45 protein-coding genes and 2 tRNA genes (1 of these 47 running past the window's edge) are annotated in these 57,671 nt (G+C 59.6%); 12 read left to right on the plus strand and 35 right to left on the minus strand.

From position 1 onward, the window contains the following. From OGI63_RS13035 to OGI63_RS13070, 8 genes are all read right to left on the minus strand, one after another. On the minus strand, window positions 1–263 hold a 263-nt coding region (locus tag OGI63_RS13035), incomplete at its 3' end, for an HD domain-containing protein (protein ID WP_035136431.1). A 286-nt stretch (window positions 264–549) separates the two neighbouring features. Further along, complete coding sequence (gene thrB, locus OGI63_RS13040; protein WP_004219201.1) at window positions 550–1,533, minus strand: homoserine kinase; 984 nt, start codon at window positions 1,531–1,533, stop codon at window positions 550–552. Between the two features lie 62 nt (window positions 1,534–1,595). Next, window positions 1,596–2,906, minus strand: coding sequence for a homoserine dehydrogenase (locus OGI63_RS13045; protein ID WP_004219200.1), 1,311 nt, complete (start codon window positions 2,904–2,906; stop codon window positions 1,596–1,598). A 272-nt stretch (window positions 2,907–3,178) separates the two neighbouring features. Further along, on the minus strand, window positions 3,179–4,768 hold the full coding sequence (locus OGI63_RS13050; RefSeq protein WP_004219199.1) for a diaminopimelate decarboxylase family protein: 1,590 nt from the start codon (window positions 4,766–4,768) through the stop codon (window positions 3,179–3,181). Between the two features lie 194 nt (window positions 4,769–4,962). Continuing rightward, entirely contained in the window at window positions 4,963–6,759 is a 1,797-nt protein-coding gene (gene argS / locus OGI63_RS13055) for an arginine--tRNA ligase (RefSeq protein ID WP_004269231.1), read from the minus strand. Between the two features lie 239 nt (window positions 6,760–6,998). Continuing rightward, window positions 6,999–8,453 (minus strand): glycoside hydrolase family 30 protein, encoded by a 1,455-nt coding sequence (locus tag OGI63_RS13060; protein WP_004219196.1) that lies wholly within the window; start codon window positions 8,451–8,453, stop codon window positions 6,999–7,001. Between the two features lie 67 nt (window positions 8,454–8,520). Then, window positions 8,521–8,919, minus strand: a complete 399-nt coding sequence (locus OGI63_RS13065) for a Rid family detoxifying hydrolase (protein ID WP_004219194.1) — start codon at window positions 8,917–8,919, stop codon at window positions 8,521–8,523. A 247-nt stretch (window positions 8,920–9,166) separates the two neighbouring features. Next, complete coding sequence (locus OGI63_RS13070) at window positions 9,167–9,865, minus strand: carbohydrate ABC transporter permease (protein WP_004219192.1); 699 nt, start codon at window positions 9,863–9,865, stop codon at window positions 9,167–9,169. On the opposite strand from OGI63_RS13070, the gene OGI63_RS13075 reads away from it, so the two are divergent. Then, window positions 9,825–10,763, plus strand: a complete 939-nt coding sequence (locus OGI63_RS13075; RefSeq protein ID WP_014710630.1) for a GH36-type glycosyl hydrolase domain-containing protein — start codon at window positions 9,825–9,827, stop codon at window positions 10,761–10,763. The two genes, OGI63_RS13070 and OGI63_RS13075, sit on opposite strands and share 41 nt — an antisense overlap. 168 nt (window positions 10,764–10,931) lie before the next feature. Here the strand turns inward: OGI63_RS13075 and OGI63_RS13080 are convergent. The 4 genes from OGI63_RS13080 to OGI63_RS13095 form a co-directional block, all read right to left on the minus strand. Next, a tRNA-Arg gene (locus OGI63_RS13080) sits at window positions 10,932–11,007 on the minus strand. A 90-nt stretch (window positions 11,008–11,097) separates the two neighbouring features. Beyond that, window positions 11,098–12,051: a tetratricopeptide repeat protein gene (locus tag OGI63_RS13085; protein ID WP_004219188.1), complete on the minus strand. Its 954-nt coding sequence runs from the start codon at window positions 12,049–12,051 to the stop codon at window positions 11,098–11,100. A gap of 66 nt (window positions 12,052–12,117) precedes the next feature. Then, window positions 12,118–13,128, minus strand: a complete 1,011-nt coding sequence (locus OGI63_RS13090) for a hypothetical protein (protein WP_004219187.1) — start codon at window positions 13,126–13,128, stop codon at window positions 12,118–12,120. Beyond that, on the minus strand, window positions 13,125–14,474 hold the full coding sequence (locus OGI63_RS13095) for a hypothetical protein (protein ID WP_004219185.1): 1,350 nt from the start codon (window positions 14,472–14,474) through the stop codon (window positions 13,125–13,127). Before OGI63_RS13095 ends, OGI63_RS13090 begins: the two co-directional genes overlap by 4 nt. A gap of 95 nt (window positions 14,475–14,569) precedes the next feature. Between OGI63_RS13095 and OGI63_RS13100 the strand changes: the two genes are divergently transcribed. Next, window positions 14,570–15,538, plus strand: a complete 969-nt coding sequence (locus OGI63_RS13100; RefSeq protein WP_012619787.1) for an FKBP-type peptidyl-prolyl cis-trans isomerase — start codon at window positions 14,570–14,572, stop codon at window positions 15,536–15,538. A 90-nt stretch (window positions 15,539–15,628) separates the two neighbouring features. On the opposite strand, the gene nucS is transcribed toward OGI63_RS13100, so the two are convergent. From nucS to OGI63_RS13160, 12 genes are all read right to left on the minus strand, one after another. Beyond that, window positions 15,629–16,333 (minus strand): endonuclease NucS, encoded by a 705-nt coding sequence (gene nucS / locus OGI63_RS13105; protein ID WP_004219182.1) that lies wholly within the window; start codon window positions 16,331–16,333, stop codon window positions 15,629–15,631. Window positions 16,334–16,757: 424 nt separating this feature from the next. Further along, complete coding sequence (locus tag OGI63_RS13110; protein WP_004219181.1) at window positions 16,758–17,066, minus strand: F0F1 ATP synthase subunit epsilon; 309 nt, start codon at window positions 17,064–17,066, stop codon at window positions 16,758–16,760. Next, window positions 17,066–18,553: a F0F1 ATP synthase subunit beta gene (gene atpD, locus OGI63_RS13115; protein ID WP_004219179.1), complete on the minus strand. Its 1,488-nt coding sequence runs from the start codon at window positions 18,551–18,553 to the stop codon at window positions 17,066–17,068. Before atpD ends, OGI63_RS13110 begins: the two co-directional genes overlap by 1 nt. Window positions 18,554–18,562: 9 nt before the next feature. Continuing rightward, window positions 18,563–19,483: a F0F1 ATP synthase subunit gamma gene (locus OGI63_RS13120; protein WP_004219178.1), complete on the minus strand. Its 921-nt coding sequence runs from the start codon at window positions 19,481–19,483 to the stop codon at window positions 18,563–18,565. Between the two features lie 3 nt (window positions 19,484–19,486). Further along, window positions 19,487–21,127, minus strand: a complete 1,641-nt coding sequence (gene atpA, locus OGI63_RS13125; RefSeq protein ID WP_004219176.1) for a F0F1 ATP synthase subunit alpha — start codon at window positions 21,125–21,127, stop codon at window positions 19,487–19,489. Window positions 21,128–21,190: 63 nt separating this feature from the next. Beyond that, window positions 21,191–22,024: a F0F1 ATP synthase subunit delta gene (locus OGI63_RS13130; RefSeq protein ID WP_004269232.1), complete on the minus strand. Its 834-nt coding sequence runs from the start codon at window positions 22,022–22,024 to the stop codon at window positions 21,191–21,193. Between the two features lie 57 nt (window positions 22,025–22,081). Further along, window positions 22,082–22,609, minus strand: a complete 528-nt coding sequence (locus tag OGI63_RS13135) for a F0F1 ATP synthase subunit B (RefSeq protein ID WP_004219173.1) — start codon at window positions 22,607–22,609, stop codon at window positions 22,082–22,084. 53 nt (window positions 22,610–22,662) lie between these two features. Further along, window positions 22,663–22,893: an ATP synthase F0 subunit C gene (gene atpE, locus OGI63_RS13140; RefSeq protein WP_004219171.1), complete on the minus strand. Its 231-nt coding sequence runs from the start codon at window positions 22,891–22,893 to the stop codon at window positions 22,663–22,665. A gap of 51 nt (window positions 22,894–22,944) precedes the next feature. Continuing rightward, window positions 22,945–23,757, minus strand: coding sequence for a F0F1 ATP synthase subunit A (atpB, locus tag OGI63_RS13145; RefSeq protein WP_004219170.1), 813 nt, complete (start codon window positions 23,755–23,757; stop codon window positions 22,945–22,947). Window positions 23,758–24,048: 291 nt separating this feature from the next. Beyond that, window positions 24,049–25,077 carry a homoserine O-succinyltransferase gene (locus tag OGI63_RS13150; RefSeq protein WP_004219169.1) on the minus strand — a complete coding sequence of 343 codons (1,029 nt, stop codon included), beginning with the start codon at window positions 25,075–25,077 and terminating at the stop codon, window positions 24,049–24,051. 120 nt (window positions 25,078–25,197) lie between these two features. Next, window positions 25,198–26,628, minus strand: a complete 1,431-nt coding sequence (locus tag OGI63_RS13155) for an MFS transporter (RefSeq protein ID WP_004219167.1) — start codon at window positions 26,626–26,628, stop codon at window positions 25,198–25,200. 113 nt (window positions 26,629–26,741) lie between these two features. Beyond that, window positions 26,742–27,683, minus strand: coding sequence for a nucleoside hydrolase (locus tag OGI63_RS13160; RefSeq protein WP_004219165.1), 942 nt, complete (start codon window positions 27,681–27,683; stop codon window positions 26,742–26,744). Window positions 27,684–27,952: 269 nt separating this feature from the next. On the opposite strand from OGI63_RS13160, the gene OGI63_RS13165 reads away from it, so the two are divergent. Then, a tRNA-Met gene (locus OGI63_RS13165) sits at window positions 27,953–28,026 on the plus strand. A 92-nt stretch (window positions 28,027–28,118) separates the two neighbouring features. Here the strand turns inward: OGI63_RS13165 and OGI63_RS13170 are convergent. Further along, window positions 28,119–29,237: a hypothetical protein gene (locus tag OGI63_RS13170; protein ID WP_004219164.1), complete on the minus strand. Its 1,119-nt coding sequence runs from the start codon at window positions 29,235–29,237 to the stop codon at window positions 28,119–28,121. Between the two features lie 159 nt (window positions 29,238–29,396). On the opposite strand from OGI63_RS13170, the gene OGI63_RS13175 reads away from it, so the two are divergent. The 4 genes from OGI63_RS13175 to OGI63_RS13190 all read left to right on the plus strand — a co-directional run bounded on the left by OGI63_RS13175 (window position 29,397) and on the right by OGI63_RS13190 (window position 31,756). Then, complete coding sequence (locus OGI63_RS13175) at window positions 29,397–29,582, plus strand: hypothetical protein (protein WP_004219163.1); 186 nt, start codon at window positions 29,397–29,399, stop codon at window positions 29,580–29,582. Window positions 29,583–29,688: 106 nt separating this feature from the next. Then, entirely contained in the window at window positions 29,689–30,084 is a 396-nt protein-coding gene (locus tag OGI63_RS13180; RefSeq protein ID WP_004219162.1) for a hypothetical protein, read from the plus strand. Next, the gene (locus OGI63_RS13185) at window positions 30,081–30,842 is read left to right on the plus strand and encodes a hypothetical protein (protein WP_004219161.1); all 762 of its coding nucleotides are present in this window, start codon (window positions 30,081–30,083) and stop codon (window positions 30,840–30,842) included. The genes OGI63_RS13180 and OGI63_RS13185 overlap by 4 nt, the downstream gene beginning before the upstream one ends. Window positions 30,843–30,967: 125 nt before the next feature. Further along, window positions 30,968–31,756, plus strand: a complete 789-nt coding sequence (locus OGI63_RS13190; protein WP_012619791.1) for a Rep family protein — start codon at window positions 30,968–30,970, stop codon at window positions 31,754–31,756. Between the two features lie 230 nt (window positions 31,757–31,986). Here OGI63_RS13190 and OGI63_RS13195 read toward each other — a convergent pair whose 3' ends face one another. The 3 genes from OGI63_RS13195 to OGI63_RS13205 form a co-directional block, all read right to left on the minus strand. Continuing rightward, window positions 31,987–33,105: an HNH endonuclease family protein gene (locus OGI63_RS13195; protein WP_004219156.1), complete on the minus strand. Its 1,119-nt coding sequence runs from the start codon at window positions 33,103–33,105 to the stop codon at window positions 31,987–31,989. Further along, on the minus strand, window positions 33,105–34,196 hold the full coding sequence (locus OGI63_RS13200) for an adenine-specific methyltransferase EcoRI family protein (protein WP_004219155.1): 1,092 nt from the start codon (window positions 34,194–34,196) through the stop codon (window positions 33,105–33,107). The genes OGI63_RS13195 and OGI63_RS13200 overlap by 1 nt, the downstream gene beginning before the upstream one ends. Window positions 34,197–34,273: 77 nt before the next feature. Beyond that, the gene (locus OGI63_RS13205) at window positions 34,274–35,494 is read right to left on the minus strand and encodes a tyrosine-type recombinase/integrase (RefSeq protein ID WP_004219153.1); all 1,221 of its coding nucleotides are present in this window, start codon (window positions 35,492–35,494) and stop codon (window positions 34,274–34,276) included. A 603-nt stretch (window positions 35,495–36,097) separates the two neighbouring features. Between OGI63_RS13205 and frc the strand changes: the two genes are divergently transcribed. Further along, complete coding sequence (gene frc, locus OGI63_RS13210; RefSeq protein WP_004219152.1) at window positions 36,098–37,429, plus strand: formyl-CoA transferase; 1,332 nt, start codon at window positions 36,098–36,100, stop codon at window positions 37,427–37,429. Between the two features lie 204 nt (window positions 37,430–37,633). Here frc and OGI63_RS13215 read toward each other — a convergent pair whose 3' ends face one another. From OGI63_RS13215 to OGI63_RS13240, 6 genes are all read right to left on the minus strand, one after another. Then, complete coding sequence (locus OGI63_RS13215) at window positions 37,634–38,758, minus strand: cellulase family glycosylhydrolase (protein ID WP_226790206.1); 1,125 nt, start codon at window positions 38,756–38,758, stop codon at window positions 37,634–37,636. Between the two features lie 875 nt (window positions 38,759–39,633). Further along, window positions 39,634–40,737 carry an AEC family transporter gene (locus tag OGI63_RS13220; RefSeq protein ID WP_004219149.1) on the minus strand — a complete coding sequence of 368 codons (1,104 nt, stop codon included), beginning with the start codon at window positions 40,735–40,737 and terminating at the stop codon, window positions 39,634–39,636. A 104-nt stretch (window positions 40,738–40,841) separates the two neighbouring features. Beyond that, window positions 40,842–42,614, minus strand: a complete 1,773-nt coding sequence (gene oxc / locus OGI63_RS13225; protein ID WP_004219148.1) for an oxalyl-CoA decarboxylase — start codon at window positions 42,612–42,614, stop codon at window positions 40,842–40,844. A gap of 202 nt (window positions 42,615–42,816) precedes the next feature. Further along, window positions 42,817–44,475: a chloride channel protein gene (locus OGI63_RS13230; RefSeq protein ID WP_004219145.1), complete on the minus strand. Its 1,659-nt coding sequence runs from the start codon at window positions 44,473–44,475 to the stop codon at window positions 42,817–42,819. A gap of 197 nt (window positions 44,476–44,672) precedes the next feature. Continuing rightward, the gene (locus OGI63_RS13235; protein WP_004219143.1) at window positions 44,673–49,931 is read right to left on the minus strand and encodes a VaFE repeat-containing surface-anchored protein; all 5,259 of its coding nucleotides are present in this window, start codon (window positions 49,929–49,931) and stop codon (window positions 44,673–44,675) included. A gap of 91 nt (window positions 49,932–50,022) precedes the next feature. Further along, window positions 50,023–52,098, minus strand: coding sequence for a hypothetical protein (locus OGI63_RS13240; protein ID WP_004219142.1), 2,076 nt, complete (start codon window positions 52,096–52,098; stop codon window positions 50,023–50,025). Between the two features lie 348 nt (window positions 52,099–52,446). Here OGI63_RS13240 and OGI63_RS13245 point away from each other — a divergent pair, with 348 nt between their 5' ends. Then, window positions 52,447–54,642 carry a maltotransferase domain-containing protein gene (locus OGI63_RS13245; RefSeq protein WP_004219141.1) on the plus strand — a complete coding sequence of 732 codons (2,196 nt, stop codon included), beginning with the start codon at window positions 52,447–52,449 and terminating at the stop codon, window positions 54,640–54,642. Window positions 54,643–54,761: 119 nt separating this feature from the next. After that, window positions 54,762–55,271: an inorganic diphosphatase gene (locus tag OGI63_RS13250; protein WP_004219140.1), complete on the plus strand. Its 510-nt coding sequence runs from the start codon at window positions 54,762–54,764 to the stop codon at window positions 55,269–55,271. A 98-nt stretch (window positions 55,272–55,369) separates the two neighbouring features. Here the strand turns inward: OGI63_RS13250 and OGI63_RS13255 are convergent, their stop codons facing one another. After that, a complete protein-coding gene (locus tag OGI63_RS13255) occupies window positions 55,370–56,218 on the minus strand; it encodes a hypothetical protein (RefSeq protein WP_004219139.1) in 849 nt (282 codons plus the stop codon). 310 nt (window positions 56,219–56,528) lie between these two features. On the opposite strand from OGI63_RS13255, the gene OGI63_RS13260 reads away from it, so the two are divergent. Beyond that, the gene (locus OGI63_RS13260) at window positions 56,529–57,278 is read left to right on the plus strand and encodes a DNA-binding response regulator (RefSeq protein ID WP_004219138.1); all 750 of its coding nucleotides are present in this window, start codon (window positions 56,529–56,531) and stop codon (window positions 57,276–57,278) included. A gap of 79 nt (window positions 57,279–57,357) precedes the next feature. Further along, window positions 57,358–57,671, plus strand: partial view of an endonuclease III gene (gene nth, locus OGI63_RS13265; RefSeq protein WP_004219134.1) — the start only. The gene runs 430 nt beyond the window's last position; the window shows 314 of its 744 coding nt (coding positions 1–314); its start codon is at window positions 57,358–57,360; the stop codon falls past the right edge of the window.

Genomic DNA, 57,671 nt, shown 5'->3' on the forward strand with positions numbered 1-57,671 from the left:
CCTAAATCATGGATGCCCGCAAGGAACACAGTGACCCTTTTCGCTAGTGTGGCATCCCCATTGAAATTACTCGCAATGATTTCCCGGGTACCCTCCGGCAACCACTCATCCCAGATTTTCTCGGCCACAAGAGCCGAATCCGACATATGCACATACAACGGAAGCCACTCCTCCCCCACATCCCGATCGGTCTTTCCCCACAGAGCGCGCGCTTGCGCCGACAGAGCCAATCCATCATCCGAAGAATATCCAAGCTGCCCCATCTGAAACCCCCTGCGCTTTCACCCTTGATCGCATTGTTTCACCCACACTACCATCTCAAGCGCGTTGCGAACAACAACATGGAGAGTCACTCTCCAAGCATTTTATAAACACATGCACAAGCCGGTGGCATGATCGGGAACATACATTCTACAAATCTGTAAAAAAGACAGATACAACCTTAATCTGTCCCTTTTTACGTAATAGATTCAATGAATTCGATAGCTCCTTGCGTAAAAGGAGACACCATCAGCGGCTTACCCGTCCCGAACGCAAAAGAGGCTGGAGCTACAGCCGCGCCACCTGCACACCCTGCGTGTCCACGTTGAGGTGGAGCACACGCCAGTGGCCGGATGCGAGCTGGGCGGTGGCAATCTGGTTCAGGTCGTCCGAGGCGTCGCCGTTGTGCAGCACGCAAACGCATGGGCCGGCACCCGATACGGCGGCCGCATACCCGTGCTCGCGCAGCAAATCGATGAGTTCGGCGGACGGCTTCATGAGCGGCGCGCGATAGCTCTGGTGGAGCTTGTCTTGCGTGGCGGTGAACAGCAGTTCGTTCGGGTCCTGCTCCCCTGCCAACGCGGACGGATTCATGGCTCCGATCAGCAGTCCCATGCGAGACACGTTGAACACGGCGTCCGCGAACGGCACGGTGTTCAGCAATGCGGCGCGGGCCTGCGCGGTGGAGAGTTCGTAATCCGGAACGAAAATCGAGGCGCGCACGCCGGCGTCGACGAGGTAGTTCACCGAGCGGAAGCCGGTGTTCACCACCTCGCCCTGCACGATCTCGCTTTGCCCGTCCTCGGTCCACGAGACGGTCATGCCGCCGTATACCGCGGGCGCCACGTTGTCGGGATGCCCTTCGAGGTCGGCCGCGTACTGGAAGATCACGTCGCGGTCGAGCTCGCCCTCGTGCGAGAACGCGTAGGCGGCGGAGATGCCGGCCACGATCGCCTCGGCGGACGAGCCCATGCCGCGCGCCTGCGGGATGTTGTTGTGCGCCTCCATGATGAACCCGCATTTGCTCAGGCCAAAGCGCGAACATGCGCGGCGGAACGTGGAGACCACCAGGTGAGACTCGTCGCGCGGCAGCGTGTTCTCGCCTTCGCCGGTGATGAGAATCTGTGCCGCCATGTTGAGCGGATCGGAACTGAGCGTGAACTCGAGCTCGTCATGGTAATCCAAGGCAAGTCCCACGGTGTCGAAACCGGAGCCGAGATTGGCGCTGGTCGCCGGCACGCGAACGTGGACTTTACGAGTCACCGGATCCATTTTCCACTTCCTACTCTGACGGTCAGGGCAATACGAATTGCCGGTCTATGTATAACAGATTATCAGTCGAGCACGCGAATGATCGATGGGTCGCCGGTCACCGAGTCAAGCTGGCACACCGCGTCGACCGCCTCGCGCAGCGTCGTCTCGTCGGTCATATGCGTGACCAGGCGCAGCTGCTGGATCTCGCCGTCATAGCCCGGTTCGGTCGCCGTGGGCTTGAGGTCCTGGTTCACGCCGTTGATCGAGATGCCGCGGTCTGCGAACTCCTTCGCCACCTGCAACAGCACGCCCGGCTTGTCGTGAATGAGGAAGCGCACGGCGAAGCTCGCCTTGGCTGAGCTGAGCGGCGCGATCGGGTAGTCGTTGTACATGCGGATCGCCGGACCGGTGCAACCGGAGGCGATGTGGCGCGCGACGGTGACGATGTCGCCGACGACTGCGGAAGCGGTGGGGGCGCCGCCGGCACCGCGGCCATAGAACATGAGGTCATCGGCATACTCGGCGTGCAGGAAGACCGCGTTGAAGGAGCCATGCACCGACGCCAGCGGGTGCTCGTTGCGAATGAGCGCAGGGTAAACGCGTGCGGAGACGCCGTCTTCGGTGTGATCGACCACGGCGAGCAGCTTCACCACCTTGCCTTCCGCGGTGGCGGCGGCAATGTCGTCGGCGGTGATGTGCGTGATGCCTTCCACGGTCACGTCGTCGATGCCGACGTTCGTGTGGAAGCCGAGCGTGGCCATGATCGCCGCCTTGTTCGCGGCATCGTAGCCTTCGATGTCACCGGTCGGGTCGGCCTCGGCATAGCCCTTCTCCTGGGCCTCCTTGAGTGCGACGTCGAAATCGAGGCCCTTGGTGGTCATCTCGTCGAGAATGTAGTTCGTCGTGCCGTTGACAATGCCGAGCATGCTCTTCACCTGATCTCCGACGAGCGACTCGCGCAGCGGGCGCACGATCGGGATCGCGCCGCCGACCGCCGCCTCGAAGTAGATATCCGCATGGTTGTCTTCGGCCGCCTTATACAGTTCCGGGCCGTACTTCGCGAGCAGCGCCTTGTTCGCGGTGACCACAGACGCGCCGTTGTTGAGCGCCTCCAACACGAAGGTGCGCGCGACGCCGGTGCCGCCGATGAGCTCGACCACAATGTCCGCGTTCTTCACCACCGACATCGTGTCGCTGGTGAGCAGCGACTTGTCGATCCACGGGAAGTCCACCTCGTTCGGGTCCAGGCAGGCGATGCCGGAGATTTCGAGGGGACGGCCAATGCGCTGCCCGAGCTCGTCCTTCTGCTCGACCAGGATGCGCGCCGTCTGCGAGCCAACGGTGCCGGCTCCAAGTAAGCCTACGCGGATCGGGGCGTTCTGTTCTGCCATGGGAATCCTTTCATGCGGTGCACACTGCGTGTTCACAGGTTTGCTTAGGTCATTGTACGTGGAGGTGTATAGCCGCGTACGCAGTCGCTCTGTCTGTGGAATCGAAATCCGCCGCTCTTTGCGTGATCTACGTAAAAGTGGACAGAAAACGCCTGGATCTGTCCCAAATTACGCAAGAGGGAGACCTGCACGGAGGAAGGGAATCTACGTAAAAGGGGACAGATCACCGGGCGGAATTGTCCCCGATTACGCAGGTGGCAGGTGTTTGCCATTCACTCGCTCACGTCGAGCGCGAGCAGGTCGTCGATCGTCTGCCGACGCATCATCACATGCGCGCCATGCCCGTCTATGCCGACGACGGCCGGAATGAGCGCCATGTTGTAGTTGCTCGCCATCGAACGGCCGTAGGCGCCGGTGACCGGCACGGCCAGGATGTCGCCGCGGTGCACGTCGGCAGGAAGATTCGCCTCATTCACCACAATGTCGCCGGACTCGCAGTGGATGCCGACGACGCGCGAGAGCTTCGCCGGTTCAGCGGACTCGCGGTTGGCAAGAATCGCGGTGTATTTCGCGTCGTAGAGCGCGGGGCGAATGTTGTCGCTCATGCCGCCGTCCACCGAGATGTATGCGCGTTCGCGAATCCGCTCGCCCGCGTTGTTCGTGAAGCCGTCGCCAAGCTGCACGGTCTTCACGGTGCCCACACGGTAGAGCGTCACGCCGGCGGGGGCGACGATCCAGCGGCCCGGCTCGAACGAGATGATCGGCGCGGGCATGCCGAGCAAGCGGTTCGTCTTCGACACGGCGTCGGCAAGACGGCCGAGTTCGCGGTCCACGTCCATGCGGTCCTCATCGTCGGTGTAGGCGACCGAATAGCCGCCGCCGAGATCGACCTCGGGGAGCGTGTAGGCATTCGTCGCATAGAACGTCTTGCGCAGCAGCATCATGCGCTTGGCCGCCTGAATGAACGCCTCGGCATCGTGAATATTCGAGCCGATATGCGAGTGCACGCCCACGAGTTCCAGATTGCCGTACTTGGCGATCTCACGCAGCACGGCGATGGCCGGACCGTTGGCCACGAGCTCCATCGCGGCGGCAAGCAGGCGATCACCCTCGGTCACGTCGGCGGCGTTCAGATCGTACGGGTAGCGCACGTCGTACCGCAGCTGCCTGTCTGCCTGCTGCTTCGTCTCGCCGCCCCGCTCGAGCTCGGTCTCGTGCACGAGCGCGTTCGTGGCCGCCGGGGAGACGTCCTGCAGCTGGTCGATGTTGTCGACGATCTCGGTGTCGGCACCTGCAGGCAGCAGTGCGACGCCGAATTTCTGGTCCTCGTGCGCGGTGGAGACGTATTCGTGGCCGCCGGCGTGAATGCCGGAGGTCACGCGCAGCATCACGCGGGCGCGCTTGCCGAGCCGTTCCGCAATCGCGGCGATGCGTGCGGGCTCGTCCGGCGAATCGATCACGATTTTCGAGAAGCCCTCGGCAATGGCGAGTTCGATCTCCTCATCGCTCTTGTTGTTGCCGTGCAGCACCAGTCGACGACCGGGAACGCCGGCGGCGAGCGCGATCTTCATCTCGCCGAGCGTGCAGGTGTCGACGAACATGCCTTCCTCGGTCACAATGCGCGCCATTTCCTTCGAGAGGAACGCCTTGGCGGCATAGCTCACATGCGTGGTGTTGTTCGTGAACGCGTGTGCGGCGGCCTTCACGAAGTGGCTGGCGCGGGCACGCACCTCGTCGAGATCCAGCACGTACAGGGGCGAGCCGAATTCGTCGAGCAGGGTGCTGGCGGTGATGCCGTGGAACGTGAGCTCGCCGTTGGAATTCCTGGCCGTGTCTGCCGGCCAGATTGGACTGATGGCCATATTCATCTCCTCATCTCGTTTGCGGTATCTTCTTCGTTCCGTCCCCCGCTCTTCCCCTCTCCCCCCTTTGCGTAAAAAGAGACATCCGCTGGCTCGAATACGTCTCTTTTTACACAAGGGCAACAAAGCACTAAGTCCACAAAGGAAGAGAAGGCGGAGAGGAGGCCAGGAGGACCGCACGCCGGAAAGCGGACTTACATCTTGTCGGGGGCGGTCACGCCTAGCAGGTCGAGGCCTTCGGCGATCACGGTCTGCACGGCGTCGTTGAGCTTCAGTCGGGCGGCCGCGCGCGCGGGCTCCGGGTTCTTCGCGATGCGGGTGCGTTCGCGGGTCTGCTCATCGGCGCGCTCCTCCGCTTCGGTGAGCGGCATCGGCACCACGCGCTCGACGTTGTACCACTTGTGGTATGCGGCGGCGAGGTCTTCCAGGTAGTGCGCGATGCGATGCGGCGCGCGCAGGTCACCAGCGAGCGTGAGCAGTGCGGGCCACTGCGCGAGTGCGGCGATCACCTCGCCGTCCGCCTCAGTGTCGAGCAGCGAGAGATCGGCGTCGGCGGCATTGATTTGCGCGGCTTCGGCATTGCGGTCGACGTTGCACGAGCGGGCGTGCGCATACTGCACATAGTACACCGGATTGTCGTTCGAATGCGAGGCGAGCAGATTGAGGTCGATGTCGACCGGCGAATTGTAGTCGGTGCGGGCCAGTGAATAGCGGGATGCGTCCACGCCAATCGCGTCGATGAGGTCGTCGATCGTCACGATGTTGCCCGCGCGCTTGCTCATGCGCACCGGCTTGCCGTCCTTCATCACATTGACCATCTGGCCGATGAGAATCTGCATGTTCTCGCCCGGTTTGTCTCCGAACGCGGCGCACATGGCCATCATGCGGCCGATGTACCCGTGGTGGTCGGCGCCGAGCATGTAGATCGCGACGTCGGCCGGGTCGGTCTTGCGGTGGCGCTTGTTGCGGTAGTAGGCGATGTCCGCGGCGAAGTATGCGTACGTGCCGTCGGATTTGATGATCACGCGGTCTTTGTCGTCGCCATGCTCGGTCGATTCGAACCAGGTCGCGCCGTCTTTCTCGTAGATGTCGCCGGCATTGCGCAGGTCGGCGATCGCCTTCTCCACCTCGCCGTCCTCGTACAGGCTGTTCTCGTGGAACCACACATCGAAGTGCACGCGGAATTCCTTCATGGACTGGCGAATCTCGTCGAACATCATTGGCACCGCGCGCTTGCGGAACTCCTCACGCTGCTCGGAATCGCCTTCGCCCAGCGGCTCGCCCTTCTCGTCGGTGCCGCCGTCGACGCGCGGCAGATTGAGAATATCGATGCCTTCGGCGTTGGCCTCCACGATCACACGGCGTGCGATCTCGTCGATGTAGGCGCCCTTGTATCCGTCGACGGGCGTCGGCTCGTCGTGGGCGGCGGCCACGAGCGACTTGGCGAAGCGGTTGATCTGCTCGCCGTGGTCATTGAAGTAGTATTCGCGCACAACGGTGGCGCCATTGGCCTGCAGTATGCGGGCCATCGAATCGCCCACCGCGGCCCAGCGCGTGCCGCCGATGTGGATCGGGCCGGTCGGGTTCGCGGAGACGAATTCCAGATTGAGCGTCTTGCCGCTCAGGTGATTGTTCTTGCCGAATCGATTGCCCTCGTCGAGCACCTGGTCCACCACTGCGGCCGCCGATGCGGAGTCGAGCGTGATGTTGATGAAGCCGGGACCTGCCACTTCGACGGCGGCAATGCCATCGGTGCCATTCAGTGCGTCGGCGAACAGTTGGGCGAGATCACGCGGTTTCATGCCGGCTTTCTTCGCCAGCTGCATGGCGGCGTTCGACGCCCAGTCGCCGTGCGCGCGATCCTTGGGGCGCATGACGGCGAATTTGGCGGAATCCGGGAGTTCCTCGGCCGTCAAAGTGCCGGCTTTACCCTCGGAAACAAGGTTATTGGCAATGGTGAAGATCAATTCCTGTAGCGCTTCTGGACTCATTCCAACAAGTCTACCGGCAACGCCGACAGATTTGAGGAATATCCTCGATTGTGAGGTGGCCCGTCGTCCGCATCTTCGATTGTTAGGTTGAGTACCCTAGGAGAACATCATGAAAACCCCCTTTTATTCGACAAATCACCCAACTTTTGTCGAATAAAAGGGATGGAATTATGCGTGGATACTCTGGCCACCCACCTAACAATCGAAGATACCTGAAGACGATCACCACACGGTACACATCATGCCAGGAAAGAGGTGAGGGAGGAAGCCGGCAATGTCAGCATCACGCCGTTGCCTGCACCGCGCAGATGGCACAGCAGGTCGAGCGGCTCGGGGCGAGAGTTCACGAGCACGGCAACAACCTGGTCACCATCACCATGAGTAAGAGCGGCAGGGACTAGGAAGGCGGCGGCACGCACACCTTGCGCATGGTCGAGCGCGCATTCCACGCAACGTGAGCCAATCGGCACGTATTTGGAGAAGTGGCCGAGCGCGTAGTAGTCTGCATTGCGGCGTATCGAACCGTCGTCACGCACAGTGATCAGACCACGGTTCTCGGAATGCCGGCGATCGTTGCGCAGGTAGTAGTAGTCGGGACCGCCGTGCTCGTCGAGCGCGATGTTCCACAACACGGCGCTCCTCGCCCAGTTGTTCATCATGTCAATGACCGCCGTGCCCAGCGAGAGCAGCGCGGGTGTGAAATTGCGCGGCCCCCAGTCGCCGCCGCTCGCCTCGGTCGCCCAGATGCCCTTGTTCGGAAACGCGTCGTGAATGCGAGACATCGTGCGCGCGGATCCGCCGTAATAATGCCATGCGGAGCCGGCGCAGGCGGTGAGCGCGGCGGAATCGGCGTACATGTCTCGCACGAAGGCGCCGTCCGGATAATGGTCGGTGGAGTAGTTGTGGTCCCAGCACAGAATGCGCGTGCCTTCCAATCCGGCGTGGTCGAGCATGGGGCGCAGATGGCGCGCGACGAACTCTGCCTGCTCGCGCGGGGTCATTGCCATCGATGGCCATCGCGACTGCGGGTAGTCGGGTTCGTTCGTCACGGTGAGCGCGAACAGCGGCAGTCCGCGCTGCGCATACAATCGCGCAAAACCGGTGATATAGCGCGCATAGGCGGCATACATGCCGCGCCGCAGATGGCCGGTGATCCGCGTGTAGCGCCGTTTGCCGAGCACGCTGAGATTCGTTTTCATCCACCATGGCGCGCTCCACGGGCTCGCCATAATGTTGAGCGCATGCGATTGCGTGGCGAGCGCACAGTCGTTCGCGGCCTCGACCATGGGCAACACGCGCTCCATCTCGGGTGTGAAATCGAGGGAGTTGAGATTGCGGTCGGGGAATCTGCGCACGAAGCGGTACGGCGCGCTCACATGGTCGCTTGGGCCGATTGGCTGACGGAGCATCGAGATGCCTATGCCGTCGCGCGGGCTGAACAGATCGCGGATGCATCGCTCTTTGTCTGTGACGCGATTGTGCCACAGCCAGCTCGTCGCCTCGGTGATCGATGCGCCGAAGCCGTCGATGGGCTGGCGCACGCGAGTCGTGTCGATGCTGAGCGTGGGGGTGCTGGCGTGTGACGTGCTCTCCGGCGTGCGCCCTACACGCAAATAGGCATTCCCAAGCGGCGCGAACGCGGCGGCAAGCGTGGTGCCCTGCGCATTCGCGTATGTTGAGAATGCCTGAATCATAGCCCCAGTCTAGCGCTGTGCGAAACGGCATGCGCAGCCGTGCGCCGACGGCGGGGCGAATGTGGCGTCAGTTCTGCGGGCAGACCGCTATGACGTCGATCTCGACGAGCGCCCCCTTGGGGATCATGTTGTTGCCGAACGCCACTCGTGCGGGCTTGACCGTGCCGGTGAAGGTCTTCGCATAGACGCCGTCCACCTCGGAGAAATCCTCGACGTTGCGCAGGTAGATCGTCGCTCGGCAGACGTGTTCGACGCCGCATCCCGCGGCGGCGAGGATGTTGGTGATGTTCTTGAGCGCGCGTGCGGCCTGTTCCGCCGCGGTGACGCCGTCGAGCTCGCCGGTGGCCGGGTCGATGCCGAGCTGGCCGGAGACGAACACGAATCCGTTCGCCTTGACGGCCTGGCTGTATGCGCCGAGTGCGGCCGGCGCCTCCATGGTGGTCACTGCCTGCAGATTCTCGTACATGATGTTCCTTTCGCTCGCTGGCGTGAATCTATGCTCTGGTTTAGCACCTTGAGTGTGCACGTGGGCTCATGTTTCATATTGCAGACTACTCGTGGCAGCCCAGACCGCTGCCCCACCACGCTACGCGAATGTTTCACGTGAAAGATTGGGGAACCACGCATCTTCGATGTTCTGCGGATTGCGGATATGGAAGAGGCCGAGGTACAGAGACAATCTGCACCCCGGCCGAATGAGAGGAGGGAACGAATCAGCCCTTCACGGCACCGGCCATGATGCCGGAGACCAGTTGCTTGCCGGCGAAGAAGAACAGCAGCAACAGCGGGGCGGTGGTGAGCACGACGCCCGACATCACGATCGTGTAGTCGGTGAAGTATGCACCCTTGAGCGTTGCGGCCGCCACGGTGAGCATCTTGTTCTTGTTCGGGCCGAGAATGAGCATGGGCCAGAAGTAGTTGGTCCACTGGGCAATGAAGGTGAAGAGGAACAGCATCGCGGCCGCCGGGCGTGCGGCGGGGATGGCCACATGCAGGAAGGTGCGGAACATGGAGCACCCGTCCACGCGAGCGGCCTCGATGAGTTCGTAGGGCAGTGCGTCGCCGATGTACTGGGTCATCCAGAACACGCCGAATGCGCTGACCAGTCCGGGGATGATCACGGCCCACAGCGAGCCGAACAGGCCGGCTTTGTTGGCCATGATGTACAGCGGGACGACGCTGAGCTGCTGCGGGATCGTCATCGTGGCGACGACGAGCATGAGCAGCGCGTTACGGCCGCGGAAGCGCAGTTTCGAGAACGAGTAGCCGGCGAGCGTCGAGAAGAACACGGTGGAGATCGAAACGATGGTGGCCACCAGGAAGGTGCCGCCGAGCGCCTCCCAGAACTTCATGGCACCGAAGGCGCGGGCGATGTTCCTGAACAAGCCGGTGCCCGGAATCATCGCCGGCATGTTCGTGCTGTACGGCGAGCAGTATGCGCAGATTCTCGAGCAATTCGGCGAGGCCTGCGGCATGGGCGCCGACGAGGTGGCGAACGAGACCGCCGAGGTGCGCAAGACGATCGCCGAAGTGCGTGAGGCCACGCTCACCGCTGGTTGGGACGGCGCCTGGTTCCGCAGGGCCTACGACGCCAACGGCAATCCGGTGGGCACGAATGAAGACAGTGAAGGCAAGATCTACATCGAACCGCAGGGCATGTGCGTGATGGCCGGCATCGGCGTCGACGACGGCAAGGCGGCCAAGGCGCTCGAATCGACGAAGGAACTGCTCACCTGCCGCTGGGGCACCGCGATCCTCGCACCCGCATACTCCACCTACCGCATCGAGTTGGGCGAGATTTCCTCATACCCGCGCGGCTATAAGGAGAACGGCGGCATCTTTTGCCACAACAACCCGTGGATCTCCATTGCGAACGCCAAGATTAACAACAACGACGAGGCCTTCAACGTGTACAAGCGCACCTGCCCCGCCTACACCGAGGAGTATTCCGAGATTCACCGCACCGAGCCGTACGTGTACTGCCAGATGGTCGCCGGCCCCGAGGCGCCGACCCCGGGCGAGGGCAAGAACAGCTGGCTCACCGGCACCGCGGCATGGACCTTCGTAGACGTCTCCCAGCATCTGCTCGGCGTGCAGCCCACATTCGACGGCCTGAAGATCGAGCCGCACCTGCCGCCCAACTTCGGCGAGCTGCATATCGAGCGCACATGGCGTGGCACACGGTACATCATTGACGTCACCCGCACCGGCGAACAGTCGCTCACCGTGGACGGCCAGCCGGTCTCCGGCACCGTTGTTCCAACCGCAGCAACAGGAACCGAGGAGGTGCATGTAGCTCTGACAATCTGACTGATTTTTTCTTCTTCCACTTCCGCGAGGTCTGCAGGGCGCCATCCCTGCGGACCTCGTTTGCAATCCTGGTGGCCGAAATCCGGGTGGACGATTGCGCGCCCACGGCACGAGCCAAAACGAAGAAGTCTGGAATACCGGCATTTCGGTATTCCAGACTTCTCAACATGGTGGGCTCAATGGGATTCGAACCCACGGCCTTTCGCTCCGGAGGCGAACGCTCTATCCACTGAGCTATGAGCCCATGCCTGCACTACTTTACACGTTCGCCTGACTTTCCGCCAGCAGGCGCGTATGTAATGCGGACACCGAATGGCGGTCGCGATACGACCGATCAGTACATGAGCGTGGCCAGGCGGCGACGTGCACGTGCGAGACGCTCGTCGGTGGCCTCGGGAATGAGGAAGTACTCGAGCATGCGTTCGCGAATCGGCTCCACCGCATCCGGATGAGCTGCCAGATAGTCGAGCAGACGGTCGAAGGCATCCTGAATCTGGCCGCCGATCATATCGACGTCGGCGACGGCCAGCTGCGCGTCGAGGTCGTCCGGATTTGCCGCGGCCTTCTCGCGTGCCTCGCGCACATCCGCATTCGCGGAACGGGCAAGCAGCAGCGCCTTCGCACGCCCGCGCTTGGCGAGTTCGTCGTCCGGCTCACGTTCGAGCACCTGCTCGTAGGCATCGGCAGCGCCCGCATAGTCGCCCTCCTGAGCCAAACGGTGTGCTTCGGCGTGCTCAGGCGGCACGGCGGGTTCCTTCTGCGTGTCTTCCTCGTCGTCGGCGTTCTGCGGCGTGATGTACGGCGCGGTACCGGTCACACCGGCCTGCGCCGCGACCTGCACGAGCTGCGGGAGCACCTGCGTGGTGATCTGCGTCATTTCGTCACCTTGCGGCATGCCCTGCAGAATCGGCATCGGGCGGCCGCCGATCAGAGCGAACAACGCGGGCGCTCCCTGCACGCCGAATGCCTGCGCGATCTCGGGTTCGCGGCTCACGTCGATGCGCGCGAGCTGCAGCTTGCCGTCCATGCCGTTGACCGCGTCGCCGAGTTCGCGGGCCATGTCGAACAGGCGATTGTCGGTAGGCACCCACATGAAGATGACAATCGGGTAGGTCGCCGACGCCTGCGCCACGGCCTGGAAATTGTTCTGTGTCACATCGATCACATAGCCACCCGCGGCCGGTGCGCCACCTGCTTGCCCCGGCTCCGCCTTGACCTGATGCTTGAGTCCCTCGAGGTCGATGGCCCCTGCCAATGAGATTCCCGGCTTGATTTCACGTTCCGGCATGATGCCCCTTTCCGCGCGTGTTCGCGCACTGTTGAACGTTTGCAATATGCGCGTGCAAAAAGACTGTTAGATCGCCTCGACCTTGACCGGCTGGCGTTCCGCGCCCACCGCCGTGATCTTCGCGTTCGCCTTGGCCGACGGTATGTAGAGGGCGACCACGTTCACATAGGTGACGCGCATCGTGCTCGTGGCCTTCGCGTCGCCGAACAATGCCTTCTCGGAATCCGAGGCCGGCTGGGACTCGCGTCCCTCGCCCGCTGCGCGCGTCCACACCGAGTTGATCTGCGCCACCACCAGATCGCCGCCGTCAGCCGCACGCATAATGCGCATCTGGCCGTCCACCGGCTCGAAGGTCTGCGTTTGCGTGCCCTTGTTGCGCTCCATGCCCTGTTGCACGGTCTGCGAGAGCGTGGCGAGCTCCTGCCGCAGGTAATCGTTGTCGAAATCGCCTGCATACTGGCTCTTGTCGCCGTTCTGCAGCACGTCCGCGTAACGCTTCACCGCTTCCTTCGGCGTCATCTTGAGATTGTCGTCGTTGTCGGTGCCCATCTGCGCGCCGATCTGCGGCACGGTGAACTTCGGCATCTGCACGCCTTGGAACAGGCGCGCGACTCCCCACAGCTTGTAATTCTGCCGTGCGCTTTCCTGATCGAACACGAGCAGGCGCTTCGACTGCTGGTCCTGCGTGGTCGTGGTGATCGTGAACACGCTGCGCGGCCATCCGCTATCGGTCGGGATGATCGTCTGTGTGATCGCATCGGGAATGTCGGTCTTCGGATCGAGATTGCCGGTCTTCTGCGCCACGGCGAGCTCGCTTCTGCGAATCTCGAGTTCCGGGCCCGACATCGCACGGTCGAGGCCGTCCGCCGACTTCGCATTGTTGCATTGCTCAATGGCTTCGAGCAGCTGCTTGCGTATCGCCTTCTCCTGCTCGGTGGTGAGATTCGGTGACGCCGAAGCCGAGGCGGTCGCCTGCACCGGTTCCGGCAATTGCCCTTCGCATGCGCCAAGCGTCACGCACATGCACAACGCAAGGCCGGCTGCACCCAGAGAAACGGCTTTCCTACGCGTGTTCATTTGCCCTCCTTGTCGCCCGACTCGGCGGCCGCGGACTGCTCCCCTTCGGTTTCTTCCTGAGAGGCTTCCCCGCCCTCGCTCGTCTCGGTGACGTCTTCGGGTTCCGTGGATTCAGTGGATTCATTGGATTCTGCAGACTGTTCGTCTTCGGAGGATTCAGATTCGTCAGTGTCCTGCACACGCTCGGCCTCTGGCTCGCCCTGCTCGGACGGCGTGGACGATTCCATGCCGACTTCGCGGGCCAGACGTGCGAAGTAGTCCTGCAGCTCGGCTTCGGTGATCACCGAAGTGGTGGTGCCATCGGTGGCAGACCCGTCATTGGAGACCGTCCGCGTGGCCGTTTCGCTCGCCTCATCGGAGCCATTCGCCACGGAGACCTCCACGCTGGCGTTCTCGTTCGCCTGCTGTGCCTGTTCCGCCACCAGATTTCGTGCGTGCGGGTCCACGATGGTCGGGGTTGTCGGCTGCTCATCCTCCTGCTTGCCGGCATGCCTGCCGTGACGAGGACCACCCTTGGTCTTGGACTTGCCCTTGCTCCGCGGTTTCAGCGCCGCGAGGGAGCCTGCAAGCGCCTCGCCTATCTTCGGTTCGTCCTTGCGCTGTTCCTGCCGCTCCTGACGGGCACGTTCGGCGTCTTCGCTCACTTTCTTGCGGCGCGCGCTCATGTCCATGGCGAACACCGAGGCGCACAGCACGGCGAGCACCGCACACAGTCCGCCCGCGAAATACCACGGGATGGAGAAGTTCGGAATGTCATGACGGGTCCAATGCATCTCAAGCGAGCCATCGGAAACCTTCTGACCGAAGTCCGCAAGCACCACATCGGTGCCGGCCGCGTCCTTGAGGTCGAGGGATGCCTTGCCGGCACCGCAGTTGACCTCTTTCCACATATTCGAGTCCTTGAAGGCGACGTCGGCGCCGGAGGTGTTCGCCTCGCCTTGTGCACCCTGTTCGGCGTAAGACAGTGTGGACCAATTGGAAAGCCCGGTGATGCGCTCGTATGGCTGCCCCGCCAGCCAGCCAGCCGCATCCTTGGGCGACGTGAGTGCCATGCATACGCCGTCGTTGGCGGTGGCGCTCGGGCTTGCGGCTTCAATTCGAACGTTCTTGTCGACCAGATTGGCCACGCCTTGGTCGACGAGCAGGTATTGCGTGTTCCGTACCGGCGCGGTCGCGGCAATCTGCGGATTCGGCTGCCAGATGGTCTGGTTGAGAATACCGAAAACGATGCAGGCGACCGCCAGGAGGCCAAAGATCGGCGTCACCACGCCGCGCATGATTTTCGCGTGGCGCGTCGGCTCTTTCTTGGTGCGAGTCTGCTCTCGCTGTTCGTGTATGTCTGTCATATCTCTTCTATTCTAGCGCTGTATGCAGATTCAGCTTCTTGCCTGAGCGCATATACATTCGGCGAAATACATGCGCGCGGATATTCTTGGCAGGTATGACACAAGCCAAATCAGCAGGAATCCGCAAACGGGCGGTGCAAGCCGTGGCCGCGATGTGCGTGGCCGCGACATGTTTTGCGTTCGCCGCCTGCGGAAATAGCAATGCATCCGAATCCACCGGAAAATCTTCCGCCTCTTCCTCCGCCAGCTCGGGCCTGACGAAGATCGAGGGCGTGAAGGACACCGCGAAGGTGGGCGAGAAGCCGGTCCTCGAATTCAAGAAGCCGCTCAATGTTCCTGATAATTCCTATGCCATCTTGCAGGAAGGAGACGGCGAGGTAATCAAGCCAGGCAACCGCGTATGTGCACAGGGAATGGCCGTGGACGGTAAAACGGGCGATATCAAGATGAGCACTTGGGAGACCAACCAGATGGATTGCTCACTAGTGGCGCCTAAAAAAGGTGAAAAAACATCTGCGTTGCTGTCGGTGATTGATGGCCTCAAGCTTAACTCCACCGTGGTATTCGGCAGCAATGACAGCACCGCCGACTCATCCAATCTCATAGTGATGACACTCAAGTCGCAGTCCACTGACCTCACGAAGGCCGAGGGCACGAAGGTGAAGGACATTCCGTCGGATCTGCCGAAGGTGACGAATGCAGCCGACGGCAAGCCCTCCATCGACATGAACGGCTACAAGGACAGCGACAAGCTCGTGGTGCAGCCGCTCATCGAAGGCGACGGCGAGAAGCTCGACTCGAACAGCTACGCGGTGGTCAAATACACCGGCTGGCTGCTTGACGGCAAGCAGTTCGACTCGTCGTGGGACCGCAATTCGACCTTCGACGTGAACATGCAGGGTGGCGTGATCGAGGGATGGCTCGAAGGCCTCAAGGGCCAGAAGGTCGGTTCCGAGGTGCTGCTCGTGGTTCCGCCGTCGCTCGGGTATGGGGACCAGGCGCAGGGTGAGATCCCGGCGAACTCGACGCTCGTGTTCGTCGTCGACATTCTCGCGAAGTACTGATCGGCAACCTCGCATATCGCATTGATATGGAAGCGCTCCGTGGGCCTCAGGCCCACGGAGCGCTTCCATATTCGGGCAGATACCGGCCATCTAGAACAGGCGCAGTGCGCCGTCATCGGTGCCCTTCATGTCGTCGTAATCGAGCAGCAGGCAGTCGAAACCGCGGTCCTTGGCGAGCACCTGCGCCTGCGGGGTGATCGTCTGTGCGGCGAAGATGCCGCGAACAGGGGCGAGCAGGGGGTCGCGGTTGAGCAACTCGCAATAGCGCGTGAGCTGTTCCACGCCGTCGATGCCGCCGTGGCGTTTGATCTCGATGGCCACATGCGTGCCGTCGGCGTCGATGGCCATGATGTCCACCGGGCCGATTGCGGTCGGGTATTCACGGCGCACGAGCTTGGCGCCCTCCCCTATGCGCTCGATCTGTTCGGCGAGATACCGCTGCAAGTGGTCTTCCACGCCATCTTTGCGCAGTCCCGGATCGGTTCCCAGATCGTGCGTCTCGTCGCTGTAGATGTGCTGCAGCGTCACTTCGAGCACATCGTTCGTTTTCGTGGACTGCACGCGAATGATCTTCTCCGGCGTGGGTGTTGCCGGGTCATCGTCGGCGTCCTGTGGGGTGATGTCTTTGATCGTGCACGGGGACAGCATCCAGTTGAGCGGCTTGTACGAGCCGATCTCCGAGAAGATGAGCAAGCTGTTGTCTGCCTTGATGAGCAGGACTCGTTTGGCGAGCGGGAGGGAGGCCGAAAGGCGTCCGGTGTATTCGGCGCAGCAGTCTGCAACAATGATTCGCATGCCGTCAAGGCTAGCGGCCCCTCTCCCCCAACCCTGCTCGCCCATGCCTCTAATCGGTGATTGGTGTCGGATGCGGGGCGGTGCGGAAAGGCTTCGTCACTGGATCGCAAGCGCCCTTTACGTTCCTCAACCTTTCCGCACCGCCCCGCATCCGACACCAATCACCGGCAGCAACGCCTCAAGGCTTCCGCCAATTCCATGCGTTGACGTGTGGTTGCCGTGGGCCGGATTGGGCGGGCGGCAGGGTTGAGGAACGTAAAGGGCGCTTGCGATCCAGTGACGAGGCCCTGCCGCCCGCCCAATCCGGCCCACGGCAACCACCAAGGTCTGGAAATCGTTGCCTGAACGGCATATTCTGTCGCCCAATATGCGAGTGGGCCACCCGGAAAGCCCGAGTGGCCCACTGAGGGGATTGGCGTTGGGTTCAGCCCACGATGCCGCTTTGGTCGGCACCCTCCGCCTGGAACGCGATGGAACGCGCGTTTTCAACAGCCACGGTGAGTTTGTTGGAGTCGAAGGAGATGAAGCCACCCGTCACCTCGAACGAGAACTTCTTGCCATTCGGGTCTGTGACGTCCAAACGGCCTTCCTCGATCACCGAAAGCACTGGCTCATGGCCGGGCAGAATGCCCATGCCACCCGCGTAGGCGGGAACCACCACCTGCTTCGCCTCACCGCTCCAGACCGGGCGCTCCGACGAAACGATGTTCACTGCAATCGTTGCGCCTGCCATCAGTCACCGTATTCCTTCTGCATCTTGTGCCACTTCTTCTCGAGATCCTCGATGCCGCCGATGCCCGAGAATGCCTGCTCCGGCACGTTGTCGTACACGCCGTCGCAGATGCGGGTGAAGGCCTCGATGGTCTCCTCCGCAGGCACGTAGGAGCCGGGGACACCGGTGAACTTCTCGGCCACGTAGAAGTTCTGGCCGAGGAACTGCTCGATCTTGCGGGCGCGGTTCACTGTGGTCTTGTCTTCCTCGCCGAGCTCGTCAATGCCGATGAGGGCGATGATGTCCTGAAGCTCCTTGTTGCGCTGCAGAATCGCCTTGACGCGGTTCGCGCAGTCGTAGTGCGCCTGGCCCACGTACCGCGGGTCGAGGATTCGCGAGGTGGAGGCCAGCGGATCCACGGCCGGGTAGATGCCTCGCGAGGCGATGTCACGGGAAAGCTCCGTGGTGGCGTCCAAGTGGGCGAAGGTGGTGGCAGGGGCCGGGTCGGTGTAATCGTCGGCAGGCACGTAAATGGCCTGCAGCGACGTGATCGAATGGCCACGGGTCGAGGTGATGCGCTCCTGCAGGGAGCCCATCTCATCGGCCAGGTTCGGCTGGTAGCCCACTGCGGATGGCATGCGGCCAAGCAGCGTGGACACCTCGGAACCCGCCTGCGTGAAGCGGAAGATGTTGTCGATGAACAGCAGCACGTCCTGATTCTGCACATCGCGGAAGTACTCCGCCATGGTCAGTGCGGTGAGCGGCACACGAAGACGGGTGCCCGGCTGCTCATCCATCTGGCCGAAGACCAGCGCGGTCTTCTCGAGCACTCCGGCCTCGTCCATCTCGCCGATCAGGTCGTTGCCCTCACGGGTGCGCTCGCCGACGCCTGCGAACACGGAGACGCCGCCGTGGTTCTGCGCCACTCGCTGGATCATCTCCTGGATCAGAACGGTCTTGCCCACGCCTGCGCCGCCGAACAGACCGATCTTGCCGCCCTGCACGTACGGGGTGAGCAGATCGATGACCTTGATGCCCGTCTCGAACATCTGCGTCTTCGACTCGAGCTGATCGAATGCCGGCGGGTTGCGGTGGATGGGCCAGCGCTCCTTGATCACGATCTTCTCGCCCGGCTTCTTGTTGAGAATGTGGCCGGAAACGTCGAACACATGGCCCTTGGTAACATCGCCGACCGGCACCTCGATCGGGCCGCCGGTGTCGTGCACGATGGCGCCACGCACCAAGCCGTCGGTGGACTTCAATGCCACGCAACGCGCGGTGGAGTCGCCGAGGTGCTGTTCGACCTCGAGGGTGATGACGGAGTCCTTGACCTCGCCTTCCTCCTGCTGACCCATCTGCTTGATCTCAACAGTCAGCGCGTTATAGATGTCCGGCATGTGGCCCACAGGGAATTCGACGTCGATAACCGAACCCTGAATACGCGTCACATGACCAACGATTGGCTCCGCAGCCTCGTCAGCGGCCGCATTAGCTTGGTTCTCAGCCATTTCGCGTTCCTACTCTTCCTTTTTGTTCAACGCATCGGCGCTGCCGATGATTTCGGTAAGTTCCTGGGTGATCGACGCCTGACGCGAAGCGTTGAGCTTGCGGGTCAGATCGTTGATCAGATCACGCGCGTTCTCCGTAGCGGTATGCATGGCGTTCTGCCTGCAGGCCACCTCGGAGGCCGCCGCTTCAAACAGGCATTCATGGATACGCGAACGCACGTACCTTGGCAGCACGGTGTCGAGCACCTCGTCCAGGCTCGGCTCGAAGGAGTACAACGGGCGCACCTGCGGCGCAGTGGTCGTGTCCGGCACATTCAGATGCGACTTGTCTTCCTTCACCACCTCGACCGGCAGCATGCGCAGCACACGCACCTTCTGCACCACCATGTTGATGAACTCGGTGTAGACGATGTACAGCTCGGCGACGCCGCCCTCGTCGACCGGTTCCATGTATGCCTTCAGCAACGCACGGGAGATGGCATTGGCGACCTCGACGCCAGGCTTCTCGGTATCGCCTTCCCAAGACTGCGCCAACGGACGGTTGCGGTAATGGTAGTAAGACACCCCGCGACGTCCATACACGTACAGCTGCGGCTGCTTACCCTCGCCTTCCAAGCGGGCGAGCAGATCTTCGGTCTCACGAATGATTGACGAAGTATAGGCACCGGCCATACCTCGATCCGCCGTCAGGGCGAGCACGGCGACCCGTGGGTTGCCTTCGTCCTTCTTGACGATCGGATGCGAGATATGCGTGTGCGACACCAAGGTCTGGACGGCATCGAAAATCGCATCAGTGTACGGCTTCGAATCCAGCGCCAACTGGCGGGCCTGCGCGATGTGCGAAGCCGCGATCATCTCCTGAGCGTTGAAGATCTTCTCCAACGAACCCGTGGAGGCGATCCTGCTTTTTAATGCGAGTTGCGATGCCATAGGTTACTTCTTTTCCTGAGCTTTGCCGGCCTTGATCTGCTCCTGGTCGACAGGGGTGACGCTCTTGGGAGCGGTCTTCTTGTCGACGAGCGGCTTGCCTGCCTTGGTGACGTAGGTTTCACGGAAGGCGTCCACCGCCTTGTCGAGGGCCTCTTCCGTCTCCTTCGTGAAATCGCCGGTGTCACGGATCGTCGTGAGAATATCCGTGTTGCGATCCACATACTCCAGCAGGCCATGTTCGAACGGCAGCACGTCGGCGATAGCGAGATCGTCGAACTTGCCGTGCGTGCCGGCCCACACCGAGACGACTTCCTGCTCCATCGAGTACGGCGAGAACTGCGGCTGCTTCAGCAGCTCGGTCAGACGCGCACCACGGTTGAGCTGTGCCTTCGAGGCCGCATCCAAGTCGGAGGCGAACATGGCGAAGGATTCCAGCGAGCGGTAGCGGGCAAGCGAGATCTTCAGCGTGCCGGAGACCTTCTTCAATGCCTTCGTCTGGGCCGCGCCACCGACTCGAGACACCGAGATGCCGACGTCGACGGCAGGACGCTGACCTGCGTTGAACAGATCGGACTGCAGGAAGATCTGGCCGTCGGTGATGGAGATCACGTTGGTCGGAATGTATGCGGAGACGTCGTTCGCCTTGGTCTCGACGATCGGCAGGCCGGTCATGGAGCCGCCGCCCAGATCGTCGGACACACGTGCACAGCGCTCCAGCAGGCGCGAGTGCAGGTAGAAGACGTCGCCAGGGTATGCTTCACGCCCCGGCGGACGACGCAGCAGCAGCGAGATCGAACGGTAGGCCTCGGCCTGCTTCGACAGATCGTCGAACACGATGAGCACGTCCTTGCCGTTGTACATCCAGTGCTGGCCGATGGCCGAACCGGTGTACGGCGCGATGTACTTGAAGCCGGCGGAATCGGAGGCCGGGGAGGCGACGATCGTCGTGTACTCCATGGCGCCGGCCTCTTCCAGGCTCTGCTTCACGGAGGCAATCGTGGAACCCTTCTGGCCGATGGCCACGTAGATGCAACGCACCTGCTTCTTCGGGTCGCCCGACTCCCAGTTCTTCTTCTGGTTGATGATCGTATCGATTGCGATTGCCGTCTTGCCCGTCTGGCGGTCGCCAATGATGAGCTGACGCTGGCCACGGCCGATAGGGGTCATTGCGTCGATCGCCTTGAGTCCGGTGGACATTGGCTGGTCGACCGGGTGACGGTGCATGACGTCCGGGGCCTGAGCCTCGAGAATGCGCCTTCCCTCGCTCTTGATCTCACCCATGCCGTCGATGGGCCGGCCCAGCGGGTCGACCACACGGCCAAGGAACCCATCGCCGACCGGCACGGACAGCACCTCGCCGGTACGGCGAACTTCCTGACCTTCCTCAATGCCTACGAAATCGCCGAGAATAACCACGCCGATCTCGCGAGCGTCAAGGTTGAAGGCCAGGCCAAGGGTGCCATCCTCAAAGGTCAGCAGTTCGTTGGCCATGCAACCAGGCAGTCCCGTCACATGCGCGATGCCGTCACCGGCGGTCGCCACATGGCCCACTTCCTGGGTCGGCGTCTCCGATGGCGTATAGGCTTCGACGAAATCGTCGAGCGCCTTGCGTATCGTGGCGGGATCAATGGTCAATTCTGCCATGATCACTCCTTATGTTTGTGTATACATTCAATCGGCCAGCCTTGTAGGCCGGCCACGCGCAACCTACTCGCTCACTCCGGCTTTCACCTTGCGCTTGAGGTTCTCCAGCTGTGCGACAACCGTGTTGTCGGTGACCTCATCGCCGACCTGGATGCGCATGCCACCCATGACGGTCGGATCCACCACCGAATGAATATGGACCGGGCGCCCAGTCTTCTTCGTGTAGATCCGCGCCAGCTTGTCGGACTGCTCGTCCGAAAGCGGGGTCGCCGTCGTGACGGTGACCATCGATTCGCCCATGTGGCGGGAGAACTTGTTGATGAGCCATTGCACCGATTCCAGGTAACGACGGTTACGCGGGTTGCGTGTGCAATGCTCTGCGAGACGCACGGTGATGCGGTCGAAATCCGCACCATCGATGAGTGCATGCAGCAGTTCGTAGCGGACGTTCAGGGGCCCTTGGCTGTCGGACAGATCCGAGCGGACGACCGGCAGGTTGAGCAGTGCGGACTGCAGCTGCGCCAGCTGGACGGAGACCTTGAGTGTCTTCTTCTCATCGTCGGCCTGATACATCATGGCATCCACAGCGAAATCCTCGATCGCGTTGTCGATGTCACCTGCACGGCTCCAGCTGCGGCCGACAAGATCGGTGAGAATCTCCATCGTCAGCGGCAACGCCTGCTTGCCAAGCAGATTGTTGAGTAACGCCACCTTGTCTTCCGTCGGTCGGCCAGGATCAGTGAGCGCACGCGGAATGCGTGGATTGTGGTCGAACACGTACGTGATGGTGAACAGCTCATTGCCAATCTCCCACGCATCGTTACCCGACTCACGCAGCTTGGCGGCAAAGGAATCGCGCGATTCGCGATCCGCCAAGCGTGACGCCTCTCCTTGCATCGGTCACCTCCCTTTCTTCACTCATACGCGCGCCAAGCGCACGTGGGTGACGTAGCACTACTTCTTGCTTTCGTCGTTTTCCATGTCGGCGAGCATCTGGTCGATCATCTGCGTCTGCACAGCAGAATCCTGAAGCTCGGAGCCGAGAATCTTGGAAGCGAGCGAGGTGGCCAGAGAACCGACCTCACCCTTCAGATTCACCATGGCCTTCTGCTGCTGGGATTCCAGCGAGCGTTCGGCATTCGCGGTAATCTGCGCGGCCTCGGTCTCGGCACGCGAACGGGCGTCCGCGATGATATGCGAAGCCTCTGCGCGAGCGTCGTCGCGAATCTTCGAAGCCTCGACGCGAGCGGTGCTCAACTGAGCCTGGTACTTCTTCTTGGCCTCTTCGGCATCTTTCTGGGCTTGCTCCGCCTTGGCGAGGCCGCCCTCGATTTTTGCGGTGCGCTCATCGAAAACAGACTGGAACTTCGGCAGGAAGAACTTATAGAAGAACAGAGCCACAATGATCAGAATGATCAGCGACCAGACGATGTCGTATGTTTCCGGCAGAAACAGGTCCACGCCGTTAGCAGCAATGGTCACGTCCTCCTCCTTTCTTGTCCTCGTATGATGTGCTTCGGATTAGTCTGACTCGATCACTGGAAGATGAATGCAGCGACGAAGCCGAGGAGTGCGAGGACCTCGACGAATGCCAAACCGAGGAACATCAGGGTCTGCAGACGACCGCCAAGTTCAGGCTGGCGGGCGGTGCTCTCGATCGTCTTACCGATCAGGATGCCCAGACCGATGCCAGGACCAATGGCTGCAAGACCGTAGCCGACGACGTTCAGGTTGCCGGCAACCTCAGCGAGGGTAACGATATCCATTGTTATTTCCTTTCTGGTCATTGCTTTTCAGCAACAGTTATTTGCCGGTGGTCAGTCGATCTCCGGGTAGCTCATATTGATGTACGCGGTGGTGAGGATCGCGAAGATGTATGCCTGCAGGCAGGCGACCAGCACTTCGAACAGGTACATGAACACGCCTGCGGCGAAGGTCACGACGCCGAAGGGCATCATGAACTTGTTCACCACGTCGATGAGGAAGTACTGCGTGGCCGATAGGCACAGCGCAAGAATGAGATGGCCCGATACCATGTTCGCGAACAGTCGGATCGTCAGCGAGAACGGGCGGATGACCAGCAGCTCGAGCAGCTGGATCGGCGACAGCAGGATGTAGATCGGCCACGGCACGCCCTTCGGGAACAGCTCGTCGCGCAGGAAGTGGCCGAGCCCCTTCTCGCGAATGCCCGCAATCCAATACTGGGCGAAGCACCACATGGCGAAGACGAGCGGCAGCGTGATCGTGGCGCTTGCCGCGATGTTCATGCCGGGGACCTCGCCGCACAGATTGAACACCAGCAGCGTGAGGAACACGGTGGTGATCATGGGTACGTAGCGCTTGCCCCGCACCTCACCCATCACCTGGTACACGATGTCTTTCTTGATGAACTCGATGAGCCATTCGACGGCGCCCTGCCAGCGGCCAGGCACCAGTTTGGCGCGCGCAGCGGTGATTCCCAGCACCAGCAGCATGATGATCGTGGCCAGGATACGCACGAAGATGATGCGGTTGATTGCGAACGGCGTCCCCTGGAACAGAATCTCCGGTGGGAGGAAGTCGTCGATGCTCGGCATTTCCATCGATGACTCTGCAAGCGTCAGTGCGCCTGCGCTGAATACATCAACCATTCATGCCTCCTGATTGTCTCTCTGCTGCAAGTCTATGCCTTGGCGCCGCGGCGATTGTGACAAGTCTGTTACACCCGCCACGGCATCGCTCACGGCAATCTACTGCATACCTTACTTCGCATACGCTACGGTCGCCGTTGCTTACGCTCAACGAACAGTTCTCGCCAGCCGCCCGGCAGGCCGCCGGACAACTGAACAGCGATTATTAGCCCGATAGTGGACATAACGACACGGCACCGACACCGCCGTGCCAACACCAGTTCGGCGGTGGGCAGCAAGGGACGACGGGCCTTATTTGAGGCCGTAACCCGACGTGTCGAACGGCAGGAACTGATCATCGCGCGGCGAGCAAGGGGCGTGTCGAATCGAACGGTCGGTGCCGAGTCTGCGTTCGGCACGCAGCTGTGGAACCTCGGACAGATCGTACGGGGTTGTCTGGTATACCCAGTTGAGCCAGTTGCGCCACAACAGGTTCGCATGCGCGCGCCAGGAGAACAGTGGGGCCAAGGCAGGGTCGTCGTTCGGGAAATAGTTGCGCGGGAACGGCACATTGCTCATGCCCTTCGCCATATCGCGCCGGTATTCCTCCGCCAGCGTGTACTTGCCGTACTCCCAGTGCCCGAGTGCGAAGACCTCCGAAAAATCCCGCGTGGCGATCAGCCCGGGACCGGCCTGCGGCCCCCAGGTGAGCACCTGCAGTTCAGGATTCGCGGCGATGTCGGCCTCGTTCACCCCGGCCAATCGAGAATGCGGCTGCAGCGCGATCTCATCGAAGCCGTTCGTGAGGAAGCAATACTCATCCTGCAGGAATTGCGGAAACACGCCGAACAGCTTCTCGTCGAGATCCATCTTGTGCACGCCGTAGCGCTGGTAGAGCGCCGCCATGGCGCCCCAGCACATGTACATCGTGGAGAACACATGCGTGGAGGACCAATCGAGCACGCGCTTGAACTCATCCCAATAATCGACGTCCTCGAACCGCAGATGCTCGACGGGGGCGCCCGTGACGATCAGACCGTCGTAGCAATTGCCCTCGTACGCCTCAAGCGGTTCATAGAACTTCACTAAGTGGTCCGCGCTCACATGCTTCGACTCATGCGTGGAGGTCTTCATGAAGTCGATCTCGACCTGCAGCGGCGACTTCGAGATGAGGCGCAACAGCTGCGTCTCCGTCTCGATCTTCTTCGGCATGAGGTTGAGAATCACCATTTTGAGCGGACGCACACGCTGACGCTCCGCCTCCGGCTTCTCGAGCGCGAAGATGCGCTCCGAGTCGAGAATGGCGCGGGCCGGCAGTCCGCCGGGAATCTTGATAGGCATGCTCCAATTATGGGCGAACGTTCTTACAACGCAACCGCACAGTACGCATGCCGATATGCAATCCAAAGAATATGGCCGGCAGGCGCAAAGCACCCACCGGCCATATCGCACGAGTCTACGTCAATGCTCCTCGGCGGCATTCTGAGCTGGTTTCGGAATGAGCAGCGAACTCAGGAATGCAAGCACCAGCAGAATGATGCCGGCGATCATGGCACCGGTGTACCCCATCGTGGCACCATGCGCGTCGGAGAAGCCCTGCTGCACGCCATAGAGAATCGCATAGCTCAAGCCGGCACCCAGGTTGAATGCGCCGGCATTCAGGCCGGGCAGGTAACCGGGATTGTCTTCGGGGGACAGCACGATGCCGAGGCCGTTCAGCATGATGTTCGCGGTGCCGGCATAGCTCAGGCCAAGCACCACGGAGAGCACCACCAATCCCCAGATATGCGGGGACTGGCAAACGAACACACCGAACACCATCGCGATGGCGGAGACGATGAGACCGCCACGCAATGTGCTGCGGTACCCCATCTTGGAGGCGATCACACCGGCGACCGGGCCGAACACCAGACCCACCAATGCATACGGGGTGAGTGTGGCGAGCGAGACGGTGTCGGCGCTCATGCTCGCACCGACCGAGGTGTCTTGCGCAAGCGCCGGAACAATGCCGTTCATGACGGCGAACACACCGGTCATGGTGAGCAAGGTGGTGAGCAACAGGCCCCAAGTGCGGCGTTCCTTGAGATACGTCGTCGTGACCATCGGGTTCTTCTGTGCATTTTCCACATGCCAGAAGATCACGAACAGGACGGCCGCGACAACGATCTCGATGGCGATGAGCCACCAATTGGCACCAGCGAGCTTCTCGATCTCGTTGATGGCGAGGTACGCGGCCAGGAATGCGGCGGAAAGGAGTATTGCGCCGAGCCAGTCCATCTTTGGGGTCTCATCGGCAGTCGACTCACGGGCGAACGACCAGACCAGCACGACGGCGAGCACGGCCACGCCACACATCACCCAGAACACCGAACGGAAGCCGAAATTGCCGGCAAGCCAGCCGCCAAGCAACGCATCCACGCCGGCGATGCCGCCATTGACCGAAGTCAGGATAGCCATGAGCCTCGCGTACCGCGCATTGTCGGTGACCTCTGCATGCAGCATGAGCAAGGTCATTGGCACCACAGGTCCGGCTACGCCCTGAATCACGCGGCCGATCATCAACATCGTCACATTGGTCGCGCAAGCAGAGATGACGCAGCCGATCGCCGTGCAGGCGAGCATGCCGATGAGCACCTTCTTGCGCCCTTTGAGATCGCCGAGTCGGGGAAGGAACAGCGAGAACACGGCGCAGGCGGTGAAGAACACCGTTTGCGTAAGGCCTATCTCGGCGTCGGTGGTGTTGAGTTCCACACGCATTGTCGTCAATACGGGTGAAAGCATGGAAGCGTTGAGCTGGAACGCGAAGATGGCGGCCATCAACGCGGCCATCAGCGCCCCTACATGTTTGGCATCCACCTGCTTCGGTGCAGGCGCATTGTGCACAGAGGTCATTTCGACCCTCCCTATGAATAATGATTCGTTGAGTTATCGGATATGCGGTCACACGGCTCTGGTCGCACGACTGTGAAACGAGGATGCTCGAGTGTGCAGGAAGCGCGGCCCGCTCACCCTATGCGCCGGATGGCATCGGTCACCAGATTCCAGAACTTGTCGAAATCGAGTTTCATTGCCACCTGGGTGTGGCATTCCTCCGCGCTTGGCTCAGGGCCACGCAGATCGGCCACCGTCATGCCGAGCGTCAATTCGCCGCGCAGCTCCACATCCACCGGGCACCGGCGTGTGGTGATCACCGTCGGGTCGATGAGGTACGCCACAGTGCACGGATCGTGCACAGGAGGATCGACGAAGTCCTGGTTTTCGGCATAGGATTTGCGGAAGAAGTCCATGAGGCCGGAAACGAAACTCGCAAGCGGCGTCCCGATGCCCTCGATCATCCTCTGCTTCTCCGGCTTGCACAGGGCCTGATGGGTGAGGTCGAGACCGATCATGGTGACCGGCCACTTCTCATTGAACACGATGTGGGCGGCATCGGGGTCCACCTTGATGTTGAACTCCGCCACGGCGCTCCAGTTGCCCACATGCACGCCGCCACCCATGAGCACGACTTCCTTCACACGCTCGACGATGCGCGGTTCGAGTCGCGCCGCCAGCGCTATGTTGGTAAGCGGGCCGGTGGGAACCAGCGTGATGGTGCCGGGCTCATTGCTCATGATCGTGTCGATGATCCAGTTGACGGCATGGCCGGGATCGAGCGGACGCGTCGGCTCCGGCAATTCCACGCCGTCAAGGCCGGTCTCGCCATGGATTGTCGCCGCAACCTGCGGGTCGCGGATGATCGGGCGCGCACAGCCTGCATGCACGGGGATGTTGGGCGCATGCGCCTTCTCGAGCACGGCACGCGCATTGTATGTGACTTTTTCGAGGCTCTGGTTGCCGCCGACGGTGGTCACGCCAAGCAACTCGATGTTCGGGTTGCCGATGGCAAGGAGAATCGCCACGGCGTCATCGTGCCCGGGATCGCAATCCAAAATGATCTTCTTCACCATTGTTCTTCCTCCTCCAGTTTCCTGGGATTTGTTTCTGACGCGAATGCGGGGCTCCTGCGCCCTTGCACGAGCACTTGGACGAATCCGGTCGACGTCGACCGGATCGTATGCGATGCATTTGTTCAGATGCCCATATCATAGAAGAAATTCCGATGACGCATTGGCGGTAATCCGTGGGTAAAACCCGCCCGAAAGTGGTAAGGCGACACGCCGGCTTGACTAACCCTCAAGTCTGAGTAATATTAACTTTTGCTGTTTGAAACAGCCGACGCGGGGTGGAGCAGCTCGGTAGCTCGCTGGGCTCATAACCCAGAGGTCCATGGTTCAAATCCATGCCCCGCTACTAATCAAAGCCTAGAAATCGTGCGGTTTCTAGGCTTTTTATTTTCTTCTTGCCCTACGCTAGAACGCGGATTTGGACAAATTCTGGACATACTATCGTCCACTCTTGCTCTTCTTGCTCTTTTCCTCGCTATCTGCACGTAACTTTTCATACTGCACTCGCTCTGCCTTAGTAGGACTTGCAAGCCTATCCGGTAGATCATTTACCGCAAGAATTGGCTCGATGTACAGCGAATATTTGTAATGTCGTTCATTTAACCCAAGCACTCTCTCGCATTCTTCCTCAAGCTGCGGCGGTATGGTTATGCCGTCTTCAAGAAGTAGGCGACGGATTCCATATAGATTCGTAACATTTGACTCCAGATAATCGAAAACACTGGAATAGATTTCCGCCGGACTGATACCGTATTCATCCTTTTCCGTAGACAATGAATACTTTAAGGAGCTTTCTGCAATCTCTTTTACCGTGTTCAAGCTTTTTTCTAGTTCGAGAATTCTATTCTGCTGGAATTCACCCATGGCTTTCCCCGCAACCATGCCCCGAAATTCGTCATCTAGAGGGAAACGATCAGGTTTGCTCTGGATATACTTCAGCAGCTCTCGTCCCACGAACCGAGAAGTCTCTTCGCTGGAGGGGCATCCTCCACGAACAGCACCCCAATCGATGAACGGGATACTCGTTTCAGTCTTTCGGTGAATCCATTTAAGCCCGATCATTGCCCTTGCCGCTGTCATGAAATCTGGTGCGAATGGTGTAAAAGTCACCCACTTACCCTCAACTTTGAGCGCACAGACCCAACCATTTCGAAGCACATACCAGTTTTCACGTGCCATCATGTCTCTAGCCAATTCAGTGGACACTCGTTCGTTGTCGCTCCTTGCCAATGATCCTTGCACTTTCCTCGGAAAGAGAGTCGCACTCACATTCAGGCCGTCAACAAACTGTTCAAAGTCGTCCGGCCTTTCGAAATTCAGAACCTCCCTGCGCAAACGCCAAAGTTGCCTGTACCTCTTCAGCTCCGGCAATGGTATATCCACGTTCATGAGAATCCGAAGCACATCATCACCAGTGAGCTTTGATCGTCCTGTAAAGATGCTCTTGGTTCTATCTTTGCTGAATCCCAGCTGCTTACCTACATCTTGCAGCTGCATGTGCTTTGCTTCCGCATAGTTCCTTAGCGAAGCCACCAACATTTTGCTATCGATCTCCATACTCACCTCGGCCGTATCTTTTTTCAAATTTTGTTATCCCAATGATATCAAGGTCTCAAGCCACATCAGGTGTAATTTCTGCACTCGAAATTCGTCAAACCGAACTGCATGTTTTTAGATGGAATCACCGACGAACACGAACGAAAGGAGGTGAGCAACATGGCAAACACCACGGACCCGATTTTGCACGTAGAAATCGTGCAGGGTGTGAGCAAGGCGGGTAAGCCATACGAGTGTCTCGAAGTTCTTCTTGGAGAGGACTCCGTTGGCCGTCTCTTCCCAACTCCACTGGAAATGCGCTCTATCAAAGCCGCTCTGCAAGATGAATCAGACATGACGTTCTGATTTCTCCTCAATGGCTGTCCCGAAGTGCCGGAGCGAACCTCAGCTTCGGCACTCCATCTTCACTGTTTTCACATTTGTCATATTCGAACCAGTCCAAGGAGAACCAATGGATTTCATCACCAAAGCGCAACTGTTCGCACAAGACCACTTCATCGTCATTGCAATCGTTCTCTTCGCCCTCCTCGCTGTGTGCGCGTTCTTCATCGCACGTCACAACAGCCGTGCAGCCCGCAAACATGACACACTGTGCGCAAAACCACTCAGCCTGTCGCCAGACGAGGAGAAAGCAGTGAAGGTGAGGTACGCGAGGAAGCCCAAGCGCGTGATTTTCTTGCTACCCGCCGCACTCACTACAGACGAAGACGTGAATGCATGGGCAGATGCGGTTGCCCCACGTCTCGGCCACGCATTCCAAGCAGTGAACGTGGAGACAATCCCACAGGGACTGTTCTCAAGAGCAAAATACAGGGTCACATTCGCCCGATTAGAGGAGCTTCGATGAATATCTTCAGAAACCATCGGAAACTGCCGTCAGACCGATATTCTCTCGGTCTTGACATCGCCGACCCGAAGAGGACAGTCACAATCCCGCGATCTGCACATCTTGCCGTCATCGGAGAGTCCAACAGCGGCAAAGGTAGCGTCATCGCCAACATCATCTCTCAGGAGGTGGCATTCGGCGGAGAAATTTGGTTCATCGATCTGAAAGCAGGCATGGAAGCAGAGAACTACTGTAACGTGCTGGCCCGTAAAGCCTACACCCTCGAAGAAGCATATGATCTGCTGACTGATTTCAACTCGAATGTGGACACACTAGCCGCCGAATGGCGCGGCAAGACGCGCTCCCTCACCGACGCCCAGACATGCCACCGACTGCTTGTCATCGATGAAGCGGCGGACATGGTTCGATCGGGCCCGAACAAAAAGCTATCAGACTCGTGCATCGAGTTGGTGCGATCGATTCTCTCACGATCCCGCGCTCTAAACTGCACGGTCGTGGTAGCTACCCAGAACCCGCGGGTAAGCACCAGCTTGCCATATCGGAGCTTGTTGCTCACTACCGTGGCACTTCGATTGAACTCTAAAGGCGAAGCCACCATGGCGTTGGGTGAAGATGCAGTGAAGCGTGGAGCCCGCCCATGGCAGATACCTTTTTCTCGACCTGGCGATGGGTATTTGTGGGATACCGAGACTAATCAGACGGTCTATCTGCATGTTCCATTCATCAGTGACGAGGAGCTGCACCGGCTGCATCGGTGACTCGGCTGGCGATGGGCGAAGCGTCAGCGAAAGCCCAGACCCAGCAGAGTCGCCGCCTGAAAGGTGTATGGGGGCCTACTACGACTGCCCCCATACGAGATGTGAGATGCGAGAAAGGCGAGAATATGACCGACGATAATACGCAAACCAGCCTGAACGACAAGGGTCGGTATTGGGCGGGCTTGATCTACCCCGACAGCTGTCCCGATGACTGGAAAGCAACCATGCAAATGTCGGGTTTGCAGATACTGGTTTCGCCAGTCCATGACAAGGACATCGAGGATCCTAAGACTGGGAAGTTGAAGAAACCACATAGGCACGTTGTCGCAATGTGGACGAACACGACGACACGTCGCAATGCGACACGTTTCTTCGAGCAGTTTAATGGGCCGAAAACCATACTGCGAGTGGAAAGTCCGCGCGGAATGGCTCGCTACTTGGTCCATCTCGATAACCCTGAAAAAGTTCAGTATCTGCCGGAAGATGTGATTGAGATCAATGGAGCCGATTGGAAGAAAATCGCGCTCACAGATGAGGAACGACCAGAAGTTATGGAACTTCTGGAACTCATTGAGGAGTGGGAGGTGCATGGCTACTTTGAGTTGCTCAAGCTCTGCGAGCTCAAGAAACCGAAGTTACTACCGGTCGCAGCCAAAGCGACAACCTATTGCCGTGAAGTCATCTGGTCATATTGGCAGTTCAAAGAACGGAACTCGAAGTTCAAAGACGAATTAATGGAACGTCAGCGTGAAGAACTGCGGAGGAAGAAAGCCACTGAGCAGACGAAGCAGCGTGCGCAGAGAAAGAAGCTCGATCAGAGCGCTCGCAAATCTCGGAAAAATCGTCGAGTAAAAAACCAACCGCAAAAAAGCGCCAAGAAGCAGAGGAGGAAGAACCATGGCCACCGTGCCTAGCAGCGAAACCCCGTCAGATCGACTGAAGTTCTACGATGTGAACGATCTACGGCAGATGTTCCATGTAGGACGCAATAAGGCTCGCCTAATGATGGACGCGCTTCCCTCGATTCGAGTCGGCAGCAAGGACTACGTGACAGAGAGCGCTCTAAACGCGCACATCGCAGAGCATGGAGGCATTCTCGTGAAGTGGCCTAAGCGCAATCGTTAGGCCACTCATAGCACGAGGCTTACTTGTTGCTCTTTTTGATGTTGTCCTTGACACAGAGCATCACACAATTTTCAAGAATCGTCTTGCCGCCCTTGCTCCATGGGATATTGTGATCTGCTTGCATCTCGGAGAGCTCGAAGTGTTGCTGGCACAACGGGCAAATGCCCTTTTGCTTTTCGTAGGCAGCACGCCTATCTCGATCGGTGAATGCGCGAATATTCAGGACGCGTTCATGGCCGGTCAGCAAGTACTCGTATACGCCAGACTTTCGAGTTACGTCGTCGTCTGCCATCAACTCACTCACTCGATCTTCAAGTGCCTTGGGGTCGTACTTCTGCTCATGATACTGGTTATACCAGAGACCCCACGGAAGCCCTTTCATCTCTCGCCGATATACGGGGAAGAGTGATTCCGTCCACTCGATTACCGTACGGAAATAACTCCACAGCTCCTGAGCAGTCGGGTCATTCTGGTGCGCCGACATGTATCCATCGACCGTAGTGCCGTCACGGTCTGCGATCCATTCGATTGCTGTCTCAAGGATCTCTTGTCGGATACTCTCGCCCTTGACGTAACCGTTACAACCCTTGCTGTTCCCATAACGGGCCGCTGGGCAGTTTGTCTTCGAAAAATAACGTTTTGCGTCCGATACCCACGGCCCTGCATACACAGCATTGCGGAGCTCTTGATTAGTGAGCCGTTCTCCTGCAATGTTGATGGTCTTGAACCACTTGAGTTTCTCAGAGTCCGTGCCATCACAGATGTAGACGAGAAGTTCGTAATCAAGAATCCTCTCCTGAACGTCTTCGGGAAGGTTATCGAAGTTCATAGCATTGTTCTCGTACTTGATTGAGAAATTGCCATCGACGTATTCCATCAGGCTTATGGTGCGCTGTTGGCCATCAAGAACTTCATACGTGTCATCGCCTGTTTTAGCCCAATACATCACATTGAGCGGGAGCCCCTGCAATACGGTATCAATCACGGCATCACGCTTCGCGTCCTTGTAAACGAATTCACGCTGATAGCGGGGACGAATATCCAAGCGATCGTCATAGCCGACCACACCCTCTTCATCATCGTTCTCATAGTTTTCATATACGTCGCGAACCTTGATGCGGTTTTCAGTGATCTGCATTACTTTCCTTGCGCTTCTTCGAGAGTGACTGTTTCATAGGGGCGAGGTTCGGGGTGCAAGTTGCGGACAAGTATCCGCCCGAATTTCAGCTTGCCGTTGATGTATGGGCCGTCCTTACCAGTAGAGGACGGAATGCCGGCTAATCCCCGGATATTGCCAGCAAGTAGCCCGATAATCTCGAACTGATCCGGATTGAACTTGTCCATGAATGTGACGGGTACACCCATGATTCCCTCATAATCACAAGGAATATCAATCACCTTACCGACATTGATGGCTTCGTAATTGTCATACTTTGGGTAATCGTCGCGATTGTAACGCTTAACCAGAACTAGGTCTTCATGGCGCTTCTTGATGTCGAGATTGGTGTACCAACAGGCATTTCCCATGGATCGCCACTTCTGCCCGCTCTCATCTTGCCAATATCGCGTTTTACGCGGCTCATAGTCATCTGGAACCTTAAACGCCATATCGCCACAACCATAGCCCAGCCAGACTTTGTTATCCCGCAATAGGGGGAAGAACTCCTTATAGGTGATAGCGTTTTGGTTACCGATGATGATGAATTTCTTATCATGCTCCACAAGGGTAGACACGAATTCACGGAATTTCGAGAAAGGCGGATTGGTCACCACGATGTCCGCTTCATCTAGCAATCTCAGGCATTCTTCTGATCTGAAATCGCCGTTGCCTTCTAGACGTTCGCAAAGGTTCTCGCCCTGCTTGAACAATTCGGCCACGTCAACCATGCTGGTAGCACCATCACCATTGGCATCACGCACAGAAGTCACAACAGCCTTGTAAGGCGTGCGCCTTTCCTCTTCTGTGTCGTCACCGAAAAGCGTGAGCTCGTTCCCTGTTATCGGGGATCCTGAATAGCAAGTTGCAATGAGCTTCTTCAACTTCAGACGATTGAAATTTAAGCAGAAATATTTGAAGAAATTAGATTCGAATGGATCATCACAATTGCACAACACCGTCTTGCCCGCAAAATGCTTCCGATAATGTTTCAACTCAGATTCGATGTCTGACAACTGAGTGTAGAACTCGTCTTCTTTCGCCTGATTTGCTCGATTGAGAGGCGTAGCCATGCCTGTATCACCACCATCCATTCATTCTGATCGATTAATTATATACACCCTAGATCTTCAGCACTACCGATAACCCACTATTCCAACAGCTTGCCCATAAAATCGGCAGCCTTACGATCATTCTCGCCCACTTCTTCGGCATAGATATTCAGCGTTGTGTTCAAGCTCTCGTGCCCCAAGCGCGCCTGCACAGTCTTGGGATCCACTCCCCCCGCCACCAGCAGCGTGGCTTGAGCTCTTCGCAATGCCTGAAAGTTCGGGCCGATGTATCCCGACCGCTTCACTCGTTCTATTCCGCGACGATCGATATAGGTTGATTCGTGCGCGTAATGTGCCAGTCCCTCTTCAACATAGAATTTCCTCCTCCATCTGCTGAAGTTGTCAGGATCGAGGAAAACGCACAGATCATTACTGCATACTGGCGAGGATTCCTGCAAAGTAAGCCCCACTTCTGCAAATAGCCCTGCTTGCTTGGTCTTCCACTTCGTAAGGAATTCTACAGTCTGGTTATCAATAGAAATCGTGCGGCGAGACTTTGCTGTCTTCGGGTCTTTAAGTACTTTCTCCTTGCCGTACTGTTTACGAATCCGGAGACGTGCGTTCTCTAAATCAACATCCTCCCAGACAAGCGCCAGCGCTTCGCCGCGCCTTAAGCCAGTTGCCAGACCAAGCCAGACTGCCACAATCCGACCGTCTTGCGGCTCATTCTTAAGCTTGTGCACGAACTCCAAGGCCTGTTCTTTTGTAATTCGCGTTTCTTTGCGTTTCTGCGGACTTACCTTTGGACGTTTGATATCCTCTACGGCATCGCATGGATTACGCTCAATCAGTTCCTCGAGGTAGGCTTTGCGCATGATCTGCGCCAACTTCATATGCACCTTATGAATCGCGTCAGGCGATGCGTTGTCTTGCTCTGCCATGTGCAAGTATGCTTTCTCTATACGCTGTGCATCTAGATCCACTACGCGAACATCACCGAGAAACTTCACGATGCGATCAATCTCGTGCTGATCTCGTTCGATAGTCAGCGAAGACACCTTTCCGAGAGCCCTCCTCTTAGCTTGGAAATCGGTTGCATACTCTCCGACAGTAACGCTCTTCCCACTACGAGCATCTTCTAGCTCCTGCCTGTAAGCCACGAGAGCTGCTGTGGCTTCTGCCTTGTTTCCCTGAACCTTGCGACTCTTTGACCAGTGCCACGATTGGTGAGTATCGTCCGGTGCAAGTCGCACACGAATCGAATACCGCCGACCGCGCTCCAACTCTTTGATCTCTCCCGATGTCTCTCGCTTCGCCATCTTTGACCTCCTTCGTATGTATCCAGTGTATCATTTCTGGACAATTCTGGACATGGATGCAGTTGGACAAAAGTTGGACAAAGTCACCAATCACCATTAACAGAAATCAATGAATTACGGCGTTTCTAGGTCATTGTCAAGACCTAGAATAAACAATACCAAACTCGGATAAACTGTAGAAACGTGGGCTCATAACCCAGAGGTCCATGGTTCAAATCCATGCCCCGCTACCACTGAGGGCTAGGAATCGAATTCCTAGCCCTTTTGCTTTTCCAGCGCATGAAACCGACTCCGCGCACCAATCGAATCTACGTCACCGTCCACACTCCCCGTTCCATTGGCCAGATTGGGAGCGCCAGCGAAATATAACCAATGAGCGAGCACTTACGGCGGCCATTTTGTGAATATACTGCCTCGATGGCCAACAAGATACGGGAAACACAGGACCGGGCACACGGAGCGAAAGCGACCCATACACCGAAAACCGATCTCGGAAAAGGCACCTCCTCCACGGGCTGGAACTTGCCCCTAGTAGCTGAAACAAGTCTCAATAACGACGTTTCGTGCATATATTGATTACAACTGATTACAAGGAGGTCATGTATGGCTGACAAAAGCACTGCCCCACTGGCAGGCATCAAGGTAATCGACTGGACGCAGGTTCAGTCTGGCCCTTCGTGCACCCAGATTCTCGCATGGCTGGGCGCCGAGGTCATCAAGCTCGAGAAGGTGCATGGCGGCGACCCGACCCGTAACGAGATGAACGACGTCGACGGCTCGTACTCGCTGTACTTCCTGCAGCTCAACGCCAACAAGAAGTCGATCACGCTCGACATGAAGGACCCGGAAGGCAAGAAGATCCTCACCGACCTGCTCAAGGACGCAGACGTGTTCGTAGAGAACATCGGCCCAGGCGACGTGGAAAAGCTCGGCTTCGGTTGGGACGAGGTCCACAAGATCAACCCGAAGCTCATCATGGCCTCGCTCAAGGGATTCAACCAGGGCAGCCGCTTCGAACATGTCAAGGCCTTCGAGCCTGTCGCCCAGTGCGCAGGCGGCGCTGCTTCGACCACCGGCTGGTGGGAAGGCGACAAGAACATCCCGACGCAGTCCGGCGCTGCCCTTGGTGATTCGAACACCGGTATGCACCTGACGATTGCAATCCTCACCGCACTGCTGCAGCGCGAGCGCACCGGCGAAGGCGTGTTCGTGTACCAGTCCATGCAGAATGCAGTGCTCAACCTATGCCGCATCAAGCTGCGTGATCAGCTCATTCTCGATCACCTACACCAGCTTTCCTACTACGACTGCTACCCGGGCTACAAGTTCGGCAAAGCGATTCCGCGTGCGGCCAATGCCGAGGGCGGTCTCGTGCTCGGCTGGTGCTATCGCGCCAAGGGCTGGGAGACCGATCCGAACGCCTATGTGTACATTGTGATTCAGCAGTCGCAGAAGGGATTCGAGAACTTCTGCAACGCCATGGGCTTCCAGGATTGGCTCACCGATCCGAAGTTCAGCACGCCGAACGCTCGCGATGAGCACAAGCAGGAAGTGTACAAGCGCGTCGAGGAATACACGATGCAGTACGACAAGTACACGCTCACCAAGGAACTCGGCGCCAAGGGCGTTCCGGTGGGCCCGGTGCTCGATTGGAACGAACTCGAAAACGATCCGGATCTCAACGAGGATGGCACGCTGATCACGATCGATCAGGGCGACGCCCGCGGCAAGTTCAAGACGATCGGCCTGCCGTTCACGATGAGCAACTATGCGCCGGATTACCAGCGCGCGCCGAAGCTCGGCGAGAACAACGAGGAGATTCTCAAGTCCCTCGGCTACACCGACGAGCAGATCGCCGATCTGGCGACCAAGGGCGTCATCGGCTCGAACGATGGCGTCAAGGCAGACCTCACCGCCGCTCCGGCACAGGCCTGATTGCGCTGCACCGCTCACACGCGGTCATAGCCTGCTACGCGAAGGGCGGGTTTCGATATCAATGCGGTATCGAAACCCGCCCTTCGCATATTGCATATGAAGCCGGCCGGTTCCCCGAACAGTGGAACCGGCCGGCTTCATATGAGTAGGAGATTCTAGGAATTAGATTGTCGCAGTGTTCTCATTGTGTAATATGCGCCCCTTTCAGCGAACCTTGCAGCTCGCATTGTTCTCCCAGCCCCAACCGTCACCGTCCGGGTCCACGGAAGCAGAGGAGCAGATCGGGTACCCATCATCGGTCGTGCCGGAATTGCCGCCAGTGTTACCCGAGCCACCGGAATTGGAGCCGCCGCCATAGATGCCGGCCTTCTCTATGCCGCGGCTCTTCAACCCGTTGGCACCATTGACGAACATGTTGCCCCAGCCGGAAAGCGAGCCGGCGTTCCAGTTGTTCACGAGATCGAGGTACTCGACGCCCTCGGTGTTGCCGCACCACGACCAGGCGAGCATGCCCACGCCCTTTTCCTTGGTGTAGCTCATGATCGTCGCGGCATCCGGAATGCCGTCGGAGTGCTTGTTGCCGAATTCGCCCACCATGAGCGGCAGACCCTGGTTCACGAAGGAGTCGATGTACGACTTCACCTTGTCCGCCGTGCTGTACACGCCGTACATATGCACATCGAACAGCACGTTCGAATCCTGACTGTACACACTCTTGGCGTTGTCTTTCATCACACCCTGCCAATCCTGGCCCCAGTTCGGCGCAGTGAGCACGAGTGTGTGCCTGAAACCGGCGTCGCGCATCTGGCGAATGGCGTCCTTGGTCCCCTGCGTCCACTGTGAAGCGGTGTTGTTGCCGTAGGGTTCGTTGCCGAGGTTGATCATCACATAATCTTCCTGGCCCTTCACTGCGCTGCCAACGGACTTCCAGAACTGCACGGCATCGCTCAGGCTCTTGGCATCGGCGGCATACGCGGTGTCGCCGTAGCCGGTGGTGTCGTGATCCTCGAGAATGCAGACCAGATTGTTCGACTTGCACTCGTTGACGATATTGCTCACCTCGCTCGCCGACGTCGTGCCGTAACGGCCTCCGGAGAGCACCACGCGCACGGTGTTCGCACCGGTGTTCGCGATATCCCCGATCGAGCTGGTGTGCTCCGGGTACCACTGGTATGCGTGGTTGATGCCCTGCGGAACGAACTGCTTGCCCGCCGAGTAGATCTTGCCGCCCGAGACGTGGAGCGAATTGTCCGCCGCCTGCGCTGCCGTTGCCGGAAGCACCGCCGCCAACGTCATTGCGCCGACCACGGCTGCCAGTGTTTTCTTCATGTTGGTATGCATGAGCCTACTTTCTTCTTCCACTGCTTCATCGCAGATGTTTGCTTCATTGCATGCAATCGGAACACATTTGCTCAGCCATTGAGCTGTTCCGATTACGAATGTAAAGATATCGTGAAACTGAAGCGCTTCACAACCGAGTTGCCGAATGCTGAAACGCTTAATCTACGAAATGTGAGACAAACTGTTCAGAATACGCAATCAGTGCCGACAAATAATCTGCAGATTATTTGAATTCCATTGATATCGCACCGGTTTCATATTTGCCGATTACTGGAGAAGCGCTCTAAAATATCATCTCTCATGGTAGATTTCCAGCTCAGCTGCAGTTTTCCAGATTTAGCGCTTAAGCATCTCCAGCAAAAATACGCAGCGACAGGCACCATCTGCCATCCTCAGCTATCCTCTGCCACCTCTGCCACCTCTGCACCCTCTGCGTAAAAAGAGACAGATGAAAGGATCCATATGTCCCCAATTACGCAAGAGACTGGCAGGAGGCTAACAGGAGACTGGCAACTGCAGTCTACAACTGCGTAAAAAGAGACAAATACAGCGCACAGAATGTCCCAAATTACGCAGGAGATTGGCAACCATTCCTCCCTCCTCAAACCTGCGTAAAAAGAGACAGATAGGAACCGCCATATGTCCCCAATTACGCAGGAGGTAACGACTAACGACCGCCGCGCAACTCTTCCCTGCGTAAAAGGAGACGTATAGAGACCGCTATATGTCCCAAATTACGCAGGCGAAGCACATGTCTCCAATTACGCAGGAGAAGATGGCGCGAAAATCTGGGCCAATGCAAGGGACCCCGGCCACATGCATGGTCGGGGTCCCGAATATTTATATATATATATAGGGCTGAATCAGTGGCAGCACAGCGGCACGAGCCAGATCCACAGCAGGCAGGTGACGGCGAACGCAACCGTGGAGACCGCGGTGGTCGACGCACCTTCCTTGACGTAGATGTTGTAGCGGCTCGAGATGATGATGCCGGAGAATGCAGGCGGCAGGGCCACAGCCATGACGAGCATGGAGAGCTTGTTCACATTGCTGCCCATGCCCAGCAGCAGGCCGACGCCGAGGAATGCCGCAGGGGTGAGAATCAAGCGGTAGAACGTGTTCCAGATCGTCTCCCAGCCCAGCGAGAACTTCACAGTGGAGAGCGCGAGGCCGGCGGCCAGCACGGCGACACCGGAGTTCGCTTTGGCAATCAGGTCGAAGGTGGGAGCGAAACCGGACGGCACGCGCACGCCGATGAGCACGAGCACGATGGCGAGCAGCGGAGCCCAGCACACAGGCTGCTTGAGTGCGTTGATGAGCGCTTCGAGGTTCTGGTTCTTCTTCTTGCCCATGTTCGACGACTTGGAGATCATCACCTCTGCCGTCTTGTCGGTCTTCGCATCCTTGTTCGGATCGACGGCGATATCGTCCTTCGGATTGGCGATGCTGACCTGGCCCTTCGAGTTCGTGACGGCGGCCTTCGACAGGCGCTCGCGATCCTTGCTCTGGCCGAGGTTGATCAGATACATGCCGATCGGAATCGTGACGGCGTTGACGACGATCGAGATGATCGCGATGACGAGGTTCGTGCTCACGGTGTCGCCGTAGATCGGGTCGAGCACGGCGAAGCCGAGGAAGCCGATGGTCGGCGAGCCGGCGATCAACGCGCATACGGCCGCTTCCTGGATCGAATGGTGGAACATCAGTCGGCACAGGTAGTAGCTCAACATGAACATCACGATGATGCCGATGAAGCCGAGAATTGTGAGCACCGCATCCTGTGCGAGCATCTCACGGGTCGCCTTGACGATCGAGATGAACAGTGCGGCAGGGAGGGCGATGTTCAGCACGAGCTTGTTGAGGCCCTGACGCTGATCGTTGTCGAAGTAGCTGAGTTTTCCACAGACATAGCCCAACGCCATGATGACGATGATGGGGATGATGTCGTCTATCAATATCTTTGTCATTTGTCTTCTCTTGTCTTCTGGTGGAGTGGGCGGGAGCACCGGTGCCGCGGCGCGGATGACTTGTCGTCATACCACGCCGCGGCGCTCCGGGGCACCGGAGCGAATCACATATGGGCGCCCTTGAGGTAGGGGTTCGCGGTCATTTCGGAAGTGGCGAGCGGGCCGACGACGGGCTTCGGGTTCAGGTTGGAGATGTGCCCGGACTCCTTGCCCGCATAATCGGCGAGCTGCACGTGCACGAGGCTCGGCTTGCCGGAGGCGACGGCCTCGCCGACCATCTGCTCGACTTCCGCCGGGGTGGTCGCGTAATAGCCGTTGCCGCCGAACGCCTCGATCATGCGCTCGTAGTGGGCGTCGTAGCTCAGCGTCAGCGGCGACGGGTCGCCGTCGTCGCCGAGATTCTCGAAATCGCCGCGGTAGATGCCGCCGTTGTTGAGCACGACGAAGGTGATCGGCAGATTGTAGCGGCAGGCGACCTCGACTTCCATGCCGTCAAAGCCGAAGCCGGAATCACCGCCGACGTACAGGACAGGCTTGCCGGTGGCCACTGCGGCGCCGATTGAATAGCCGACCGCGCAGCCCATAACGCCCCACGTGCCGCAGTCGAGACGATGGCGCGGCTGGTAGATGTCGATGATGTTGCGGCAATCGTCGAGCGTGTTCGCGCCCTCGTTGGTCAGGATCATGTCCTTGTGCTGGTCGTACACCTTCTTGATGGCGCCGAGCGCGTCGTAGTGACCCATCGGCACGGTGTTCGAGTTCACGCGGGCGGCGAACTTGGCATCGTTCTTCTCGGCGTCGGCCTTGAGCATGTCGAGCCACTGCGCGGACGCCTTCACTGGCGTCTTCTCGAGACCGGCATTGATCATCTGCATGGCGGACTTGATGTCGCCGACCACCGGGCATGCGATGGAACGGGCGTTCTCGATCTCGTTCGGGTCGATATCGATCTGGATGAACTTGACGTTCGGGTTCCATTCCTTGCCCTCGCCGAAATTGAGCATCCAGTTCAGACGAGCGCCGACGAGCAGCACGACGTCGGCGGTGCGCAGCGCGAGACCGCGGCAGCTCGCCGTGCAGTGTGGGTCATCGTCCGGAATGACGCCCTTGGCCATCGACATCGGCTGGAATGGCATGTCGGTCTTCTCGACGAATTCACGCAGTTCGTCCTCGGCCTGGGCCAGCGCCGCACCCTTGCCCACAAGCATGAGAGGGTTCTTGGCCTCGGAGAGCAGCTTGAGCGCTTCATCCACAGAGGACTGCGCCGGCGGCATTGCCGGAGCCGGCTGGTTCGCGACCCACAGCTGCGACTCGGCGACATCCTTGTCGAGCGTCTGGGCGACGGCGTCGTCCGGGAAATCGATGTAGACACCGCCCGGACGGCCGGAGCATGCGATGTGCATGGCGCGGGCCACAGCAAGCGGAATGTCTTCGATCTTGTCGATGCGGAACGATTCCTTGCAGAACTGCTTCGCATAGTTCATTTGGTCGAGGCCTTCGTATTCGCCTTCGTGCATGTCGACGACATGGCGAGTGGACGAACCGCCGATCATGATGACCGGGAAGCCGTTCGTGGTGGCTTCAAGCAGCGGTGCCAGACCATTGAGGAAGCCCGGCGCGGAAACGGTGAGCGCCACAGCTGGGCGACCGGTGAGGAATCCTTCGGCAGCGGCAGCGTTCACCGCGTCCTCCTCATGGCGCATGCCGATGAAGCGGATGCCCATGCCCTGTGCGATACGTGCGAAATCAGTGACCGGGATTCCGACGACGCCGTACATATGCTTGACACCGTTCTTGATGAGCGTCTCGGCGAGGTAGTGGGGAGAATCCGTGAGATTCTGGTCTGAGCTTGTAGCAGTTACACTTACATCAACCATTGCAAACATCCTCCTGGTATGGTTATTCACCTCGATACTAAGACGACTTTTCGTGCCGTCTCGGCAGAAAAGCGCTCAGCGTACATTTATTCGAGCTTTACGCTTGTCGCGGCAATTGCTCGGATCACATCTGACAGACGTCCGTGAATTGCCTATTGACAAACCTGCAGACAACGTATGGCACACACGGAACTCGAACCGACTACTTCGTCTTCGGCTCCCGCTCTTGCGTACCGTTTGCATTTGCAGACTGCGCAGGGCGCGTCGGTGCCTCAGGATGATGCGGCTTCGCAGGCGCGCGCTGCGCCCTGCGCACATCCGCACGCCGCTTCTCCTCACGTTCCATACGCTCCTGCATGTGTTCCTCATGTTCGCGCTGATGTTCGGCGATCCAAGGATCGGCGAACACCCGTGTGCGATCGGTGGCCTTCTTGAACGCGGTGGTGGCGCTCAGCACATAATCGAACAGATCGGGATCGTGATTGGCGGCATTCTCCATGGCACGCCTATGCTGTCGCAATACGAACTTGCGCCAGCCGGAGGTCATGAGCAGATCGATGCTCGCCCCATACATGCCCGCCGGATAGCCGAACATGAACGAAACCGCCACACCCACGGCCAGAAATGGTGCCATGCCCCACCCAAAGATCTCACATCCCAACAGAAACGCGCTCACCGGGCAGCGGTTGAATGCTGCTAGGAAACACAAAGCGCCAACCGCCACACCCATCTGCGGGCTCGAGCCGGTCATGGCGAAACACGCGCCTCCCAGGAGGCCACCTATGCACAACGACGGCATGATCTCACCGCCTTTGAACCAGAAACCGAGGCAGATGAAGGTGAGCAACCCCTTGATTGCGAAATCCCACGACACATTGGGCTGTGCAAGCATGTGGTTGAGCATTTCGCCGCCCGAACCGGTGAGCCTCCACCACCCGAACACGGAGACCAACGTGGCCATGATCAGACCACCGACAACCACCCACAGATAATAGTTGCGCACAATCTGCATCGTCGTGTTCTGTAGCAGGCGGATGCACAGCGCGAAGATGGAGCCGGCCACCGCACAGGCGACACCTATGACAAGGCAGATGCCCACGGCACGCCAGGTGAATTCGGGAATCGGCACCGTGCAAATCAGATCGCCGATGCCGAAATGGCGTGCAATGAAGTAGGCGACGAAGCAACCGATGAGCATCGACGCCACATACCTCAGCTCGCTGAAGCGCATGAACTCCAATACCAGCATGCAGGAACCGAGCGGAGCAAAGAACAATGCCGAGAAGGTGGCGGCCATGCCCATGGAAGCGGCATAGGAGTGCATACTACGGTCCTCGGCTGCGCCTTCCTGAACCCGCAGCACATCGTGCAACTTAAACGGTTTGGCAATGGTGGCTCCCAGACTCGCGCCCATCTGAAGCGCTCCAGCCTCCTTGCCAACGGAGCCGCCAGCCAGAATCGACATGCCAGTGGTGAGAAAGATGCCCGGCGCCAGCAATCCTCGCACCGTCCGACCGTGCCTCATGCGCGCAATCACCGATTCGGTGGTCTCCCCCAGCGGGATGCGGAACATCTTGTAGAGGAGCAACTCGAGCAATCCGGCCACCGGCAGCAGCCAGATCAGCCAGGTGTTGCGCACGAAGACACTACGCATGGCATCGACGAACAGGCAGAGCAGAATCGACCCGAAACCTCCGGCCACGCCACACACCACGGCGAACAGCAAATGCTTGAATGATTCCCGCCAATCGAACCGTGCCGCACTGCCCTTCACGCGTCCCGACAGGCCGTTTCCCTCCTGCGTCAAGGGCTCAGGAGGTCCGGCCGCATTGCCATTGTGGGGCGATTGCTCGCTGGTCATGCCTGCGCCCCTCCGTTCTGCTCTGTGCTGCGCCTGATTCGTCTCCATTTTTGCAGGCGCCCGACGCGCGCACAACGGAATGCGCAGTTCGCGAATTCAGCCCGGCGCACCGAACGCCAACCGGTGCCCGCGCCGAATGGACTCCGCGACTCACGCATTCCGTCGACTCCACAAAGGGTGTCATTCAACGAGCCTACCTACAGATTCCGGTTCCTGCGTGCTATGAGCAATCCGGTGAGCACCATGAGGCCAAGCGCGCCAGTGATGACGGCAAAGGCAAGGAACACGTCGGCTATGACACCTGTCGCCGCGACCGACGTGCCCGAACCTGCGTTGCCCCGCGGTCTCTGCGGTTCCGGCGGCTTGGGATAGATCACCGTCTGCCCCGCATCGTCGATGTCGGCATGCATGGCCACCTGTTTGCCCTCAACCATCAGCCGTTCGAATGCCACAGTCTGCACTTCGCCTGACACGTTGCCGAGTTCGGCGTCAAACCTCAACTCGGCGGTCCCAGTTGGCTTGGCTGCAGTGAATCTGGCGAATGCAGTCACCGGCTGGCCGTCCTTGTTCCTGAGCACACCGCCATCCTCGCCATTGGCATCTCGTATGTGCAGTTCTCCCCGCACCTCATATTCTTTGCCTACGGTCAATCCGGTGAAGGCGACCGTATCCACCTGTGAGATTCGGGAGTCCAGCGTTCCGGAATGCGTACCAGACCGGGCGTCGCGGGCCTGCGTGCCGATATCGATGATGCGCACGGTCTGGCCCTCATCTGCTATGTCGGCATGCTCGGCCGTCAGCTGTTGCGCGTCCTGCATCGGATTGGAGTACAGTCGCTCGTAGGCGACCAACACAACATTGTGCAGATCCCGTTTCAGCACGGTGAATCTGAATTCGAGCCTCGCCGTGCCGTTGGACCGTTTCGGCGTGAATTCGACAGAGGCGACCACCGTATTGCCGGCATGGTCTTTGAGCACACCGGCATCACGGGCATGGCCGGCATTGTCGAAACCGCGCAAATGCAGTTCGCCATCCATCCGATACGGCATATCTGCCAGCAGATTGGCATAGGCCACTGTGTCGGTGAGCACCACTTCCACCTGTGATACGTCATCGTCGCTTTCGCGCACCTGTATTCCCAGCTGTGCGTCCAGTTGCGCCTGCGAGACCGCCGAAGTCACCTGCAATTCGTGGGCGCCGCCCTCGGTCGTCAACTGCGTGCCTATGCTCGCGATCTGCACCTCCTGATGCTCGTCGTTGATGTCGGCGTGCTCGGCGAGCATCGTATGGTCGCGCAGCAGGGTCTCGAACATCACGCATCGCTTGCCTTCCAACCGCAGATGCCCAACGTCCAACGGGAACTCCACATCGACGGTGCCATCCGCCTGCCCGGGGGTGAATGTCGTCGTCACCGTCAGCGTGTTCCCGTCACCGTCGGTGAGCGCGCCCATGTCGGAAACGGTGCCGTCATCACCCACGACCTTCGCATGAATGGTCGAAACCAACTCGTAATCATGCCCTGGACTGAGGTTGCGGTACTCCACCACATCCTTCACCACGCCATTCGTGATCGGCAGCAACGAGTCACCGTCAAAGGCATCCGAGGCCGATGTCGCGATGGCAGGGAAACGCACGTCCTGCCGCTCATCGGCGATGTCGGCGTGAGCCGCGAAGTCCACGCCGTTATGCTGCAGGCTTTCGAAGGCCACTACCGTCTTGCCGGCAAGGTCTTCGGGCGGTTCGAACAGGAAGGTCACGTCAACCGTTCCGTCGGATTGGCTAGGTGCGAATGGCAGCTCGGCGGTCACCTCCTTGCCGTGTCGGTCGTGCACCACTCCCCCGTCACTCACCACACCCGTGTCGCCGAACGTGCGGTAGTGGAGCGTTGCCTTCAGCGTGTAGGGCTTCCCGGCAACGAGATTCGCATAGGACACCGCGTCAGTGATTGTCACGGATTGTGCGCTCGCATTGGCTTCGTCGTCGATGTCGGCCGCAGCATTCGTATGGATCTGCGGGAAGCGCAGTTGCTGCTCGGCATCGGCGGCGTCGCGGTGCTCCAGCAACGACGTGCCGTCGGCATTGCGAATCGTGCGGAACGCCACTACCGTCTTGCCGGCAAGTCGTTCGGCATGGTCGATGGTGAAAGTGAGCTTGGAAGTGCCGCCATGGGGATTGCCAACCTTCAACTGCTTCGTGGCCTTCGCCACAGCCTCGCCTGAAATCCTGCCGTTCTCGATCACGTAGAGCTCGCCCGAATCGGTGTACGTTCCTGCCGTCACGCCCCAGTATTCAGCCGAATCGACCACCGATAGCGTTCCGATGGCAGGCGCGAGCTTGTCACCGGCATTGCCGTCATCGCCAAAGGCATCGGCACCTGCACCGAAGTATGCAAGCCGTGTGGTCATGCCCATCGCCACATTGCCCAGTGTTCCGTAGTCCATGTCCACGCCGTTGCCGTCCGGGTTCAACGAACCGTCGCCGTTCCTGCTGAATTCCTTGGCGGTGAGGGTCACCGAAAGCATGCGATGCCCGTCGTTCGCGCCGGGTGTGGGGAGTTCGACGAGTTCATAGTCGTCATAGGGCAATGCGCGCAATGCATCGTTCACCTGTACAGCACGCTTCGCACCATCGCGCGTCACCTCATAGGAGGTCGCGGAGGTCCACTGCACCGACTGGCCTCCTGATCTCGGCCCGATGCCGGTGAACCATATGCCGGCCTCGGCATCGAGTTTCGACGCATCCTTCACCACCGGATTCCCTTGAGAATCCTTGCCAACCGCCCCGTTTGCGTTCACAGCGTCCGGGTCGTTGGCGTTCGTGTTCCTGCTGTGCGGTCGACATCCGGTGGTGCCGGTCCCGGAGTCATTGAACCTGCCGTCGCATGATTTCGTATGGAGTTCGCCGTTCTTGTCGGAAACAATCACATGGCTTTCCCCGGTCGTCTTCGAGGTGAGTCGCCAGGCGATCGGCCCCATGCGCTCCATGGTGTCGGCGCTTTTCTTGATGAAGTGGAAATCCGCGCGCTGCACTTGGTTGGACGCGGAACCTGCACCCGATACATGCGCCAATGAGGCATACCGATGCGGGTTGCCATTGGCCTCATAGGCTCCGGTTGACGCATCACCTCCATCATGGCCTATGGTGAAGCGCTTTGACCATGCGCGCGCGGATGCATCGCGCAAATACCCTGCCGAGGCAACGGTCTCACGCACCTCATAGGTTCCGTAGGGCAATTCGTCTATGGCGGTTCTCGCCACGATGCCCTTGCTCCCCGTTGGCTTCCCATCGGAGTCGACTATGTCTCCGTAGGAGGCAGACAATGTTCGCACCACGTCGCCGGACTTATAGGTGCGATTGTTCACGACAACCGCATTGGCACTGCGGTTGATCACCTCGAAACCGGTGCCGTTCAACGAAGCCGCACCCAATGGGGTCGCCAACCCCGTCTCACGATCCACTTTGAGCAATTGGAGCCCACCGCGCTGCACATCGTTGGCATTCGCACCCACTCCGCGGATCGTGGCCATGTTCGCGTCGACGCCATTGGCGTCGAGCGTGTACCGCACGATCATGTTGTCTTCGCGAATCCGGAAGGTCTTGTCGAACCCAGCCCGGTGGTAACCGGCCGCAGCACTGCGTTCGCGAATCTGATAGGTGCCGTATGGCAGGAGTCTCGTCTCCGTTGCAGCCACACTGTTCCCCTGCACCGTCTTGGTGGCTATGGTCGCCACCACGGCATCGCGGGGAATCTCCCTGCCGCCCACATGAACCGGCGCCATGGATTTGTTGACGATCTCATACACCGTGCCGTCGAGCGACGCATCGCCCTGTGGCTGGGAACCATGCAGGTCATCATCGGTCTTGACCACCTCGACGCCGCCTTTGACCGTTTCATTCGGGAATGCGATCGTGGTCGCGTCGTTGCCGCCCGAGCCGTTGTTCCACGGGTTCAGTGTAGTGCGCATCACCTTGTGGTCGCCGCCGTCGGTGAGGGTGAATACACTGCCCGGGTGTTGTGCCGAAGCGGCACGCACCAGCCCTTGAGGTGCGTTGAGCTCGGTGATGCGCACGGTTCCCAGAGGAAACATGGTGCGGCCCGCTGAATCCGTGTAGGGCCATGTGCCCTCATCCGGCTTCTCATGCAACCGCGCAACGCCATTGGAGTCGGTTCGCCATATGGCATTCGCTTGGGGGTGTTTGCCCTCAAGGGCGGCTGCATCGGTGGCCACCATGCCGAACCACTCCACCCGGAAACGCACCCCCTCTAACGACGCCACATCACCTTCGAGGGAGCCCGGCGAGCCGGCGTTGGCTATGACTTTGCGCACGTGAAGGTCATCAATGGAGGTCAGCGGCAATTCGGCATGTTCGCCATCCATCGTGATGGTCTGCGTGCCTGATCCTTCAGCAATCTCCACGGTTTTGACCTTGGAATTCAGCATGTAGCCTCTTCGTGGCGCCTGCATTTCCTGCAACGTATAGGTGCCGGGCATCACATCGACGCTCGAGGTCGCCCTGCCTTCGGCATCGGTGCTGAAGGTATGCACCAGCGTCCCATTCCGGCGCAATGCATACTCGGCACCGGTCATATCGTATGCCTCATTGGCGGTGGTGTATGCGGCATTCGTCGCGACCTTACGCATCGTCACCGTCCGCGGGTGCGCTTTCTTCGGCACCCTACGCGCATACAGCATGCGTTGCAGGGTGCCTGCGGTTCCGACCGGCTCATAGAACACGGCCTCGTATTCGTCGCGATCCTCGGCATTGAGGGCCTTCTGCGCCAGAAGCCACGCCAGACCGATCATCGTGTAGGGGGCGAAATTCTGCTGGCCGCCGCTCGAATAGCCGGCCCCAGCCACCTGATGCCCCGGATTTGCCACCGATACCGCCTTCGTGGCCTTCGATGAGTCCTCTCCACCTTCCACACGCACCTGACCGGAGGCGATCCATATTGCCAGCTGCGTCACGGAACGTGCGTCGACGTCGTCGAGGTTCTTGGCGAACACGCTCTGACTTTCCACGTTCGGGTACCCCTTCGCCGCGATCCACGCCACGGCACCGGTCTGCGGAGCACCTGCCTTGTGGTATTCCACCGTGCTGGGACGGGTGGTGTATTTGAACATGTGGTACCCCGTGACCGGCTCGGCCACCGTCACCGTATTCCGCGCGTCGCCCCAATGGTCGCCCGGAGCCCCTTTGTCGACGTCCATGCAATAGGCGGCATTGCCTCGGAAGTACGCCTGCGCCTCTTCGAATTGACTGTTCGTGTACACCGGCACGGTCGGATTCGCCTCCCGGAACCCGGAGAAACCGTAGCGGAACGCCGGCAGATCGTTCTCGCTCAAATTCATATTGGCCATGGAGACGGCGAAATGCATGGTTTGCGGGAATTCAGCGGATTCTTCGGCCCACGCGGGTGCCGCCTCCACCACACCGACCACTGTTGCCACGGCCATGCAGGCCGAAGCCGCCCTCCTCGCCAATACCGCGAGCGCGCTGTGCCCGCCATCCAATCGCACGCCATTGTGCTTTCGCATGAGATTCCTCCTATTCCTTTCCTGTTTCCATGTGTTCGTCGGCGCCTGCGGTCGCCGCGTTGTGTTCACCGTCTTCCCGTCGCAGTGACATCGCATGTCGACGATGCGCGACCAGTAGCATGGCGATGGCGGTCACAATCACTACGCCCATCAGGGCGACGCCGCCCATGCTCACGCCTGTTCTCGCCAGTCGAATAGGTGCGGGCTGCCGTGTGACGCTCTTGGCGGGGTCTGTTCGCACTCCCTGTTGCGTCGGGGAAGCACTGAGGTCAGCGGTTTTTCGCTCGTCTGCGGGCAACCCGTCTGCAGCCGGTTCGGCATGGACGCTCCCACGTACCACGCGGACGCACTCCCAGCTGTCGCCGTAGGCGCTCTGCTGCGGCATCGCACGGGCGTCACCCTTGAATTTCCAGACGAACACATACCACCCAGGACGGGCGGCTTGCACCGTGACCGCATCGCCATGCGCATCGATCTGGCCGCCGCCGAATCTCACGATGCCGTTGCGCGCGGGCACGTCCCAGCTGCCGATCAGCGTGTGGTGTCCGTCTTCCTCCGGCTCGGCCTCGCCTTGCGGCCGGTACGGTTCGTCGTCACCGCCATTGCCGTCGCCCGCCCACCACATGCTTACCTGGGCGTACGGTTCGTCGGCAGCCAGCCCGTACTGTTCGTTGCCTCCGAACTCACCGTGGTCATGGGGGAATCCGCTCACTTCGATCACGTCGGTCAGCATGGCGCCCACGTGTGCACTGTGTTCACCGGCCTGTGACCGCACCTGCACAGGCGTGCGGGTCACATTGGTCTCCGCCGGCTCCATGAACCCGCTCACCCAATCATGAGTCATCACCTGTTGCACGGCGGATGGTTGCCGTTGCCGTTCCACCGCCCACACCCATGTGCCGTAGGCGTCGCCGTCATGTGCTCGGTACGGCTCCGTCCCGTTCTCCTCGCTGACGGCCTGCACCTGCCTATGCTGCCCGTCATGGGTGAACGTCGCGTTGCCGTATGCGGCGGGTTCGAATCCGAGCCGTTTCAGTCTGCCTAGGAATTCCCGTGCCGGTTCGCCGGAATCCGGGCGTATGACCGAGTCCAAGTTCTCCCCGCGCAGGCCGGTGAAGTACCACCCGCTCGCCTCCACTGCGGAATCGGCAGGCCAGTAGTTGTCGTCACCGTCGAGTCGCATGGTCACGTCATCGGTCACCGCAGACCCGGGATCTGTGGATTTCGGCGTGGTCTGGGTGACCAACGTCGGCGAGAACACGGTGACCGTGTCGAATGCCGTCCCGGCCGCTTCCACCGTCTTGGCCGCAGCCACGCGCAACAGGTTCTGGGAGCTCACGGCCATCTCCACCGCCGGCACCTGCATCTGCGCATGGACGCGCACAGCTCCTTCGCCGCTCGCCTTCCATGCGAAGCGGAGGGTCTTGCCGTTGGTGCGCCCGATTCGCGTTCTCGCACCGTTCGCGAACACGGCATCGCCCTCCAGACTCACCGAATACTCCGTGTTCGTGGTGGGCGTGCCCTCGTCGTCGAGAATCTCGAGCACGATGTTTCCCGCGCGTTTGCCGTCGGTGTACTCGACTCGGGTCGCAATGGACTGCGGCACGACCGGACGCACCTCCTCATAGAGCTCGCGCGCCTTGGCGAGTATGTTCGGGTATTGGCTTTCGAGAATCCCTCTCGCATGCGGCCAACCGGCATCTCCCTGGCTTGTGTCGAATGCATCGTGCACGATGAACGCCAACGCCGCCTGCAGATCGTCGACGTTGTGTTCGCGTTGGTGTCGGTTGAGCATCTCGCCCACCAGGCGCGTCACCAACGTGTCCGGCATCGGTTTGGTGACGCCGAGCGTGTAGTTCGTCTCCTGCGATTGATCCATGCAGTAGTACCGTCTCTGCTGGCCGTCATATCCGATCATTCCGAAGAAATAGATTCGGCCGCCATCGAAGTAGCTTTGGTAGTCTGAGGCGCTGGCCACGGTGAGTTTCTCCCCTGTGTACGCATTGGCACGAGTCGCACCCCGTATGCCGACAATCGCGCATACGGCCGCCAGCATGGCGAGCAGCCGCACCACCACGACCCGCATATGTCTTGCCGATCTGTTCATTCCAACCGTCCTTCCCGTATTGTGTTGGCAGATTATGTGCTGTCAGATTCACACAGTCAGGTCGGCGTGCATAGCCGGACGGGGCATTGTGGACGGAGGACGGCGTTTCAGTCGATTGTGGATAACCGCGCCACTATTCACAATCCACAACGCCTATGCGACAACGGCACGAACTTTGTCCATCCCGCATTGAATTCATGCGGGAACGAAGAGGCCTGCGGCCTTCCGACCGGAAATGCATCCACAATGTGGACTATTGGTAAGGAATTTCCACCGTTTGTACAGGCTCGCAACCTCAGCCGCGAAAAACTCCATACAATGACAGGTATGGAAGCACAACACAATGAGACAGAGGCCGCCGGGAAACCGGCGGCGAAGAAAACGACGCGCACGCGCAAGCCACGCGCGTCCAAGCAGGCCACATTCATAGCCGAGGCACCGGCCATGCCGATCGCCATCAAGGAGCCGGGCCAGTTCGGACGCGTCAACATCCTGAACTGCCAACCGTCCGTCGAAGACGACGTCTACGCTGCCCGAGTCGAGATCGGGGAGCAGTTCACCGTTTCCGCCCAGGTGTTCATGGAGGGGCGCACGAAGGTCGGAGCGACCGCCGTGCTGAAGAATCCACGCGGCCGCATCATGGCACGGGTCCCGATGACCGTGGAGAACGCAGGCCTCGACCTGTACACGGCGAAGCTGCAGGCTGGCGAGCATTCCACGCTGAACCCGTGGGATGCCGAATTCGCAGAGGTGAAGAAGCAGCTGGGCAACTGGCGCGTGGCCATCGAAGGTTGGGAAGACACCTACGGGGCATGGTTGCATGACGCCCGCATCAAGGTGGATGTACTTTCCGACGTGGAGAACACCCTGACCAGCGGATCCGAGCTGCTCACCCGCTGGGCCTCCACCCGTGACGCGAATCTCAACGCCGAGCAGCGCAAGACGTTGCGCGAGGCAGCGAAATCGATGATGGACACGTCGCTCGACGCCAAAAGCCGGCTCACCTTCGCCGACAACGCCGACATCGAGGCACTGCATGAGACGAATCCGCTGCGCGACGGTCTCACCTCAAGTGGTGACCATGTGTTCCACGTGGAACGCCCGAAGTCGAGCTTCAGCGCCTGGTACCAGTTCTTCCCGCGTTCCGAGGGCGCCTACCTCGACGACAACGGCAAAAAGGTGCAGGGCAACTTCCACACGGCCGTCAGCGGACTGGAACGAGCCAAGGCGGAGGGCTTCAACATCGTGTACCTGCCTCCGATCTTCCCGATCGGCGTGACGAACCGCAAGGGCCCCGACGGTGCCCTCAATGCGGGCCCGGACGACCCAGGCTCGCCGTTCGGCATTGGCAGCGAACTCGGTGGACACGACACCGTCGACCCACTGCTCGGCACGATGGATGACTTCAAGGCGTTCTGCCAGCGCGCCCACGAGCTGAACCTCGAAGTGGCGCTCGACTTCGCCTTGCAGTGCTCACCGGACCACCCGTGGGTGAAGGAGCATCCGAACTGGTTCCGCACCAAGCCGGACGGTTCGATCGCCTACGCCGAGAACCCGCCGAAGAAATACCAGGACATCTATCCGATCGACTTCGACAACGATCTCGAGGGTATCGAGCGTGAGGTCGAACGCATCATGAACCTGTGGATCGACGCGGGCGTAACCATCTTCCGCGTCGACAACCCTCACACCAAGCCGGTGCGCTTCTGGCAGGACGTGATCGCAGCCGTGACGAAGAAGCACCCAGAGGTGCTGTTCCTCGCCGAGGCCTTCACGCGCCCGGCCATGGTGCGCGCGCTGAGCTACGCCGGTTTCACGCAGTCCCACTGCTATTTCCCGTGGCGCAACACGAAGCCGCAGCTCGAGGAGTTCCTGCAGGAGACCAACGGCAAGGGCGGCTACTACCAGCACAACACGTTCTGGCCCACCACCCCCGACATCCTCACCGCCTATGTGCGCGACGGCGGTGTGGCGGCACACGCCATCCGCGCCGTGCTCGCGGCCCTCGGCTCCCCCAGCTGGGGCATCTACAACGGCTATGAGCTTATCGAGAACCGGCAGCGCGCCGATGCCGAGGAGCAGTCGTCGAACGAGAAGTTCGAGATCAAGGTCCGCGACTGGTCCGCGGCGAACAGAATCGGCATCTCCAAACTGCTCACCTCGCTCAACGAGATCCGCTCGAAGCATGCGGCCACCACGAGCTACCACAATCTGACGATCCTGCCGTCCGCCAACGAGAACATCATCGCCTTCGCACGGCAGACGGAAGGCCGCTTCACCAAAGACGGACGCACCGACACGCTCATCGTTGTGGTCAATCTCGACCCATACAACGAGCAGCAGTCGTCGATCCACGTCGATGCCAAAGCACTCGGGCTGCCCACCGAGCACCCGTACCGCGTGAAGGACCAGCTCACCGGCCGTGAGTACGACTGGAGCTGGGACAACTTCGTCTCGCTGGCACCCTGGGCGGATGTGGCGCATGTGTTCCACGTAGAGACCGGGGAACAGCCGCTCGACTGAGAGCACCGCTGAGCACACGGGGGCCGTTCGCCGCATGCAACTCGCGACGAACGGCCCCCGTGTGCATGTGCGGGTATTGTGTTGTTCGTTAGCACAAGTCCATGCAAAGGAGAAATACCATGGCAGAAACCTTCAATGTCGTCGTGGAGATCCCACGCGGTTCCAAGAACAAGTACGAAGTGGACCAGGCCTCCGGCCGCGTGTTCCTCGACCGCACGCTGTTCACGGCGATGGGCTACCCGGATGACTACGGCTATATCGACGGCACGCTGGGCGAAGACGGCGACCCGCTCGACGCGCTGGTGATGCTCACCGACTCTGTGTTCCCGGGCTGCGTGGTCAAGTGCCGCGCCGTCGGCCTGTACCACATGGTCGACGAGGAAGGCGGCGACGACAAGGTGCTGTGCGTTCCGGACGACGTCCGTTATGACAACATCAAGAACATCGACGACGTCTCCAAGTTCCACAAGGCGGAGATCAAGCACTTCTTCGAGCAGTACAAGGCTCTCGAGCCGGGCAAGGAGGTCATGCCCGGGGACTTCTTCGCCGACGTCGAGACCGCCGAGAAGGAAATCAAGGAAGCCAAGGAGCGTCTCGCCAAGTCCAAGAACGAAGACATCACGCTCTGAAATCCAGACGCGCATGTGAATGGCGATGGGGGCCGGTCCATATGGACCGGCCCCCATCGCCATTCACATGCTGCAGGCGTCTGCGGCCGTCTGCGATCTCACACCGTGAGCGTGAGCTGCACGACCAGCGTGGCGAGCGCGACCAGACCACCGGTGAGCATCACCGGTATCAACGCGAAGCCCACCCAAGGAGCCTGCGCGCCCTCGAGCGGCCGCGAATCGCGATACCATACGCGATCCATGAATCCAAGACCGACGGCGAACACCACAATGGCCACCACACCGGCAATCCACACCCACAATTCGCCATTCGCGCTCTCCGCCTTGCTTTCGCCGAAGCCCTGCATGAGCATCGGCAGGAAGCACCATCCGCTGCACAGCACCGTGCATGCGCCGTCCATCACCATATGCGACAACTGCACAATCAAGTGGCTGCGGTCGAGGCGAGCCATCTGCCTGCCGAACGCGACGACCACGAGCACGACGAGCAACGCGCCCACGCCGGCGAACCATGCGCACACCGCCAACGTACCCGGCGAACCCAATTGCGGGCGGGAGGGCGAACCCATCGAGCCGAACACGAACTCGCCAAGCATGGGCGTGGAGGCGAAGATCATACCGAGCAATCCGAGAATCACACCGGTGACACGGCCGGGAATTCCGTCGCGCAGCGGCGTGAAGAACGCAAACAGCATGATCATGACACCCACTACAAAGCCGGTCAGCGAGAACATGACCGACGAGACGGCATTGCTGCCGGGAATGCATGCGAGCGCGACGAGCACCACGTAGAGTGCAATCTGCAACCATACGGACCGCGAGAACGGAGCCACCGGCGCCACAGGGCGGTAATCCGGGGCCATCTGCGCGGTCAGGGTGGAATCCGCGGTCAGTTCGCCGTCCGCCGCGGCATTGCGGGCGTCGTTACCATGTTGTGTCTCACTCATCTCTCACCTTCATATCTCCACCGTCACACGCATACATCCACGCAGGCGGTCACACCAAGAAACAGTGTAATATGGGGCCATTCCCGCCCACAAATCGGCCCAGCAGCCGCACTCGTCGCCCGTCGCGATGGGCGCGCGTCCGGCACGACGTCCCATTTTCGGTTTCTCATCGCGAAATGGTCGCAGGGTTTTTTCGTCGCTTCCGCTACACTGACAGCAAAACGTGCTTGCACACACCATGCGCACATCGCTGTTACACAAGCATGGAACCCAACAGGAGAGGATCGGGAACGTGACGGATTTGACTTTGATGACGTTTTCCACGGATCCAACCACCGTGCTGCCGTCGCTCACCCTGCTCTCCCACCGTGTGCGCGTATTGCCTATGGACGCCTCGAGTCTGGTGCGCATGCCCGAGAACACGATTCTGCTGCTCGACGCACGCGACGACCTGGCCTCCGCGAAAACACTGTGCAGGCTGCTGCACGCCTCGGGTCTGTCGACGCCGATCGTGCTCATTCTCACCGAGGGCGGCTTCACCGTGGTCAACGGCGAATGGGGGGTGAGCGACGTGATCGTGAACACCGCATCGCCGGCCGAGGTCGAAGGGCGTCTGCGTCTGGTCACCGAACGCGTGGCCACGTATAACGTGATGCCGAATGCACTGGCGAATTCCGGCCCGGAGGACGAGGACGGACTCATCCGCTCCGGCGACCTTGTGGTGGATACGAACGGCTACACCGCGAATCTGCGCGGCGTGCCCATCGACTTGGCATACAAGGAGTTCGAGCTGCTCAAATACCTCGTCCAGCACCCCGGTCGCGTGTTCACGCGAGCGCAGCTGCTGCAGGAGGTTTGGGGTTATGACTACTACGGCGGCACGCGCACCGTCGACGTGCATGTGCGGCGCCTGCGTGCAAAGCTCGGCGGCGAATACGAACATCTGATCGGCACCGTGCGCAACGTCGGCTACCGCTTCGACCCGCCCGAAGAGGAATCTGCGAACAACACCGCCCGTGAAGCTGCCGAGATGGGCTCACCTACCTCGGCGGACGAATAATTCCCCTCTTCCGGTTACCCTACCCTTAGGGACGTGCGAATTCGCATGGAACCTAACAGTCGAGGATTGCGGGAGCGGTATGGCCGGTGAAAGCAGGAAAGCGCGCATCACACGCATGCACAGGCAGTATGAGACCCTGTGCGAGTTCATTCCGACGGTGAAATGCCAGCTGGATTTCCATACGCCCTTTGAGCTGCTGGTCGCGACGATTCTGAGCGCACAGACCACCGACAAGCGCGTCAATTCGATCACGCCGGAGCTCTTCGGCACCTACCCCACCGCCGCGGCGCTCGCCGACGCCCGCTTGGAGGACGTCGAGAGCATTATTCGCCCGCTTGGCTTCTACCATGTGAAGGCCGAGCACATCATTGCCGTGGCACGGCAGATTGTGGA

It is taken from the genome of Bifidobacterium sp. KRGSERBCFTRI (assembly GCF_025908335.1).

What these genes read in the sequence shown, in the direction of transcription:
- thrB (WP_004219201.1), bottom strand. Translation starts at nt 1,533, where the DNA reads ATGGATCCGGTGACTCGTAAAGTCCACGTTCGCGTGCCGGCGACCAGC.
- OGI63_RS13045 (WP_004219200.1), bottom strand. Translation starts at nt 2,906, where the DNA reads ATGGCAGAACAGAACGCCCCGATCCGCGTAGGCTTACTTGGAGCCGGC.
- OGI63_RS13050 (WP_004219199.1), bottom strand. Translation starts at nt 4,768, where the DNA reads ATGGCCATCAGTCCAATCTGGCCGGCAGACACGGCCAGGAATTCCAAC.
- argS (WP_004269231.1), bottom strand. Translation starts at nt 6,759, where the DNA reads ATGAGTCCAGAAGCGCTACAGGAATTGATCTTCACCATTGCCAATAAC.
- OGI63_RS13060 (WP_004219196.1), bottom strand. Translation starts at nt 8,453, where the DNA reads ATGATTCAGGCATTCTCAACATACGCGAATGCGCAGGGCACCACGCTT.
- OGI63_RS13065 (WP_004219194.1), bottom strand. Translation starts at nt 8,919, where the DNA reads ATGTACGAGAATCTGCAGGCAGTGACCACCATGGAGGCGCCGGCCGCA.
- OGI63_RS13075 (WP_014710630.1), top strand. Translation starts at nt 9,825, where the DNA reads ATGTTCCTGAACAAGCCGGTGCCCGGAATCATCGCCGGCATGTTCGTG.
- OGI63_RS13070 (WP_004219192.1), bottom strand. Translation starts at nt 9,865, where the DNA reads ATGCCGGCGATGATTCCGGGCACCGGCTTGTTCAGGAACATCGCCCGC.
- OGI63_RS13085 (WP_004219188.1), bottom strand. Translation starts at nt 12,051, where the DNA reads ATGCCGGAACGTGAAATCAAGCCGGGAATCTCATTGGCAGGGGCCATC.
- OGI63_RS13090 (WP_004219187.1), bottom strand. Translation starts at nt 13,128, where the DNA reads ATGAACACGCGTAGGAAAGCCGTTTCTCTGGGTGCAGCCGGCCTTGCG.
- OGI63_RS13095 (WP_004219185.1), bottom strand. Translation starts at nt 14,474, where the DNA reads ATGACAGACATACACGAACAGCGAGAGCAGACTCGCACCAAGAAAGAG.
- OGI63_RS13100 (WP_012619787.1), top strand. Translation starts at nt 14,570, where the DNA reads ATGACACAAGCCAAATCAGCAGGAATCCGCAAACGGGCGGTGCAAGCC.
- nucS (WP_004219182.1), bottom strand. Translation starts at nt 16,333, where the DNA reads ATGCGAATCATTGTTGCAGACTGCTGCGCCGAATACACCGGACGCCTT.
- OGI63_RS13110 (WP_004219181.1), bottom strand. Translation starts at nt 17,066, where the DNA reads ATGGCAGGCGCAACGATTGCAGTGAACATCGTTTCGTCGGAGCGCCCG.
- atpD (WP_004219179.1), bottom strand. Translation starts at nt 18,553, where the DNA reads ATGGCTGAGAACCAAGCTAATGCGGCCGCTGACGAGGCTGCGGAGCCA.
- OGI63_RS13120 (WP_004219178.1), bottom strand. Translation starts at nt 19,483, where the DNA reads ATGGCATCGCAACTCGCATTAAAAAGCAGGATCGCCTCCACGGGTTCG.
- atpA (WP_004219176.1), bottom strand. Translation starts at nt 21,127, where the DNA reads ATGGCAGAATTGACCATTGATCCCGCCACGATACGCAAGGCGCTCGAC.
- OGI63_RS13130 (WP_004269232.1), bottom strand. Translation starts at nt 22,024, where the DNA reads ATGCAAGGAGAGGCGTCACGCTTGGCGGATCGCGAATCGCGCGATTCC.
- atpE (WP_004219171.1), bottom strand. Translation starts at nt 22,893, where the DNA reads ATGGATATCGTTACCCTCGCTGAGGTTGCCGGCAACCTGAACGTCGTC.
- atpB (WP_004219170.1), bottom strand. Translation starts at nt 23,757, where the DNA reads ATGGTTGATGTATTCAGCGCAGGCGCACTGACGCTTGCAGAGTCATCG.
- OGI63_RS13150 (WP_004219169.1), bottom strand. Translation starts at nt 25,077, where the DNA reads ATGCCTATCAAGATTCCCGGCGGACTGCCGGCCCGCGCCATTCTCGAC.
- OGI63_RS13155 (WP_004219167.1), bottom strand. Translation starts at nt 26,628, where the DNA reads ATGACCTCTGTGCACAATGCGCCTGCACCGAAGCAGGTGGATGCCAAA.
- OGI63_RS13160 (WP_004219165.1), bottom strand. Translation starts at nt 27,683, where the DNA reads ATGGTGAAGAAGATCATTTTGGATTGCGATCCCGGGCACGATGACGCC.
- OGI63_RS13170 (WP_004219164.1), bottom strand. Translation starts at nt 29,237, where the DNA reads ATGGAGATCGATAGCAAAATGTTGGTGGCTTCGCTAAGGAACTATGCG.
- OGI63_RS13175 (WP_004219163.1), top strand. Translation starts at nt 29,397, where the DNA reads ATGGCAAACACCACGGACCCGATTTTGCACGTAGAAATCGTGCAGGGT.
- OGI63_RS13180 (WP_004219162.1), top strand. Translation starts at nt 29,689, where the DNA reads ATGGATTTCATCACCAAAGCGCAACTGTTCGCACAAGACCACTTCATC.
- OGI63_RS13185 (WP_004219161.1), top strand. Translation starts at nt 30,081, where the DNA reads ATGAATATCTTCAGAAACCATCGGAAACTGCCGTCAGACCGATATTCT.
- OGI63_RS13190 (WP_012619791.1), top strand. Translation starts at nt 30,968, where the DNA reads ATGACCGACGATAATACGCAAACCAGCCTGAACGACAAGGGTCGGTAT.
- OGI63_RS13195 (WP_004219156.1), bottom strand. Translation starts at nt 33,105, where the DNA reads ATGCAGATCACTGAAAACCGCATCAAGGTTCGCGACGTATATGAAAAC.
- OGI63_RS13200 (WP_004219155.1), bottom strand. Translation starts at nt 34,196, where the DNA reads ATGGCTACGCCTCTCAATCGAGCAAATCAGGCGAAAGAAGACGAGTTC.
- OGI63_RS13205 (WP_004219153.1), bottom strand. Translation starts at nt 35,494, where the DNA reads ATGGCGAAGCGAGAGACATCGGGAGAGATCAAAGAGTTGGAGCGCGGT.
- frc (WP_004219152.1), top strand. Translation starts at nt 36,098, where the DNA reads ATGGCTGACAAAAGCACTGCCCCACTGGCAGGCATCAAGGTAATCGAC.
- OGI63_RS13215 (WP_226790206.1), bottom strand. Translation starts at nt 38,758, where the DNA reads ATGAAGAAAACACTGGCAGCCGTGGTCGGCGCAATGACGTTGGCGGCG.
- OGI63_RS13220 (WP_004219149.1), bottom strand. Translation starts at nt 40,737, where the DNA reads ATGACAAAGATATTGATAGACGACATCATCCCCATCATCGTCATCATG.
- oxc (WP_004219148.1), bottom strand. Translation starts at nt 42,614, where the DNA reads ATGGTTGATGTAAGTGTAACTGCTACAAGCTCAGACCAGAATCTCACG.
- OGI63_RS13230 (WP_004219145.1), bottom strand. Translation starts at nt 44,475, where the DNA reads ATGACCAGCGAGCAATCGCCCCACAATGGCAATGCGGCCGGACCTCCT.
- OGI63_RS13235 (WP_004219143.1), bottom strand. Translation starts at nt 49,931, where the DNA reads ATGGCCGTGGCAACAGTGGTCGGTGTGGTGGAGGCGGCACCCGCGTGG.
- OGI63_RS13240 (WP_004219142.1), bottom strand. Translation starts at nt 52,098, where the DNA reads ATGCGGGTCGTGGTGGTGCGGCTGCTCGCCATGCTGGCGGCCGTATGC.
- OGI63_RS13245 (WP_004219141.1), top strand. Translation starts at nt 52,447, where the DNA reads ATGGAAGCACAACACAATGAGACAGAGGCCGCCGGGAAACCGGCGGCG.
- OGI63_RS13250 (WP_004219140.1), top strand. Translation starts at nt 54,762, where the DNA reads ATGGCAGAAACCTTCAATGTCGTCGTGGAGATCCCACGCGGTTCCAAG.
- OGI63_RS13255 (WP_004219139.1), bottom strand. Translation starts at nt 56,218, where the DNA reads ATGAGTGAGACACAACATGGTAACGACGCCCGCAATGCCGCGGCGGAC.
- OGI63_RS13260 (WP_004219138.1), top strand. Translation starts at nt 56,529, where the DNA reads ATGACGTTTTCCACGGATCCAACCACCGTGCTGCCGTCGCTCACCCTG.